The following is a 55,245-nucleotide window of genomic DNA, read 5'->3' on the forward strand; positions in this document are numbered from 1 at the left end:
CGGGTGCGGGTGGTCAGCTGGCGGGTGGCGGGCAGCAGGTAGAGCGACGCCTCGCCCGGCAGCCCGTCCGCCTCGCGGGTGAGGGCCACCGGCAGGTCGGCGGCGTGCGCGGTGACGTAACCCTGGTGCAGGGAGGTGAAGATGAGCGGCCGGTCGGCGGGGCGGCTGTAGGGATAGCCCCGTTCGAGGAAGGCCGGGACGACCAGGGCGGCGTCCGCGTCGCTGCGGGAGCAGTGCCGGAAGTCCACCGCCTTCAACACCTCGGCGAAGGCGGCCAGTTCCCGCAGCGGCTCCTTGGGCGCACCGGTGGAGTCGGTGATGCCGAAGTGCATCTCGAAGGGATGGTGGTCGTAGGGGGACCGGTCCCACAGGCCGTCGTAGTCGGTGTTGTTCCAGGCGAGCCAGCCGGTCGCGCCGCCCAGCAGGGAGTTGTGCAGGGTCTGCCGGTAGAAGATGCTCGCGTTGGCGGCCGAGACCGTGTCGGTGGACAGCCCGAACTCCTCCAGCACGACGGGCTGCCCGGTCACCGAGGCCAGCTCGCACTCGAAGGCGGCCCGGTAGTGCTGGCGCGGCCGGTCGGTGTCCGAGCGGTACACGTGCGGGCCCACGAAGTCGACGTACTCGGCGGTCTCCCGCAGCGAGAAACCGTTGTCGCGGCCGGTGACCTCGATGCCCCACGCCCCGTCGCCCAGCGACACCGGCTGCCGTGCGCCCGTCGCCCGCACCGCGTTGCACATGGCCTGCGCCCACGCGGTCACCACGTCCGAGGACGGCGGGTCGACCTGATAGATCCGCCCGTACCCGGGCATCTCGTTGGTGATCAGCCAGCCCGTCACCGCCGGGTGGTCCTTGAAGCGGCGCGCCATGCGGGAGACGAACCACGCCTGGCGGCCCACCATCCACACGTCCTCGTACAGGTCGCGGTTGCCGCGCCACACGGGGTCCCAGTTCTCGCCGGACATGTGGCCGACGATGAACGTCGGTATGGTCCCCATGCCCGCCTCCACGTGGGCGTCGAGGAAGTCCTCGAAGCGCGCGCACAGTTCCTCGTCGATCCGGTCGGGCTCCGGGTGGAAGTCCGGCCAGTAGAAGAACGACCGGGTCGTGTTCAGGCCGTGGTCGGCGAGCACGCGCAGTTCGTCGCGGACGATCCCCGGGTCGTAGTCGCGCCACATCAGCGGACCGCCGGTGCGGGACCAGAAGTTGGCGCCGAGCCAGGGCAGGACGTCGGGGTGGTGGGTGAGCTGGGCGCTGTGGCGTCGCATGGTCCTTCTCGGGTGGTGGGGGAGCGGATGGTGCGTGGCCGCGGCGACGTGCCGCGGCCGGGTGGTGGTCAGGCGGGGGCGGACCCCGTGGACTCGCGGACGACCAGCCGCGGCCGTTCGGCGAGGGCGGTCTCCTCGACCTCCTCGCCGCACAGCGCGAGCAGCATGCGCGCGGCGGCCGCGCCCACGCGCTGCACCTGCTGGTCGACGGTGGTCAGCCGGGGGTGGAGCCAGGAACCGAGCGGCAGGTTGTCGTAGCCGACGACGGACAGGTCCCGGGGGACGGCCAGTCCGGCACGCTGGGCGGTGCCGATGCCGCAGACCGCCATCGAATCGTTGGCGTACACGATCGCGGTGGGCCGGTCGGCCGCGCCGAGGAGCGCCTCGGTGGCGCCGACGGCGCGCCGCTCGCTGAAGTCGGTGGGCAGCACCGCGAACGGGCGCAGGCCCGCCGCGCGCAGGGCGCCCTCGAAGGCCGCCCGGCGTACCCGGGTGTGCTGGAGCTCGGGCGGCCCGCTGACGTAGGCGACGCGCCGGTGGCCGAGGCCCAGCAGGTGCGTGACGGCCTCGGCGATGCCCGCGCCCTGGTCGCGCAGTCCGACGCGCGGCACGACGGCCGTGTCGTCGGGCGAACCGAGCAGCACCGCGGGCAACCCGAGCCGGGCGAGCAGCGCGGGCCGGGCGTCATCGTCCCGGGCGTCGGTGAGCACGGCGCCGTCCGCCCGGCCCTCGGCCGCGAGCCGCTCGTACAGCGCGTTCTCCTCGCGGTCGCCGCTGACCAGGTGCAGCAGCAGACCGTAGCCGCGCGGCGCCAGCTCGCCCTCTATGCCGGTGATCAGCTCACTGAAGTGCGGGTCGGAGCCCAGCACGTCCGTGGGGCGCCGCACCACCAGAGCCAGACTGCGGGTGCGGGCGTTGCGCAGCGCGGCGGCGGAGGCACTGGGCGACCAGCCCAGCTCCAGCGCGGTGTCGAGGATCCGACGGCGCGTCGCCTCGGAGAGCCGGCCCTTGTTGTTGAAGGCCTGGGACACGGCGGCCGTCGACACCCCGGCCGCCGCCGCGACGGCCTTGATCGTGGGCCGGCGTCCGGCCCGCTCGGTGGAGACGCTCACATCTTCACCGCCCCGCTGACCAGGGCCTGCTGCATGCGCTTCTGAAGCAGGGTGTAGACGAGCCACACCGGCACCAGGGTCAGCACCGTGCCCGCCGTCAGCACCCCGTAGTCCGTGCCGGTGATCGACTTCAGCGTGGGCAGGGCCACCTGGACCGTGCGCTGCGCCGGGTCCGGGCCGATGATGACCAGCGAGTACAGGTACTCGTTCCAGAAGGTCAGGAAGTTGAGCAGCAGCACGGTGGCGATGCCCGGCAGGCACATCGGCGTGTACACGTGCCGCAGCACCGCGAAGGTGGACGCCCCGTCCAGCCGGGCGGCCTCCTCCATCTCCGGCGGGATGGTGCGCATGAACTGCACCAGGATCACCACCGACAGCGGCAGCGCGGTGGCCGGCAGGAACAGCACCATGAAGATCCGGGTGTGGAACAGTCCGGTGGCCGCCGCCAGGAGGAAGGTGGGGAAGAGCGCCGCGAACGTCGGGATCAGGAAGCCCAGCGAGAAGACCTTCTCGACCACGCCCGCCAGCCGCCCGGTGGAACGCGCCAGCGCGAACGAGGCCGGGATCGCCAGCAGCAGGGTCAGCGCCAGCGACAACAGCGTCACCAGCGCCGAGTTGACGACCGCGAGCCCGAGGTCGGCGCTCTCGAACGCGGTGCGGAAGTTGCCGAGCCCCAGCGAGGACGGCGGGGCGAAGGGGTGCGCGAAGATCTCGTCGTTCGACTTGAACGCCGAGGCGAGGAAGTAGTACAGCGGGACGACGAGCAGCACCGCGTACGTCCACACCAGGATGTGGGCCGGGAGCCAGCGCTTGCCGAGCTTCATCAGTGCTGCTCCGATCAGTAGTTCTGGCGGAAGACGCGGCGGATCGTCAGCAGCCCGACGAGTCCGACGAGGAAGAGGAGGACGCCGACGGTCTGGCTGTAGCCGAGGTCGGCGGCGATGAACGCCTTCTGGTAGACGAGGAACGACAGCGTGGTCGACGACGTGCCGGGACCGCCCTGCGTCAGCAGCAGCACGTGCTGCGCGGAGCCGAACAGCGTCCACAGGAACTGGAGCATCGTCACCACGCCTACGTAGTCACGGATGACCGGGAAGTGGACCGACCACATCGTCCGCCAGTGCCCCGCCCCGTCCAGCTGCGCGGCCTCGCCCAGCTCGTCCGGCACACTGCCCAGCCGGGCGGCGAAGAGTACGGCGGTGAAGCCGATCCCGGCCCACACGTCCAGGGCGATCAGACACGCCAGGGCCGTCGACGGCGAGGCCAGCCAGGCGTCGGCGAGGGAGCCGAGGCCCACGCTCTCCAGCCCGCCGTTGAGCAGACCGTCCGGGGAGAGGGCCGCATAGAACACCATCGCCTTCGCGGGCGTCGAGATCAGCCCCGGGATGAAGAGCAGGTACCGGATGACCCGGTGACCGGGCGGCCGCTGGGCCACGTAGTACCCCAGCATGAACGCGCAGACGATCATCACCGGGACGGCGACGGCCAGTTGTACGGCCGTGTTGCGGACCGCGTCCCAGAACACCGGGTCGTCCAGCACCACCCGGACGTTGTCCAGGCCGGCGAACGAGACCGGCTGGAGCATGCCCGGCCAGTGCAGGGCCGCGATGACGAAGATCGCGAGCAGCGGCCCGACCATGAAGACCAGGTACCACACCAGCGCGGGCACCGCGAGGACGGTGCCGCCCTGCCGGGGCCGGCGCGCGGCCGGGGCGGGGGAGGCGGGCGGGGCGGACCTGCGGGCCGCGCTCCCGTCCGGCGTCGTCGTGAGCGTCGTCATGCGGTGACTCCCGGAGAACGGGGGGAACGGGGGAGGGGGGCGAGGGGAACCCGGGCGACGGGGCCGGGGCGGTCCGGGCGGCTGCTCATGCGGACCGGTACGCGGACTCGAGCGCGGCGCGCACCCGGGCCGGGCTGGTGCCCCGGGTGAAGGACGTGCTGGTCGCGGTGATCAGCGGCTGCGCGGCGGCGGGCGGCACGTACACGTCGGGCAGCAGCACCTGGCTCACCCCGGAGCCGAGCCGCTGGGCCGCCCCGACCAGTGGGAAGCCGGTGGAGACGGCGTCCGTGCGCAGGGCCATGTCCCGGCCGCTCTCCGTCACGAACCGCGCCACGACGTCCTCGCGGTACATGAACCGCAGGAACTTCTCGACGTGCTCGATCTTGCGGACGCCGTTGGGGCTGATCCAGAACCCGATGAGGGTGTAGGCGCGGATGACGGTGGGACCGTCGTGCGCCGCACCGTCGGCCAGCGGCCAGCCGCCGACCTCCGTGTGCCGGGCCACCTGCTCTGGCACCTTGGCCAGGGCGGAGGACATCGCCGACTGGACGGCCGCCTCCTCGGTGTTGAACTGCGTGGTCATCGAGTCGGAGGTGAGGCCCTGGGCCTTGTCCGCGAACACCCCGGCGTCCCGCAGGTACGTGAAGTACTCGATGCCCCGGCGCGCGCCCCGCCCGGAGAAGTCACCCGTGGAGTAGACGTGCCGGGCCTCCTCCTGGGACAGGAAGGTCTGGATGATCTGCGCCAGCAGCTTCTGGCCGGTCCAGTCGTTGCCGCCCACGGTCACCGGGGCGATCCCCTTGGCCCGCAGCTTGCGGGCCGCGGCGATCAGCTGGTCCCCCGTGGTGGGGATCTCCGCGACCCCCGCCCGGTCGAGCAGGGCGCGGTTGTAGGCGACGGGCCAGTTGGTGGCGAAGTAGGGGAAGGCCCGGACCCGGCCCTCGTCGTCGGTCCAGTCGGCCAGCGCGGCGGGCAGGACGCGGCCGGCGAGCCCCCAGTCGTCGAGGTAGGGCTTGACGTCGACGGTCGCGCCCACGTCCGTCCAGGCCAGCGTCTTGTCGTAGAGGTTGACCATCACGACGTCGGCCTCCTTGCGGGCCAGCCGTGAGGTCTCGTAGACCTGGGCGAGGTCGTCGCCGTTGACCAGGTTCTTGACCTTGACCCCCGGGTTCTCCTCGCGGAAGCGGTCCACGGCCGCGAGATACGTGGGGGAGCCCGGCGCGGTGGTGCCGAGCTGGGTGTGGACGACGAGGGTGTCCGGGTCGGAGTCCGCCGACGCCAACGACGAGCAGCCGGACAGAGCGGGCAGGGCAGCGGCCGCGGCCAGACCGGAACCGGCGGCGAGCAGTTCGCGCCGCGTCAGCGATGAGCGCACAGGGGTGGTCTCCAACCAAGCGGTTAACGATTGGTTAATCGATGTACCTCGTGAGGTGCGAGGACTTTATGGAGTGGAGGGACCACGGTCAAGGGGGTGACGCGGGGAGATTCCGTACCCGCGGCGGGGCGCCGGTTGCCTGGTCAGGGCGTCGCCGCGGTCTCGACCGGGAGGCCGAGCCGGTTAGCGACGGTCGTGAGGGCCGGCCCCAGATCGAGCGCGACCCGGGTGACGGCCAGCCGGTCGCCCCGGGTCGCGTCGCGGTTGACGATCAGCACCGGCTTACCCGCCTCGGCCGCCTGACGGACGAAGCGGAGCCCGGACATCACCGTCAGCGAGGAGCCGAGGACCAGCAGCGAGGACGCCGCGCGCACCAGCTCGCGGCAGTGTTCGACGCGCCGCGGCGGCACGTTCTCGCCGAAGAACACCACGTCCGGCTTGAGGATGCCGCCGCAGATCGTGCAGGGCACCACCCGGAAGTCGCCGACCTGCTCGTCGGTGAGGTCGGCGTCGCCGTCCGGGTTGATGCCGGCGGCCACCGGTGCGAAGCCCGCGTTGGCCTCCTCCAGGCGCCGGGCCAGTTCGCGGCGGGGGCTGAAGGCGCCGCAGTCCAGGCAGACGACCCGGTCCAGGCTGCCGTGGAGTTCCACGACGCCCTCGCTGCCGGCGGCCTGGTGCAGACCGTCGACGTTCTGGGTGATCACGCCGGTGAGCAGACCGTGCCGCCCGAACGCCGCCACCGACCGGTGCCCCGCGTTGGGGAGAGCGCGGCCGAAGGTGCGCCAGCCGAGGTGGCTGCGCGCCCAGTACCGGCGGCGGGCCTCGGGGTGGGCGGTGAAGTCCTGGTACGTCATCGGCGTGTGCCGGCTCAGGCTCCCGCCCTCGCCCCGGTAGTCGGGGATGCCCGACTCGGTGGAGATGCCCGCCCCGCTGAGCACCAGCACACCCCCGGCACGCAGCGCGTCGGCGACCGGCGCCAGGTCCGTGGTGCCCGGCGGCAGGTCGCCCTCCGGGGTCCAGCTCAAAGTGGGCCGCATGCGCATGCGGCAAGGGTACGGAACACGCTGGGCGCGCGACGCTCCGGTGTGCTTCGCTGCCCGGCTGACGCCGGGCACCGGGGCCGGGGCCACCGGGGTGCCCGGTGTGCGGGGCTGCTGGGCGGCGGGGGTGTTTCTGTGTGCGGCTGGGGTGCGGGGTGCCGGAGCGCGGGGCTGCTCGGGGTGCCCGGTGTGCGGGGTTGCTTGGCGTGGCGGGGTGTTTTCGTGTGCGGCTGGGGTGCGGGGTGCCGGAGCACAGGGCTGCTCGGCCTGTCGGCATGCGGGGTGCTCGGCGCGGCCGGGCGTCGCCGTGGACGGCTCGTGCCCGGGGTGCCGGGGGCGGCGGGCTGTTCGGGGCGCCGGGGTGGCGGTTGCCCGGCGTGGCGCGTGGCGCGTGGCGCGTGGTGCGTGTCGCCCGGCGTCGCCTGCGGAGCGGTGTGTTTGCCGGGGTGCCGGGGCATGTCCCGGCGGCTCACCGTTGCCCGTACGGCGGGTACGCGCCCGCGTCCGCCGCCGGGACGGCTGCGGCTCCGGCATGACCTTTTCCGTCCGGGGTGACAGACTTGCACTGTCCAGGGGGCCGAAAGGCTCCTGCCGGGAGGCGGCCTGGCAGGGAGTGGCCGATGTTCCGCAAGCATCCCGCACCCGACGGTGAAGAGCTGCTCGCCCGGCTGGCCTCGCTGACCACACAGGCGAGGGAGCTGGCCGAGCTGCGGCGGTCGCAGGTGGAGCTGGCGATCGCCCTGCAGCGCGACATGCTCCCCGCCGACCTGCCCGCCGTACCTGGCATCCACCTGGCCGCCTGCTACTCACCCGCGTACGCCGGACTCAACGTGGGCGGCGACTGGTACGACGCCTTCACCCTCCCCGACGGCCGCATCGGCCTCTCCGTCGGCGACGTGCAGGGCCATGCCATCGACGCGGCCGCCTTCATGGGCCAGGTACGGGTCGGCCTGCGGGCGCTCGCCTCGGTGACCAGCGAACCCGGCGACCTCCTCGCCTGCACCAACGAACTGGTCCTCTCCCTCAACAAGGACCTGTTCGCCACCTGCACCTTCATGCGCTACGACCCGGCGACCGGCCTGCTGGAGAGCGCCCGGGCCGGCCACATCCCGTGCGTCCGGGCCACGGCGGACGGCCGCGCGGAGGTCTGCCGGGACGAGGGCGGACCCCCGCTGGGCGTCCTGGAGGGCACCGAATACCCGGTGACCCGGTACCGGCTCGCCACCGGCGGAGTGTTCGTCCTGGTCACGGACGGCGTGGTGGAGGGCCCCTCGCTCAGTGTCGACGACGGCCTGGAACGGGTCGTGCGGCTGGCGAGCCTCGCCGCCGTCGTCGGCATGGAGGCGCACGCGCTGGCGGCCGCCGTGCTGAAGAACGCCGAGCTGATCGGACACGAGGACGACGCGGCCGTGCTCGTCGTCGGCCACGACGGGCGGGGCGTTACGCCGGAGGGCGGGACGGTGCGCCTCTCACCTCGCTGACCCGGCCGCACCGGTGTCTGATGGCTGCTGTGGTGGGTATCCGTGCATGGCCGCGACCGGTCCTCCTCGCCTGCGCGACACTGCTGGTCGCCGGCTGCTACTACGCGGCGGGGCGGCTCGGGCTGTCGCAGCAGCTGACCGCGGACGGGTCGGTCGTCACGCCGATCTGGCCGCCCACCGGCCTCGCGGTGGCCTGTCTGCTGCTGTTCGGGCCGTGGTGCGTACCGGGCATCGCCCTCGGCGCGCTGCTGGTCATCCTCTCCCTGGGCGCCCCCGGGGCCGAGGCCGTCGGAATCATGGCGGGCAACACCGCCGCCCCCGTCTGTGCCTGGCTGATGCTGCGCGCGGTGGGGTTCCGCGTGAGCCTGAGCCGGCTGCGCGACGGTCTGGCGCTGGTCTTCCTGGGCGCGCTGACCGCCATGCTGATCAGCTCGGGAACGGGCGTCGGCATGCTCCTGATGTCGGAGAAACTCCCCACCGACCACCTCGGGCTCGTCTGGCTGGCCTGGTGGGTCGGCGACGCCATGGGCGTCGTCCTCGTCACCCCGCTGCTGCTCCTGCTGTACCGCGCCCGCCTGCCGCCCCTGTCCGCGCGCTGGACCGAGGCCGTCGGGCTCACCGTCGTCGTGTGCGTCCTGGTGCCGCTGATCATGTACAGCTCGATCAGCGTGCTGTTCCTGGCCTATCCGATCCTGATCTGGTCGGCACTGCGCTTCCAGCTGGCGGGCGGCATCCCGTGCGCCCTCTTCGTGTCGGTGACGGCCACGGTCGTGGCCCGGCAGGAGGCGGGCTCCTTCGGGAAGCTGACCGAGATCGAGACGATGATGAAACTCCAGGCGTTCAACGGGACCCTCGGACTGACCGCGCTGCTGCTCTCCGCCGTGATCAGCGAGCAGCTCAACACCAGACGGTCGGTGGAACGCGCCTGCCACGAGCTGGTCGAGGCGCTGCAGCACCTGAACGCGGGCGGCTCCGGTACCCCGGAGCCGCCCGGAGGAGACACCCGGTGAACGCGGCGGCGGGCCCCACGCCGTCGGCCGGCGGACGTCGGCGTGGTGAGTGGTGAACTCACTCGGGTCTCGCGCCCGCGGGCCCTTCGAACCTGCCCCTGAGAAGGTTGCTCAGCGCGAGGCCCGCGTGGCCGTCCCCGCCGTTCGGCCGAGGGTGCGGTCGAAGAGCGTCAGCAGCAGATAGAGCACGCCGGCGCCGAGCATGACCCAGGCCAGCCGGTGCAGGCCGCCGGTGTCGGCGTGCTGCCCGAAGGAGGCCGCGGTCGCGGAGGAGGCGACCATCGAGCCGATGTAGGCGAAGGTGCGCAGCAGCCCGGCGGAGGAGGCGGTGCGCTCCGGGTCGGCCTGGAAGTAGACGGAGTTCTGCAGGGCCAGGTTGTTCAGTCCCTGCGGGACGCCGAAGATCAGCGCGACCAGCAGCAGCATCCACAGGGGGCTGTCCCCGCCCAGCATGAGGATCACCACGCACGCGGTGATCTGTCCGACCGCGCCGAGCAGCAGCTTCCCCCGGACGCTCGTGCTGCGCCCGGACACCACGGAGACCCCTATCGCCAGCAGGAACATGGGGATCTGCGCCAGTCCGGCGTGGAAGGGCGTCAGTCCGAAGCCCTCCTCGGTCCACTGGGTGAAGCCGTACAGGAAGGAGTACGCGACCACGTAGGCCACCAGCGCCCGCCCGTACGTGGCCAGCAGCGGGGTGTTGCCGCCGAGCACCCGCAGGTCGATGAAGGGGGTGGCGGCCCGCAGTTCCCGTACCGCGAAGGCCGCTCCCGCGGCGGCGGAGAGCGCGAGCAGGTACCAGTCGCGCAGGTGCAGGTTCATCAGGAAGAGCAGCAGCGAGACCAGCATCGCCGCGAACAGCCCCATGCCGGGCAGGTCGAGGCGGGCGGCCAGGCTGCCGCGCCGCGCGGACCCGTCCGCGGGCTCCGCCTTCGGCAGTCGCAGCAGCCCCAGCAGCACGGCCGCGACCGCCAGGGGCACGTTCAGCGCGAAGGTGGCGCGCCAGCCGCCCACCGCGATCAGCAGGCCGCCCAGCAGCGGGCCGACGACCGCGATGGTCTGGTTGGCCACCGCCAGCGCGGTGAGCACTCCGCCGGGACTGTCCCGGCCGGTGCGGTCGGCCTCGCTGCGCACCAGAGCCATCGCCGCGGGATAGCCGGCGCAGGTGCCGAAGCCGAGCAGGACCCGCGCGCCGATCAGCACGCCCAGGTCGGGTGCCAGCGCGCCCACGACACCGGCGACGCCGACGAGGCCGGTGCTGAGGAGGAAGAGCCGGCGCGGCCCGAAGACGTCGATGAGCCGGCCGACCACCGGCTGGCCGAGGGACGTGGCCAGGTAGAGCGCGGAGACGAGCCACGCGGTCTGCGAGGCCGGGGCGCCCAGGGCCCTGCCGATCGGGACGAGGGCGACCGCGATGATCGTCGAGTTGATCGGGTTGAGCACCGAACCGAGCAGCATCGGCGGCAGCAGTCCCCGGTCGAAGCCGGGTTTGTCCGTGCCGGCCACCGGGCCCGTCCTCGCGTCAGTCACGGTTCAGTCGCTCCAGTACGGCCATGGCCGCGATCACGGTCCGGCGCTCCTCCTCGGTGCACCGTTCCTGCAACCGCCCGGCGAGCCATTCCGTGCGGACCTGCCGCCCTTCCTCCACGCGGCGGACGCCCTCGGTGGTGAGCGTGATCAGCAGGCGCCGCCCGTCGGCCGGATCGGGATGCCGCTCCACCAGCCCCATGGAGGCGAGCGCGGTGACCGTCGCGGTCATCGACTGGTGCCTGACCCCTTCGATGGCGGCCAGTTCGCTGGCCGTGACGCCCCCGTGGTCGGACAGGCGGGCCAGCACCGAGGCCTGGCCGAGGGTGAGGTCCTCCACCTCGGAGGCCTTGAGGATGCGTCGGCGCAGCCGGCTGATGACCGCCCGGACCTCTCGTGAGGCCTGCACGGCCGACGGTGAGGGACTCTCTTTCTCGCTCATGTCCCCAGGCTAATCTCCACAGGGTGAGCTGTACAGCTTCAGCTGTATATTTTTCGTTGCCGCCCGCGTCCGGTGTGGTCAGGCCGAGGCCGGCAGGTGGGTCCTCGCCCAGGTCCTGAAGGGGGTGAGCGGGATGCCCAGGTCGCGGGCGAACCGGGGGAGGGCGGGCTGGGGGTGCTCGTTGAGTGACGCCTGGCCGAACCCCATGTCGGGCATCCCGGCGGCGACCGCCTCGTCCTCGGTCATGTCGGGCGGCGTCAGGGGCGTGCCCAGGTGTGCGGAGAGGATCTCGGTGATCTCCCTCATCGTCAGCAGGTCGCTCGCCAGCTCCAGTTCGACCCGATGGAACCGCTCCGGCTCCGCCACCGCGGCCGCGGCGGCCGCACCGATGTCGTCGACCGCGATCAGGGACAGCCGGGTCGAGGGCTTCAGGAGGCTCACCAGGCCGCCCCGGACGCCCCGCGGGAAGACGATGGCTTCCGAGGGGAGCAGGTTCTCCATGAAGTAGGCCGGCTTGACGATCGTCCAGTGCTCGAACCCGGCCTCGCGCACCCGGTCCTGGATCCCGGCCTTCGCGGAGTAGTAGGGCTCCATCCACCCCCAGCGGTCCTTCACCCAGCTGGTGTGCTGTCCGGCGCCCGAGACGGAGGTGTGGACGAACTGGGGCACCCCGGCCTCCCGGGCGCCCTCGATCAGGTGGACGGCCTGGTCGACCTCTCCCTCGAAGCCGCGCCGGCCGAAGTCGGGCATCTGGACCGAGAAGACGGCGCGGGTCCCCGCGGCGGCGCGGACCACCGAGTCGCGGTCCTCCAGGTCCCCGGCGACCAGCTCGGCGCCGAGCGCCGAGACCGCCGCGGCCCGCTCGGTCGAGGGGTCGCGGACCAGGGCCCGGACCGGAATGCCGGACGCGAGCAGGGCGCGGGCGGTCGCGCCGCCCTGCCGGCCGGTCGCGCCGGTGACGAGGACGGGTGCGGAGGAAGAGGGCATGAGTGGGTCTCCCGGGTGAGGGCGAATAAGTGGCGGGGCCCGCCACTTAGCTGCCGGGTACGATACGGAGGGCCCCGCCGTTTAGCAATGCCGAGAGGACGCCATGCCCCACCACCAGCGCGCGGACGCACGGCGCAACTACGCCCGGATCCTGGCCGTCGCCGAGCGCGAGGTCGCCGCGCACGGCGCCGACGCCTCCCTGGAGCGGATCGCCCGCGTCGCGGGTGTCGGCTCGGCGACGGTCCGGCGGCACTTCCCCGGTCGCGCCGCCCTGCTGGAGGCGGTGTTCCACGAGCGGATCGAGGCGCTGTGCGCCCGCGCGGCCGCGTCGGTGGACGCGGTGGACGCCCGCGCCGCCCTCCTGGACTGGCTGGACGGCTTCACCGAGTACGCCGCGTCCGCGCGGGGCATGGCCGAGGCGCTGGCCCAGGACCGGCTGGTGGAACCGGAGCGGGTGAGTGCCTGCTCGGTGCAGCTCGAGCAAGCGGTCGAACCGCTGCTGCGACGTGCCGCCGAGAGCGGGGCGGTGGCCCGGGACGTCACCGCGGCCGACCTCCTCACGCTGGTCACGGGCATCGCCCTGGCCACGGAACGCCACGCCGACCCCGCCGCCGAAGGACGACGCCTGCTGGAACTGACCGTCCGGGGCATCAGCCCGGTGAGGTGAGTGGGGCGGCCGTGGCCCGCCCGTCCGCCGACGCGGCCACGCCCCCTGGGCGGCGGCGTGCGCACCCGCGCCCCCGGCGGCGAACAGGTCGCCCTCGCCCCGGACGGTACGGCCCGGACCCCGCCCGTCCGCCAGGACCGACGCGGACGCCGGATTCCCCCCGGCGGGAGACGACGCCGGTGAACCTCGGACGGACACCGGCCCGACGGTGCGCGAGGGTGACACCGGCCCGCCCGCTCGGCCCGCCCCCGCTCCGTCGGCGTGTGGCACGAGGGGCACGTCGATGGCCCCGCCCGCCCCATGAGCCGGTTACGGCGTGCGGCGTCACCGGCAGCCGTTCCCCACCCGGGGCTCGGATGTGAGCCCCCGTCAGCAGCGCCGACCACCGACTCCGCACGGGTGGCGAGTCCGCCCGGACCGACGCCCGTCCGCGTGGCCTGCCGGGTGCACGGCGGTCCCGTCGAGTACGACGGCTACAGCAATGACACCGCCTGGCTCCCGGGAGTGCCCACATGCCGACCCCTTCCCCCCGTCGCAGCGGCCGTGCCCCGCGCCGCGGACCGCGCACCACCCGCGCCCTGAGCGGCACGGTCGGCCTGCTCGGCCTCGCCGGTACGTCCCTCGGCGCCGGGCCCGCCCCGATGGCCGACGCCGCAGTCCCGCCCGTTCCGGTGTCCTGGCGTGCGGACCTGTCCCGGACCGGCACCGACGACGTCAACGTCCGGTACGGATCCGGCGCCCTGCGGGTGCGGGACGGTTCCGTCAGCCCCGCCTCCCTCGGCCGGGACCGCGGCTACGCCTCCGCCGTCCTGGACCCGCACCGCGTGGACCGGCCCGTCGACCGGGTCACCGTGGACCTCGACGCGACGGTGCCCGACGCGGCGAGCGTCGAGGTGGACGTGCGCGGACGCGCGGCGGACGGAACCTGGACCGAGTGGCGGCGGGCGGTGGCCGGCACCCCGGCCGAACTGCCCCGCGACGTCGTCGAGGTCCAGGCCCGGCTCACCCTGTGGAACGCCAAGGGGGAGCCCACCGCGGTCGTGCGGGCGGTGACCCTGACGGCGGACGACACGGGCGGCGCCCCCGCCGAGCCCGCACCGGGGGCGACCGCGGCCGCCTTCTCGGCCCGGGTCTACGCCACCCGCGAGGGCCTGGTCGGACACACCACCGCCAACGGCCATGTCATCCAGGTGAACGACCACTTCGTGGCCCTGCCCTCCCGCCGGGCCCTGTCGCCCAAGGACAGCGGGCAGTACTCGGTGCAGGTCTGCGGGCCCGCCCGGTGCGAGACGGCACCGGTCTGGGACGTCGGGCCGTGGAACACGCACGACGACCACTGGAACCCCTCGGCGCAGCGTGAGCAGTGGAAGGACCTGCCGCGGGGGCTGCCCGCGGCGCAGGCCGCCTACGAGGACGGGTACAACGGCGGACGCGACGAGTTCGGCCGGCAGGTCGCCAACCCGGCCGGCATCGACCTCGCCGACGGCACCTTCTACAACGTCGGCCTGAACGACAACGGCTGGGTGACCGTCACCTACCTGTGGACCGAGGGCGGCGGCGACACCACGTCCTTCCCGACCTGGGGCACCGACGTGAGCGTCCGGGCGCAGGCGACGACCGCCTCCACCCGGGTGGCGAGCCTGCCCGGGCCCACGACCGTGCGGGTGCGGTGCCAGGTCCACGGGCAGCTTGTGAACCACGACGGCTACAGCAACGACGCCTGGTCCTACCTGCCCGACTACGGCGGTTACGTCTCCAACATCTTCATCGACGTCGCCGAGGCCTGGCTCCCGGGCGTCCCGACCTGCTGACCCGGCGAGCCGGCGCCGGCACCGCCCGCACAATGGACGCATGACTGCCTCCTCCACCCGGGTCGCCGGGCCGGACGACCCGGGGACCACGCGGACCCGCGCGCGCAGACGCCTGGTGGCCGCGGCGGCCGCGGTGGTGATCGTCGGCGCCGGACTCGTGCTCCGGGCCGTGGCGGCGGGCGAGGTGGCCAAGTACGGCGGGGACGCGCTGTACACCCTGCTGCTGTTCGCCCTCGTCCTGGTGGCCGCGCCGGGGACGGCGCCGGCGAAGGCCGCCGCGGTGGCCCTGGCGGTGAGTTGGGGCGTGGAGTTCCTGCAGCTCACCGATGTGCCGGCGGACCTCGCCCGGCAGAGCACGGCGGCCCGTCTGGTCCTGGGCTCCACCTTCAACGCACCGGACCTGTTCTGGTACGCGGTCGGCGCGGTCGCCGGCTGGTGGGCCGTCAGGCGAGCGTGAAGTGCACCGGAGTTCCGGCCGCGGCCTGGGCCGCCGCGGCCAGGGCGGGCTCCGGGACCACCGCGACCACCGGGTAGCCGCCGGTCGTCGGGTGGTCGTGCAGGAAGAGCACCGGGCGTCCGTCCGGCGGGACCTGTACGGCGCCCAGGACCATGCCCTCGCTGGGCAGTTCGCCCGCCGTCGCGCGTTCCAGCGGCGGTCCCTCGGTGCGCAGGCCGATGCGGTTGCTGTGCGGGGAGACACGGTAGGCGGCCGAGGTGAACGTGCGCAGCGCGGCCGGGGTGAACCAGTCGGCGCGGGGGCCCGGGCGTACCGGCAGGACCAGTTCGGCGGGCGGTGCGGGCCAGGGTGCGGCGACCGGGGTCGGCACCGGCCCGGCGGGGGTGCCCACCGCGACGACCTCCCCGTCGCGCAGGGGCTCCGGGCCCAGACCCGACAGGAGGTCCGTCGAGCGGCTGCCCAGCACGGGCTCGGCGGCGATGCCGCCCGCGACGGCCACGTACGAACGGACGCCCGCGGTCGCCGCCCCCACGTCCAGGACCGAGCCGGCGGGGACCCGTACCGGGGCGCCCCAGGCGGCCGGCCGGCCGTCGACCGTCACGGGGCAGGGCGCACCGCCCACCACGGCGGTGACGTCCTGGTCGGGCCGCAGGGCGCAGCCGGTGAGGGTCGTCTCCAGGACGGCGGCGTCCACCGCGTTGCCCAGCAGGCGGTTGGCCAGTCGCATCGCGGGCGCGTCCAGCGCACCGGAGCGGGGGACGCCCAGGTGGGCGTGGCCGGGCCGGCCCGCGTCCTGCACCGTGGTCAGCGCACCGGAGCGCACGGTCGTGAGCTTGGCCGTCATGCCCCGGCCTCCGGCCCCGTCCCGACCGTCGCCGCGGCGGCGTTCGCGGAGCCCGCCGTCCTCGCGCCGTCCGCTGTGACAAACCGCACACGCGTCCCCGGCGTGAGGAGCGCCGCCCGCTCCCGGCCCGGGTCCCACAGCGGCCGCGGGTCGGGCATGGTGCCGATCAGCTGCCAGCCGCCCGGGGTGGCGCGGGGATAGACCGCGCTGTAGGGACCGGCGAGGGCCACCGCGCCGGCCGGGACCCGGGTCCTGGGCGTGGCGCGGCGGGACACGTGCAGCCGCGGGGGCAGTCCGGTGAGGTAGCCGAACCCGGGCGCGAACCCGCAGAAGGCGACCCGGTAGGTGTACGCGCCGTGACGGGCGCCGACCTCCTCGGGCGCCACCCCCCACAGGGCCGCGACGTCGGCCAGGTCCGGGCCGTCGTAGCGCACCGGGATCTCCACCACGTCCCCGGTGTCGTCCGCGACCGGCGGCACCTCCCAGCCGGCGATCCGGCGGGCCAGCGCCTGCGGGTCCGGTACCCCGTCCAGCAGCACGGTCCGCGCCCCCGGCACGATCTCCGCGACCGGCGGGAGGGACCCGGCCGCGCGCCGGCGCAGCACCTCGGCGTGGAAGGCGGCGGTGCGCTCGGCGTCGGGCAGCTCGACCAGCAGGGCGTGGCGGCCGGCGGGGCGCGCCGTCAGGCACCCGGTGCGCGCCGTGAGCGCCCCGGTGTGCGTCGCGCGGCCGTCGCCCGTCATGCGAACGCCTCGATCCCGACCCCGGCCCGCTCCAGCGCCTCGCGCACCCGGGCGGCGATCCGGGCGGCGTTCGGGGTGTCGCCGTGCACGCACAGGGAACGGGCGGCCACGGCGACGGAGGTACCGTCCACGGCCTCGACCGAGCCCGCCACGGCGAACGCCACCGCACGGCGCACCACCGCGTCCTCGTCCGTCACCACCGAGCCGGCCTCGCGCCGGGGGACCAGGGTGCCCCGCGCGGTGTAGGCGCGGTCCGCGAAGGCCTCCGGGACGCCGGTGAGGCCGGCCTCCGCGGCGGCCGTGAGCAGCAGCGAGCCGGGGAGTCCGAGCACCGGCAGGGCGCCGCCCGCGAGCCGCACCCCGGCCACGACGGCACGGGCCTGCTCGGCGTCGTGGACGGTGCGGTTGTAGAGCGCGCCGTGCGGCTTCACGTAGGCCACCTCGGCCCCGGCGGCCTCGGCGAACACCCGGAGCGCGCCGATCTGGTACGCCACCTCGGCCGCCAGCTCCTCGGCGGGCACGTCCATGGCACGCCGGCCGAAGCCCGCCAGGTCGCGGTAGGACACCTGCGCCCCGATCCGCACGCCGCGCTCGGCGGCGAGGTCGCAGACGCGGCGCATCACCGAGGGGTCGCCGGCGTGGAAGCCGCAGGCGACGTTGGCGCTGGTGACGACGGAGAGCAGGGCGTCGTCGTCGGTGAGGGTCCAGCGGCCGAAGCCTTCACCGAGATCTGCGTTGAGGTCGATCACACCTTGAAAGTAGACGATCGTTGAACGATCCGACAAGAGATGTCCGCGGGCCCGCTTCCGGGAACGAAACAATTCGCCTCTTGTTAGATCGTTCAACGATCGCTAGTGTCCGTGCATCTGCCACGTATCTGGAGCTATGGTCCCCGGGACCGATGAGTCACGTTCCGAAGCTCCGGATCCGTGCCCTGCCCCCTCATGCCTGAAGAAGGCCACCGAATGATCGTTCTCCTCGGTGTGGTCGTGGTGATCCTCGGATTCGTCACGCGCCGCAACCCCGTCCTCGTGGTGGGCGTCGCCGGTATCGTCACCGGACTGCTCGGCAAGATGAACCCGCTGGAGGTCCTCGCGGCCTTCGGCCGGTCCTTCGCCGACAGCCGCTCGGTCACCGTCTACGCCATCGTGCTCCCCGTGATCGGGCTGCTCGAGCGCTACGGCCTGCGCGAGCAGGCCCGCAACCTCATCGGCCGCCTGGGCAAGCTCAGCGCCGGCCGGTTCCTCACCGTCTACCTGCTGGTCCGGCAGGTCACCGCGGCCTTCGGCCTGAACAGCATCGGCGGCCCGGCCCAGACGGTGCGGCCCCTGGTGGCCCCGATGGCCGAGGCCGCCGCCGAACGCTCCACCGGGGCCAAGCTGCCCGACCGGCTGCGCGAGAAGGTGCGCTCCTACTCGGCCTCGGCCGACACCGTGGGCGTCTTCTTCGGCGAGGACTGCTTCATCGCGATCGGCTCCATCCTGCTGATCACCGGCTTCGTCAACTCCACCTACCACCAGGACATCGAGCCGACCCAGCTCGCCCTGTGGGCGATCCCGCTCGCCGTCTGCGCCTTCCTCATCCACGGCGCCCGGCTGCTGCTCATGGACAAGCAACTGGAGCGCGAGATGGCGCAGGCCGCCGCAGAGCACGACCTGCCGCTTCCCGAGGGGGCCGACAAGTGATCAAGGTCGAATGGCTGTACTGGCTGATAGGCCTCGTCTTCGTCGTGATGGCCGTGCAGATGGCCACCGACCGCAGCAACCCCAAGCGGTGGACATCCGCCGCGTTCTGGGGCCTGCTCGGACTCACCTTCCCCTACGGCACCGGCGTCGCCAACGCCACCGCCGGCAACGGCGGCTGGACCCTGCCCGCCGAACCGCTCGGCGTCGCCGTCCTCGCCCTGATCGTGCTGGCCGGCTTCAACTTCCTCGGCAAGGGCGTTCCGGTCATCACCACCGGCGAACAGCGCGAGGCCGCGGCCGCCCGGCTCGGCAACAAGATCTTCATCCCCGCGCTGACCATCCCGCTCGTCGCCATCGTCTGCGCCTCCGTCCTCGACGAGTCCGGACTCTTCGAGTCGGGCAAGGCCACCCTCCTCGGGCTCGGCCTCGGCTGCATCGCCGCGCTCGTCGTCGGCATGCTCGTCACCGGCGAGAAGAAGCTCTCCGTCCCGATCCACTCCGGCCGCTCCATGCTGGAGGCGATGGGCTCCGCCCTGCTGCTGCCCCAGCTCCTTGCCGTACTCGGCTCGATCTTCGCCGCCGCAGGAGTCGGCGACCAGGTCGGCGACATCATGAACAAGATCCTCCCCGACGACTCGAAGTACCTCGCCGTACTCGCCTACTGCGTCGGCATGTTCCTGTTCACCGTCATCATGGGCAACGCCTTCGCCGCCTTCCCGGTGATGACGGCGGCGATCGGCTGGCCGGTGCTCATCCAGCAGATGCACGGCAACGAGCCCGCCGTCCTCGCGATCGGCATGCTGGCCGGCTTCGCCGGCACCCTGTGCACACCGATGGCCGCCAACTTCAACATCGTCCCGGCCACCCTGCTCGAACTGAAGGACCAGTACGGGCCGATCAAGGCACAGCTGCCGACGGGCATCGCCCTGCTCGGCTGCTGCACCGTCATCATGGCGCTCTTCGCCTTCTGACCGCCCCGTCCCGATCCCCGCTCCCGACCCGCACGGCAAGGAACGCCCATGACCCGTGTCCTCATCACCGGCTTCGCGCCCTTCGGCGGAGAGCGCGTGAACCCGTCCTGGCAGGCGGCCCGCCTGGTGGCCGACGAACCGCCCGCCGGGCTCACCGTCACCGCGGCCGAACTGCCCTGCGTCTTCGGCAAGGCCCTCGACACCTTGCGCGACGCCATCCGGGCCGAGAACCCCGACCTGGTGCTCTGCCTGGGGCAGGCGGGCGGACGCCCCGGCGTCACCGTCGAGCGGGTCGGCATCAACGTCGACGACGCACGCATCCCCGACAACGCCGGGGGACAGCCCATCGACGAACCGGTGGTCCCGGACGGCCCCGCCGCCTACTTCTCCACCCTCCCCGTCAAGGCGTGCGTCGCCGCGATGCGCGCGGCCGGGGTCCCGGCCGCCGTCTCCAACACGGCCGGCACCTTCGTCTGCAACCACGTGGCCTACGGCCTGGGCCACCTCATCGCCACCGAGTTCCCGCACATACGCGGCGGCTTCGCGCACGTGCCCTGGGCACCGGAACAGGTGCCCGACGGCACCGCGCCCGCCCTGCCGCCCGCCACCGTCGCCCACGGCCTGCGCGCCCTGCTGGCCACCGCCGCCCGCACCCCCGCCGAGCAGGACCTCAAGGTCACCGAAGGAGCCACCCACTGATGCCGCTCCGCGCCCACGCGGCCCCCTTCGCCCAGCTCGCCCTGGCGAACATCACCCGCGAGTACCCCAACTTCCCGGCCCACCTGATCACGTCCGCCGACGAGCACCACGCACCGCGCTCCCTGCACCCCGCCTTCTACGGCGCCTACGACTGGCACTCCTCGGTGCACATGCACTGGCTGCTCGTCCGCCTGCTGCGCCGCCACGGCGGCACCCCCGCACTGCCGGACACCGCGCCCGCCGTCGCCGTGCTCGACCGGCACCTCACCCCCGGCAACCTCGCCACCGAGGCCGCCTACCTGCGCGACCGCCCGTCCTTCGAACGCCCCTACGGCTGGGCGTGGCTGCTCGCGCTCGCCGCCGAGTGCCGGGCGCACGGTGGCCCGGAGGGCGAGCGCTGGACCGGGGCACTGGAGCCGGCCGTGTCCGCCGTCGACCGGCTGCTGGCCGACTGGCTGCCCAAGGCCACCTATCCCGTGCGCCACGGCAACCACCCCAACAGCGCCTTCGCGCTGGGCCTCGCCCTCGACTCGGGCGAACTCTCGGCCGGGACCGACCGGGCCGTACGGGAACGCCTGCTGAGCTGGTTCGCCGACGACCACGACGCCCCCGCGCACTGGGAGCCGTCGGGACAGGACTTCCTGTCCCCGGCGCTCACCGAAGCGGACGCGATGCGCAGGGTCCTCACGCCGGAGCGGCTCGCGCAGTGGCTCGACCGCTTCCTGCCCGGGCTCGGGACCGGTGCCCGCTGCGCCCTGCTGGAGGTGCCGGTCGTCTCCGACCACGCCGACCCGCAGATCGGCCACCTGCTCGGCCTGACGCTCAGCAGGGCGGCCGCGCTGCGCTCCCTCGCCGACGCCCTGCCCGACGGGCCGGTCCGCACCCGCCTGGACGAGGCGGCCGGGGCGCACCTCGAGGCGGGCCTGCCGGCGGTCGAGCGCGGCGACTTCACCACCGACCACTGGCTGGCGACCTTCGCCGCCCTGGCCCTGGACCCGGTGGCTCCGGCGCCCCCGCGCGGCTGACGCCGAGTCACCGGCGGCGCGGGCGCGCCGGCCCGCGACCGCTCAGTCCTGCGGACGCGGGAGGCCTCGCCGGCCGGCGGGCGCCAGGTGCCGCGGGACCCGCCGGGTCACCCCGCCGCGACGGTGCTCATGACCGCTCCTTGGAGTCCAGCCGGCGCAGCGCCCGCACCAGCGCCCCGACGCCGGCCTCCGCCTTCGACCGGGGACAGCCGACGTTGAGCCGCACCCGTCCCGGGGAGCCGTAGGCCGCCCCGGGCATGACCGCAACCTTCTCCACCTCCACCAGTTCGCGTTGCAGCTCCTCGTCGTCGACGCCCAGCGGGCGCAGGTCGATCCAGGCCAGGTAACCCGCCTGCGGCGGCTGCCAGTCGAGCCGGGGGAACGCCTCGCGGAGACGGTCGGCGACCAGCGCGAGGTTGCCCGCGAGATACGTCCGCAGGGCGTCCAGCCAGGGCGCCCCCTCGCGGTAGGCGGCGATGTGCCCGACCAGCGACAGCACCGCGGGGGAGGAGAGCCCGTCGGCGTCCTTGAGATGGCGGAGATAGGCGTCGCGCGAGGCCGGGTCGCCGATGATGCCGTAACTACCGGTCAGCGCGGGGATGTTGAAGGACTTGGAGGCCGAGGTGACCACGGCCCAGCGGCCGTCGCCGCCGTGCCGCACCCAGGGACGGTGGACGTGCGGGGCGTGCACCAGGTCGGAGTGGATCTCGTCGCTGACGACCGCGACGCCGTGCCGTGCGCACAGCCGGGCCATCCGGTCCAGTTCGGCCGCCGACCACACCCGGCCCGTCGGGTTGTGCGGCGAACACAGCAGCAGCACGGCCGTGTCGGGCAGCGCCAGCAGCCGCTCCAGCCGGGCCCAGTCGTCCAGGGGGCACTCCAGCAGCCGCCGGCCGTTGGCCGAGACGGTCTTGGGGAACGCGTCGTACATCGGGGTGTGTGCGACCACCCCGTCCCCCGGCCGGGACCACAGGTGCAGCAACCGGGAGACCTGGTAGACGACCGAGGGCGCGTAGACGACCGATCCGGGGTCCACCTCCGTGCCGTGCCGCGACGCGTACCAGTGGACGATCGCGGACAGGAAGTCGTCCTGGCGCCAGCGCGAGTAGCCGAGCACCCCGTGGTCCAGCCGGCCGCGCAGCGCGGCCAGCACCTCGGGGGCGGTCTCGAAGTCCATGTCGGAGATCGTGAACGGCAGCAGGTCCGGCACGCCGAAACGGTCCTGTACGTAGTCCCACTGGGTGCACCAGGTGCCGCGCCGGTCCACCGGAGTGTCGAAGTCGTACGCCGCGGGCGCGCGCCCTGTTGCCTGGGCGGCGGGGGAGGATTGCGCGGTCATGGTCAGCCCACCGGGATCATCGTCGCGAGGGCGTCCTTCACGGACTGGACCTGCGGGCCGATGACGACCTGGACGTTGTGCCCATCGAGCTTGATCACGCCCACCGCCCCCAGCTTCTTCAGCCGTGCCTCGTCGACCCGTTCGGCGTCCGCCACCGTCATGCGCAGCCGGGTGATGCAGTTGTCCAGGGACCGGATGTTGCCGGCGCCGCCGATCGCGTCGAGCATCGCGGCGGCGTCGTACTTCCCCGCGACCAGCTCGCGCGGCCGCTCCGCAGCCGCACCGTCCCCGGCCCCGTCCTCGCCGGGTTCCGCATCGTCCGACCTGCCGTGCTCGTCGTCCGCCGGCGGGTCCTCCCGGCCAGGGGTCTTGAGGTCGAAGCGGGTGATCGCCCAGCGGAACAGGAAGTAGTAGGCGGCGAACCACACCGCCGCGATCACCGGCACCAGATACCACTTGGTCGTCGAGCCCTGGAGCACACCGAAGACGAGCCAGTCGATGACGTTGCCGTCGGTGTTGCCGATGAAGACGCCGAGCACGGCGGCCGTGAGGAAGCCGAGGCCCACCAGGACCGCGTGGACGACGTACAGCCACGGGGCGACGAAGAGGAACAGGAACTCCAGCGGCTCCGTGATGCCGCCGACCACGCAGGCCACCACGCCGGACACCAGCAGGGCCTTGATCTCCGGACGCATCCGGCGCTTCGCGCAGTGGTACATCGCGAGCGCGGCGCCGGGCAGACCGCCCAGGTAGGCGGCCATCTTGCCCTGGGAGAGGAAGTGCGTGGCGTCGGTGACGGCCGAGCCCGGTGCCGCCGAGCAGTCCAGCTGGGCGTAGAACAGGTTCAGCGCGCCGGAGACGTGGTCGCCGCACACGGTCCCCGAACCGCCCACGTCCGTGAAGCGGAACATGGCGACCAGGATGTGGTGCAGGCCGATCGGGCGCAGCAGCACCTCGCCCATGCCGAAGAAGAACGGGCCGAAGACGCCCGTGTGCCCGATGCCCCGGCCCACCGCGTTGATCCAGCCGTTGAAGGTCGGCCACACCAGCGGGATGAGCAGGCCGAGCACGCTCAGGACCAGGGCCGAGACGATCGGTACGAAGCGCAGCCCGCCGAAGAAGGCCAGCGCGTCCGGCATCCGCTGGGTGCGGAAGCGCTGGTGGAGCAGGCTGACAACGATGCCAACGGCCACGGCGCCGAGCAGCCCGGTGTCGATGGACTGCACGCCCAGCACGTCGGCGATGCCGTAGTGCTCGATCGCCTTCTCGTCCTCGAAGTCGACGCCCCTGGCGGTGAGGTAGAAGTTCACCGCGAGGTTCATGGCGACGTAGCCGACGAAGCCGGAGAACGCGGCCACGCCCTTGTCCTCCCGGGCCAGGCCGAGCGGAATGGCCATCGCGAAGAGGACCGGCAGGAACGTGAAGGCGACCAGACCGGTGTTGGCCATCCAGGTGAAGACGACGTGGAAGCCCTCGCCCTTGAGGAAGGCAACGTTGTCAGTGACCGCCTCGCTGGACAGCGAGGAACCGATGCCCAGCATGATGCCGCAGAACGCGAGCAGGGCCACCGGGAGCATGAACGTCTTGCCGAGCCCCTGGAGGAATTCCCAGAGCGCGGCCTTGGTCTTCTGCATGTGTACGGAACTTTCGGGCCTGGGGGGACGGACCCGTCCGCCCGGCGTGACGACGCGGGGGAGGGCCGGCGGGCGGTACGGGCGGCTCGGGACATGCCGCCGCAGGGATCACATCACAGCCGGTCGGTGACTGTCCACGGTGTCCCGCGCCGCTCGCCCGGACCCGCCCCCGCCGGGCCGCCGGTCACAGCCAGCCCCGCCGCGCCGCCTGCCAGGCGAGCTGCATGCGGGTCGCCGCGTTGGCGCGCTCCATCATGCCCTGGACACGTCGTTGGACCGTCCGGCGGCTCAACTGCATCTGCGAGGCGATCGCCTTGTCGGCGACCCCCGCCACCAGCAGGGAGAGCAGTCTGCGGTCGGTGGCGGCCAGCACGTCGGGCGCCGCGGGTCCGTCGGTCCCCGACAGTTCCCCCGTGTCGTCGACGTCCAGCGGTACGGCGTCCTCCCAGTACCGCTCGAACAGCGCCACCAGCGCCGCCAGCAGATTGCTGTCCCTGACCAGCGCCGTCGTCGGCTCCTCCGGGCTGCCGTGCGGCCCGCCGGCGACGAGCGGGAAGACGGCCACCGCGCGGTCCGCGATCGCCAGGCGCAGCGGCAGCTGCGGCACGGCACGGGCCACCTCCCCCGCGCGCACGCCCGCCACCACGTTGTCGACGGCCCCCTCGTCGTCGAAGAACGCCTTCTCGTACAGCACCCGGTAGCGCACGCCGCGGGCCAGCGCCTCGAACTCCTCGGTGTTGCTGCCCGAGGGCATGGCCACGTACTGGGCCTTGCAGAACCAGAGCATCTCCTCGCGCACTCCGGTCTGGATCTGCCGCAGGTGCTGGCGCAGCGCCTCGGCTCCGGTGATCACCTCCAGGAGCTGACCCGCGTCCCGCCTGCGCATGGTGTCCCGGTAGGACTCGATCAGCCTGGCCGCCTCGTGCTGGGCGAGGTCGAGGGCGTCGGCGCTGCGCTTGAGCCGGGGGAGCAGGGCGACATCGGGCGGAGCCGCCTGGTAGAGCGGGGGCGTGCCGTCGGTGGGGCTGGCGAGTCCCTTCGCGGTGAGCGACTGAAGGACGCGGTGCATCCGCTCGACCGGCATGCCGTCGCGCTCCGCGAGGTCGGCGGCACCGGCCCGGCCGAAGTCCACGAGCAGTGCGTACACCGACTCCTCCTCGGGCGACAGCCCCGCGATCTCCAGCACCACGAACGCCCTCCCCGCGCCTGGGACGTGACGGTTGAACACCGTACTGCACAGGTGGGGAGGGCGCGGCGGGGGTGCACGGCGTCGCACGCCGTACACCCCGCGCCGTACAGCCCGGTTCGTACACCCAGGTCCGGACGGACCGCTACCGGCGTACCGCGTAGGCGCGTTGCACCGTCTGCCGCACCGAGTCGCCCGCCGAGTCGCGTGCCGTGACACGGAGCGTGACCCACGACCCCTGGCGGGCCGGCGGGGTGAGCGTGGCCCGGAAGGCGTTGCGGCCGTGCGCGTGGGTGCGCGCCGTCGACCAGGTGCGTCCGTCGTCGTAGGACGCCTCGACCCGCACGCTCACGCCCCGCGGGACGGGCAGCCCCTCCTGGGCGCGGACCCGTACGTCGATGCGGTGCGAACGGGTGCCGCGCACCGAGTTGCGCACGTCGACCGGTACGTCGTAGTCCAGTTGGAGCAGCGACAGCGGGGTGGCGGCGTCCGTGCGGCCGGACTCGAAGGACCAGGACGTACTGGTGGCCACGCCCCTCGTCCAGGCCTCCGAGTCGCGCGAGGTCTCCATGTCCAGCCGGTAGCGGGCCCGTTCGGCCGGCACGGCCACGTTCTGCCAGGCGCTCGCGACCCCGTCGACCCGCTCGCCGTCCCGGTACAGCACGGCGCTCGCGGCGTCACCGCCGGAGATCGGCGACCAGTGTCCGGCCTGCGAGTCCGTGAACTCCGGGACCCGCAGCCGCAGTACGTTGCCGTCCCGTACGGTCGGCGTCGTGGTGCCGGCCGGAATCGACGGCCGGACGACCGCGCCCTGCCAGGTCTCCCGGGGCTGCTCACCGGCCCGGTAGCCGCGCGGATCGTCCCGCATCCCGGCGACCAGCGGCTGGTCCACGTCGAAGGTCGTGGTGTGGTGCACCAGGTGCTGCCAGGTGGTGCCGCCCGCGCTCACGTACTCGGTGCGCTCGAACCCGAGCGGCACGAACCGGGTGTACTGCAGCCAGGCCGTGTCCTGGTACGGCCGCCAGCCGAAGCGCTGCTCGCTCGCCCACCCGGTGACACCGTTGTCGGCGTACGTGGTGCGGACGACCGCGCTGTTGCGCGCGGAAACCGTGTGCACGACCCTCTCGGGCACCTGCTGCTCGGACACCTGCATCACGTCGTACAGGTACGGGCTGCGGGCGGTGCCGGAGAACGTCACCTCGGTCGAGCCGCGGGTGATGCGCGCGCGCAGTTCGGCGCCCGTGCCCTTGCCGATCCGCAGTGTGGGCAGGGCGTTGCGCTCGCCGGTGGGCCGCCAGCGGGTCCAGCCGTTGTCGTCGAAGTGGACGAGGATCACCGCGCGGGCCCCGGCCGCGGCGGCCCGTTCGACGAGGGCGCGCTCACCGGCTCCCGTCGGGTTGTCCACCACCGCGACCTTCCCGCGGGCGGAACCGAAGTCGGGGTCGGCCGCGTCACCGGCGTCGACCGCGGTCAGTCTCGCGCCGTGCTCGGGGAACAGCGGCGACGCGGGCATGTAGTAGGCGCCCAGGTCGAACCGCGTGCGGGACACCTTCGCCTCGATGAGCGGGGCGACGAGCTGCCAGCGGGAGGCGAACTCGAAGGTGCCCTCGGTGACCTTCGCCGTCGGACTGATGTACAGCCGTTCGGCGATGTCGAAGTACATCGTGCCCTGCGTCAGGCTGCGGCCCCCGATCTCCCGGTAGGTCTGGTAGCTCAGGATCCCGCGCTGCTCCGCGGGCCGGGGCGTGCGGATCTCCACCGGAACCGTCTTGCGCGCGTCCAGGGTGACGGTCATGTCCTTGGTGACCTTCACCTCCGGCAGCACCACGTGGCGCAGCTCCTGGCCGTCCTCGGCCGACGTGGTCCAGCTGGTGTTGAGCTGGTAGACGCCCTCCTCGACCTCGGCGACGGCGGCGGCGGGATCGGTGTAGCCGACGAAGCCCTCCGCGCCCCAGATGGTGGGCAGGTCCTGGACCTGATCGCCGTCCTTGTCGAGCGTCTTCACGGTGATCCGGTGCGTGGGTCCGTGCACCACGAGGCTCAGTGTGGTGTGCGCGGCCACCGAGCCGTCGGCGGTCCTCGCGGTGACGTAGCCGTAGAACTTGCCCTGCCCGGCGCGGGCGGGGTCGACGGTCAGCGGCACCTCGGCGGAGGCACCGGCGGGCACGCGTACGGAGTCGGAACCGAGCCGCGCCGACCCCTCGGCGGGCGCCTTGCCCCCTTCCGTGGCCAGCTCGACCGCGAGCGAGAGCGTGACGTCCTCGTCGGAGGAGTTGGTGTACTTCACGCGTGAGGTCACGGGGGTGGTGTCCTGCGATGTGAACGGGCCCATGACGAGCGTGCCGGTGGCGGTCACCGCGCCCAGTGACGCGGCGCGCACGTCGATCCGCCCGCCGCCCTGTTCGGTGACCTTCTGGCCGTCCACCGTGACCGCGGTGCTGATCAGCGCGTCCTTCAACTGCGCGCCGGACCAGTCGGGATGGCGCTGGGCGAGCAGTGCGGCCGCGCCCGCCACGTGCGGGGTCGCCATCGAGGTGCCCGACGCGGCGGTGTAGTGCTCGTCGACCGGGTCGCCCATGGCCGACCCGGCGGCGCGCGCCGCCACGATGCCGACGCCGGGTGCCGTGACGTCCGGCTTCACCGCGTCGTCGCCCAGGCGCGGGCCGCGGCTGGAGAACGGGGCGAGCGAGTCGTCCCGGTCCACGGCGCCGACGGTGAGCGCGGCGTCCGCGGCGCCGGGTGAGCCGACGGTGCGGGGGCCCTGCTCGCCCTCGTTGCCGGCCGCGACGACGAACAGGGTGCCGGTGCTCCGGCTGAGGTCGTCGAGCGCCTGGCTCATGGGGTCGGTGCCGTCGGTGGCGCCCGAGGAGCCGAGGCTCATGTTGACGACGTCGGCGCCCTGGTCCGCCGCCCACTCCATGCCCGCGATCACCTGCGACTCGCTGCCGAAGCCGTCGTCGCCGAGCACCTTGCCGATCAGCAACTGCGCGGCGGGCGCGACTCCCCGGCGGCTCCCGCCGGAGGCGGCACCGCTGCCGCCGACGATGGAGGCGACGTGCGTGCCGTGCCCGAAGACGTCACCGGTGCCGGTGCTGCCGGAGAAGTCCCTGGCCGCCGCGACCCGGCCGGCGAGGTCGGGATGGCTCTGGTCGGCTCCGGTGTCCAGGACGGCGACCTTGACGCCGTCGCCCCGGTAGCCGGCCGACCACACGTCCGGGGCACCGATCTGGGCCGTACTGCGGTCCAGGGACGCGCCCACCCGGCCGTCCAGCCATACGCGCGGAGCGGTGGCCGCGGCCTTCGCGCGCTGCCCGCCGGCCGGGACGAGCCGCTTCCAGAACCGGCCGAGGTCCGCGTCGTCGACCCGCACGGCACGCGCGTCGATGCTCTCCAGTTCGCGGACCGACCCGTCCCGCGCCAGGTCGGTCAGCAAGTTCACGGAGGAGGCCGCCACACCCCCGGTCCGCTCCACGATGAGCGGCAGCGCGTCGGTGTGCGCGGTGTCGTACCGCTGCGCGAGGAGCGCCGTCACGTCGAACAGGTCCCGGTCCAGGCGCCCGGCGGCCACCAGGGCGTCGGCGTCGGACGGAAGGACCGTCACATGGCCGTCCTGCTCGAAGGTCCGGAACAGGACTCCCTTGCGCCCCGGACCCGGCGTGACCGACGCCGCCTGGCGGCCGTCCCCGGCCCGGGTGACGGTCACACTGTCACCGGTGATCAGCTTGACCGTCGCGGCGCCGCGGTCCGCCGCGGTCGCGACGGTGTCCTGACGCGGTGTGCCCGCCAGCGCGGGTACGGGGGCCACGGCGCCGGCGGCCAGCGCCAGCCCGGCCGATATCGCCGCCAACAGGCGGATCCGTCTCATCAGTACGCTGCCTTCCCATGCGTTCGATGCACGTTCGTGCGTTCGTCAGGATGAGCTGGCCGGACACGGGGTGTCATGCGATTCGAGTGGCACAGGTGGGACATGTCGCAACGGCGACACGGTGCGGTCACCGCCGGGCCGCCGCCGATTTCCCCCCGCTTCACGGGCGTTGTGGCGGACTCCGGGTCAGGAGCGGCCGCCCGGCGGCCCGTTGAGCGACGAGTACGGGAGACGGGTGTGACGCCGGAGCGGGGCGGGCCGGCCGGGGCCCGCGTGGTTCCGCGGCGACGGTGATCGTGCCTACCATGCGGGGCACCGGAGCGGCGGAGGGCGAGGACGGAAGACCGGGGCACGACACGGCCCGCGGGCGGAACGCGCCCCACGAGCACAGGACACCGTCGCCCCGCCGCGGCCGACGTCCCGTCCAGACATGTCGGAAGGCAGGCACGTATGCGCGGTCTCCTTGCCCGAGTCCTCCGAGTACTCGACCCCGCACGGGTTCCCCGCGCCAGAGGCGTGGCGGCCGTACTGGCCCTCGCCCTGGCGTCGACGGTCCTCGCCGCCTCGGCCGCGACCGCCCCCGCCGACGCGGCCTCGCGGCGGCCCCCGAAGCCGCACGCCTGGTTCACCTCCTGGGCCGCCTCCCAGCAGGGCCTCGCCCCCACCCCGCTGCGCGACCAGTCGGTCCGCATGATCACCCACCTGAGCCAGGGAGGCGACGCGCTGCGCATCCGCGTGCAGAACACCTTCGGGCGGACCCCCCTCACAGTGGACGCCGCGACGGTGGCCCCCAGCAGCGGCGAGGACGCCGCGACCACCGGCCGACCGCGCCCGGTCACCTTCGACGGCCGGCGCCGGGTCGTCGTACCGGCGGGCGGCGAGGTGTGGAGCGACCCCGCGGCGCTCAGGACCGCCGCCCAGGACGACGTGGCGGTGTCGCTCTCGGTCACCGGCACGGTGCTGCCCGGCCGCCACGAGAGCGCCTTCCGCACCAACTACCTGACCCCGTCCGGCGCCGGCGACCACACCGCCGACGCGTCCGGCACGGCGTTCACCGAGACCACCGGCTCCACCTACCTGGTCAGCGCCGTCGACGTGCGCAACCCGCGGCTGCGGGGCAGCCTCGTCGCCTACGGCAGTTCGGTCGTCGACGGCACCGGCTCGACGAACTGCGGACCCAACTGCAGCCGCCCGGGCGCCAACCTGCGCTGGGCGGACGACCTGGCCCGGCGGATCACCTCGGAGCTGCCCGCCACCCGGCAGTTCGCCGTGGCCAACGCGGGCATCGGGGGCACCACCAGCGCCGCGACCTGCCCGGGCATCGGCGCGCCGGTCCGCGGCCTGGACGCGGCGGCCCGGCTGGAACGCGACGTGCTGGCGCTGCACGGGGTCACGGGCGTCCTGTACTACTACGGGACCAACGACCTCCCGGCCGGATGCGACGCCGCGCAGATCCTGGCGAGCTACCACGAGGTCTTCGCCCGGCTGCGCGCCGCGGGCATCAAGGTGTACGTCACGCCCATCACCCCGCGGCCGGGCTACACCGACCAGCACAACCGCGACCGGCACACCGTGGGGATGTTCGTGTCCAAGTGGAACGACTGCGCGGGCACCTGCGACGGCGTGCTGCCCTTCGACCGGGTGCTGGCGGACCCGGTACGGCCGAACAGCATCAACCCGTCCTACGACACGGGCGACGGCGTCCACGCCAACATCGCCGGACAGCAGGCCCTCGCCGACATCGTCTCGCTGCCGATGCTGGCGGCCTCGGCCCGGCGGTGACCCCGGGGCCCCGCCGGGCCCCCTGCCGTCTCAGGAGTGCCCGTGCGGGCGCAGGGCGTCGACGACGAGATCGAGCAGGCGGCCCGTCCGCTCCGGCTCGTCGTCGGCCGCCGTCGAGAGGAACACACCGAGGAGCATCGCGGTCACGTCGTCGGCTTCGACGTCCGCGCGCAGGGAGCCCGCCCGCACGCCTTCCGCGAGGAGGGCGCCGATCGCGGCCGTGATGCGTTCCCGGGTGGCGGCGGTCGTGAGGCGTCCCGAGGCCCAGCCGCTGTGCAGGGTGTTGAGCATGGCGCGTTTCGTCGCGACGAACGCGGCGTAGCGCTCCATCCAGGCGCGCAGGGCCTGTTCCGGCGGCAGCTTGTCCAGCAGGGCCGGGGCGCTGTCGGTGACGTTGTCCAGTTCGGCGGCGTAGACGGCCTCGACCAGCGCCTCCCGGGTGGGGAAGTGGCGGTAGAGCGTGCCGATGCCGACCCCCGCGTCGCGGGCGATGCCTTCCAGCGGGACGGTGTCGTCCGCGGCGGTGAAGGCGGCGCGTGCGGCGGCGACGAGGTTCTCGCGGTTGCGCCGCGCGTGTGCGCGCAGCGGGCGGCCCGCACCCGCCGGCTGCCGGGGCCGGTCGGCGGCGGGCGTCGGTTCCTGGTCGGAAGTCGGTTCCTGGTCGGGAGACAAAGCGGAGGACCCTCCGGTAGTGCTACAGTCGGTTTGACGGAGGCTCCTCCGTTTTTGCCATCTTCTCATGAGGGCGGACTTCCCATGACGTCACACGGCACCTCTCCTTCTCCCACGGCCGAGGGCGCTCCCCGCCCCGGCGGTGCGGGCACACTCGCGGGCCGCACGGTCTCCCGGATCGGGTACGGCGCGATGCAGCTCGAACGTCTGCGCACCGACCGCGGCGCCGCCGTCGCACTCGTGCGCCGCGCGGTGGAACTCGGCGTCGACCACTTCGACACCGCCCAGTTCTACGGCGACGGCTTCGTCAACGAGGTCCTCCGCGAGGCCCTGGGCGCCGCGGACGACGCCGTGGTCGTGACCAAGGTCGGCGCGACCCCCGACTCCGGCGGTCCCCTGCCCCTGCGGCTCGCGCAGCGGCCGGAGGAGCTGCGGGCCGACGTCGAGGACAATCTCCGCAGCCTGGGCACCGACCGCCTCGCGGTCGTCAATCTGCGCCGCGCCGACGCCGGCCCCGGACTCCGGGCCGAGGGCGATCAGCTGGTCGACCTCGACGACCAGCTCGCCGTGCTGACGGAGCTGCGGGACGAGGGCAAGATCGGCGCCATCGGGCTCAGCGCCGTCACCCTGGACACACTGCGCCGCGCCCTTCCGGTGGGCCTCGCCTGCGTACAGAACTCCTACAGCCTGGTCAGCCGCACGGACGAGGACATGCTCCGGCTGTGCACCGACGAGGGCATCGCCTGGGTGCCCTACTTCCCGCTCGGGGGCGCCTTCCCGGGCATGCCCAAGGTCGCCGACGAGAGCGCCGTCCACTCCGCGGCACGGGCGCTCGGCGCCACCCCGGCCCAGGTGGGGCTCGCCTGGCTGCTGCACCACGCCGCGAACGTGCTGCTCATCCCCGGCACGGCCGACCCCGGCCATCTGGAGGCGAACATCGCCGTCGGACGGATCGCCCTGGACGGCGCCGACATCGCCGCGCTCGACGCCGTGCCCAGCCGCTCCGCGGACCACGTGCGGCTCGGCTGACGAGGGCGTCGGGGAGGGCGGCCGGCCTTCCCGCGAAGGCTGGCGCGATCCCTCAGGTGTCCCGGCCGGGTGACGCCGGGCGCGAGTCGCCGCGGCCGGTGCGGCCGGCCCGGTCCCGCGGGGGTGCGTCGGATTCGAGGCGTACGAAGGGGATCGCGCGCCCGGCCCGGCGCAACGCCGTCGCGCTGCCGTCGGCGGGCAGGCGCATGAACGCGCACAGCCGGCGTGCGGTGCGCGGGTGTCGTGCCCCGTACTCCTCCATGAGCGCGGCACCCTCCTCCGGGGCGAGGAAGCGGGCGGTGACCGCGTGGTGCCGGTTCCCGAACTGCAGGACCGTCTTGGGCTGCTCGCGCAGGTTGCGGTACCAGTCGGCCCGCGGGCCGAAGCCGGACGCGACTGTCCAGGCGGGGGCGTCCGGTTCGTAGGCCACCACCTCCAGGGCGACCCGGCGGTCCAGCCCCGAGACCCGTCCCGTGTGGTGCAGCAGCAGCACCCGGCGGCCGAAGAGCGGACCGAGGCCGACGCGGAACAGGAGGATGGGCGCACGGGCGATCCTGCGGCGCCAGCCCGCGGGCAGGGGAGGGCGGCCGGTCCCCTTGTCCTCGTCCTGCATGGTCACCTCCCGGTGGTGGTACGACGTCGGCTCCGGCGTCGGCAAGTCGGGATCCGCCCGGTCCGCCGGACAGTGGTCCGCCGGATAGTGGACCTTTGAAGTTTTGCACAGACTAAAGGTTGGCCGAAGGCCCCGGCGCCCCGGCACGGTAGAAAGGAGTCATGACCGAGCACGAGAGCCCCGTTCAGACCACGGACGACGTGGACGCCGTCACCCGGGAGGTGCTGACCGCGTCGCGGCTGCTGGTCGCGGTGTCCGCGCGCTCGCTCGCCGAGGTCGAGGAGCGGGTGACGCTGCCGCAGTTCCGCATGCTGGTGGTGCTCACCCGGGGGACCACCAAACTGGTCACGCTCGCCGAGCAGTTGCAGGTGGCGCCGAGCACGGCGATGCGGATGGTCGACCGGCTGATCGCGGCGGGCCTGGCCGTCCGGCAGCTCAACCCCCGCAACCGGCGGGAGACGCTGCTGCAGCTCACGGAGGAAGGGCGCCGCACGGTCGAGCACGTCACGGCCCGCCGGCGCTCCGAGATCGCCGGGATCGTCGAAATGCTCACCCCGGCCCAGAGGGTGGCGCTCGTGGAGGCCCTTGCCGCCTTCAACCACGCGGGGGCCGAGCCGCCGGCCCCCGCCTCGGACCTGGTCCGGCCCCGTCCGCCGGGGTGGTCCGACTTCCCGGCGGCCCAGGACGTCTGACCCGGGCGGCTCCCGTTCGGGACGGTGAGCGGTGTCGGGCGGACGGAGGGGCGCGGGAGGGCCGTGGAAGGGGTGCGGAAGGGGCGTGGGAGGGGCTCAGTCCATCGGGGCGGGTGGCCGGATCGCCCGCTCCACGGCCCGTTCCACCTCACGGCGCGGCACGCCCTGCTCCTCGGCGTATTCGGTGACGGCCCGGACCAGGGCGGCCGTGGCGTCCGACCAGACCGCCAGGGCGACCGTGGCGTTCTGGCCTGCGTTGTTGCGGTAGCGGTTGTCAGCCGCCTCGACGGCTCGCTGGAGTTCGATGAGGCGTCTCGGGATGTCCATGATGACGAGCCTAGGGGCGATGATCATGGATTTCAGTGCCCGGCCGAGCGCGGTCGCCCCCAGCGGGGGCAGTCGTCCTTGCCCCCGCCGTTGCCCGTCGTACCTCAGGCGAGCAGGGTGGCCTCGGCCCGCACGTCGCGGCGGAGTGTTGACCTTGCGGACGCCCGCCGGTTAGAACGTGGGAACACCGCGATAGCAAGCGGTTGCTGAGCCGGATCCGCAACGGTCGCTCCCACGCCCGGGGTTGGGCGCCGGCCGCCCGCTGCGAGGAAGAGGACCACGCATGACGCTCTCACTGACCCACGTCCACGGAGACCGCATCACCGTGGCCCACGGGACGGCCGGAACCGAGCTGCTCTCCTACGTGTACCGCCCCGAGGCCGACTGGGAGGCGCCCAAGCCGTACCTCCACCCGATCAGGACCCTGTCGGGCGCAGTGGTCACGGACTACCGGCCCAACGACCACCGCTGGCACAAGGGGCTCCAGCTGACCGCCTCCCACCTGTCCGGACAGAACCTGTGGGGCGGCAACACCTATGTGCACGGCGAGGGTTACCTCGCGCTGCCGGAACGGGTCGGCTCGATGGCCCACGTGGCCTTCGAGGAGGTCGGCGCGGACGGGGACCGCGCCGTCGTCGCCGAGCGGCTGACCTGGCACCCGCACGGCGGCGAGCTGTGGGCCGAGGAGGAGCGCCGCATCGAGGTCCGCGACGTCGACCCGGACACCGGCAGCTGGACGCTCACCTGGACGTCGGCGGTCACCAACCGGCGCGCCGAACCCCTGAGGTTCGGCAGCCCCACCACCCACGGACGCCCCGCCGCCGGATACACCGGACTGTTCTGGCGCGGCCCCCGCGCCTTCCGCGGCGGCCGCGTCTTCACCGCGGAGTCACCGCAGCCGCCGGAGTCGGCCGGAGCGGCCAGGGCCGCCGGTTCCGGCGAGTCCTGCGAGGCCGGCCTGATGGGCTCGCAAGCCCCCTGGCTGGCCTACGTCGGCGAGCACGACGGACGCGACGGCCACGCCACCCTCGTCTTCGAACACGCCCCCGGCAACGACCACTTGGGCGAGAAGGGCGCCCACCCGGCGCACTGGTTCGTGCGCAGCGACCCCTTCGCCGCGGTCGCACCGTCCTGGGCGTTCCACGAGGAACTGGTCCTGCCGCCCGGCGAAACCCTCTCCCGCGCCTACCGCGTGGTCGTCGCCGACGGCGCCTGGGACCGCGCCCGGGTCGCCTCCCACCTGGCGGAACTCGCGTGGTGAGCCCGACGTACGGCGGCTTCCCGGCGGGCCTGCGTTCCACGGGGGAGCGGGCGGACCCGGCCGCGGACCGCGGTAGTCGACACCACCTCCCCACGACGGCCGGCGACCTGGTACGGACGCCCCGCTGACGGCCCGCGCACGGCCGGTGGTGTGAGAAGATCCCGGACCCATGAGTGAAGCGACACGAGCGACGGACGCGACGGACGCGACACCGACCGACGTGGTCCTCGCCGGGTACGGCCCGGTCGGGCAGGCCTACGCCGAGCGGCTGGCCCGGGACGGTGCGGCGCTCGCACGGCGTCACGGCGTACGGCCGCGGGTGGCCGCCGTCCGTGCGAGCGCGGCCCAGTGCCTGCCGGACGCGGACGGGGCGCCGCCGCCGCGCTCGGAATGGGGCCCCGCACGGCCCCTGGACGAGACCTTGGACCGCACCGGCGCGCAGGTGTTCGTGCAGGCCGTCCCGTCCTCGCCGGAACTGCGCGAGCGCGCCGCGCAGGAGGCGGTGACCGCACTGCGCCGGGGCGTCCACGTGGTGACGGCCACCAAGAGCCACCTGCTCACGCACTGGCGGGAACTCGACGCCGCCGCCCGGGCGGGCGGCAGCATGATCAGGATCTCCGGGGCCACCGGGGCGGCCCTCCCGGCGGGCGACCTGTCGCGGACCTCCCTGCGCGGCCTGGACTGCCGCACCATCCGCGCCTGCCCCAACGGCACCGTCACCTTCGTACTCGACCGCCTCGCCGACGGCGACACGCTCAGCGACGCGATCCGGGCCGCACGGCTCAGGGGCATCGCCGAGGCGGACCCTTCGGCGGACCTGTCGGGCGCGGACGCCGCCACCAAGGTGCGCCTGCTGGCCGCGCTGGCCTGGGGCTGGGACCCGGCCGAGGTGCGGGTGCGGGCGCAGCCGGTCGACGGGAGCACCCGCGGCCGGGCCCTGGACGCGGCGTCCAGGGCCCGTCGGCTGCGGGCGGTCGCCGCCGCGTCGGTGGCCGAGCCCGGCGTCGTGCGGGTACGGCTGGAGGAGACGGCGCCGGGGGACCCGCTGCACGCCCTGACCGGGCCGGAGAAGGCCGTGGTCTTCGGCTGTCCGGACGCGGGCGACGTGACCGTGAGCGGCGGACGGTCGAGCCCGGTGGGCGCGGCGCTGGCCCTGGTGCGGGACACCGTCGAGGTCACGGCCCCGCGCACGGGCTTTCACTGACCACACGGGTGGGCGGCCGCCCGCGCGGGAGGCTCACGACACGGTGATCACGGTCTTGCCGCAGGCGTGGCCCTCCTCGACGTGCCGCACCGCCTCCGCCGTGCCGGCCAGGGCGAAGGTCCGGCCGACCACGGGAGTGAGCTGTCCGGCCTCGACGAGCGAGGTGACGGCGAGCAGGTCCTCGCGGGCCGGTCCGTCCGGCGTCGCGGGCATGATCGGACGCAGCCGCTGCCGGGTGACCGCGTTGACCGCCGCCAGTTCCAGCATGGCGCCGATCGCCCCGAACACCCGGCCGGGGGAGCCGCCCCCGTTGGCCACCAGGACACCCGCCGGGGCCAGCGCCCGGCGCAGCCGGCCCAGCGGGTGGTTGCCCACGTTGTCCAGGATCACGTCGTAGCGCTCGCGTTGGCGGGTGAAGTCCTCGCGGGCGTAGTCCAGGACGTGGGCCGCGCCCAGCGAACGCACCAGGTCGGTGTTCCCGGCGCTGCACACCCCGGTGACCTCCGCGTCCAGGACCGCGGCGATCTGCACCGCGAAGGTGCCCACCCCGCCGCCCGCCCCGTTGACCAGCACCCGCTGCCCGGACCGCACGCGCCCGACGGTCCGGATGCCGCGCAGCGCGGTCACCGCGGCCATCGGCAGTGCCGCGGCCTGCTCGAAGGTCAGGTCCGCGGGCACGGGCACCAGCAACGGTGCCACGGTGCAGGCGAACTCGGCGAAGGCACCCGGGCAGAAGCCCAGGACCCGATCGCCGGGGGAGAGCCCCCGCACGCCCGCACCGACCCGCTCCACCACCCCCGCCGCGTCGATGCCGGCCACCCGGGACTTGGGCCGGGTCAGCCCCATGCCCCCCAACAGCCGTGCCGCGTACGGGTCTCCGCGCAGCATGTGCCAGTCGTAGGGGTTCACCGCGGCGGCGTGCACCCGCACCAGTACCTGCCCGGCCCCGGCGGAAGGCTCGTCGACGTCCCGCAGCCGCAGACTGTCCGGGGGGCCGAACCGCTCCTGGACCACTGCCTTCATCGCCCTGCCACCATCCCCTCGGGTGCCCTCGGGACCGATCGCGGGTCGCGCGGTGAGGGCACCGTAGGGGTACCGCCCACCGTCGTCAATGGCCCGACGGGACGGCCCGGTTCACGGGCGGCCCGGTACGGCGTCCCGGGCGTCCCACGGCGTCCCGCGGTGTCGACATCCGGTCCGGCGAACCCGCAGGCCGGGCGCGGGACGTCCCCGTCCCCCGCCAGGTCGGCGGCAGAGCTGGCGGGACGCACCGGCCCGCCCCCATCGTCGTGGGTGCCGCCCGGTACGGACGGCGCAAGTCAGGCATCCGGCACCACGACCCACAGGGGGAAGCCGTGCGAATGAACACGATGACCAGGACGCTCGTGAGCCTCACCGCCGCCGCCGGTGTCGCGGCCGGCGGACTCGCGGGCGCCGCGACCGCCACCGCTCAGCCCGCCCGCTCCGCACCGGCCGCCGTGAGCACCAGGGACGCCGCTGCGCTGGCGGTGAACAACCTCGGCCTGAGCACGACGCAGGCCAGGTACGTGCAGTGCTGGATCAAGGCCAAGTGGAACTACAAGGGCGCCCTGGACGGGCAACTCGGCACGCAGAGCTGGAAGTCCCTGCAGCGCTGGCTCAAGACGCACTGGGGCTACAAGGACGACATCGACGGCATCGTCGGCAAGAACACCGTCAGCGCCCTGCAGCGCGACCTGAAGAAGTACCACGGCTACCAGGGCAAGATCGACGGCATCGCCGGAGCGAAGACCAAGGCCGCCTTCAAGGACTTCGCGGCCGACTCCAAGCCGTACTGCTGAACGGAGCGGCAGCGGTGACCGCCCACGCCGGCCGGGTGCCTACGGGTGCCGGCCGGCGTGGGTGAAGTCGTAGGCGCAGAAGTCGGCGAGCGGGACGTATCCGAGGCGCCGGTAGAGGGCGTTGCTGGTGCGGTTGGCGGGGTCGGTGAACAGCACGACCTCCGTCGCGCCCGCGGCCAGCGCGGCCCGGCTCACCTCGACCGTCACGGCGGCCGCGTAGCCGTGGCCGCGCCGCGGCGCCGGGGTGTAAACGGGGTCGATCCGGACCTGGCCGCCGACCAGCGGGTTCGCGCCCGCCATGGAGACGGGCGTGCCGTCCGGGGTCTCCCAGAAGGTGTAGCGCTTCTCGGCGAAGCGCGTACCGGCCCAGGTCCCGGCGTCGACGGTCACCACCTCGCCGACGTCCGCGGCGAACTCCCGGCACCAGCGCACGAGTTGCTCGTGGTCCCGCTCGCCCGCGATCCGGCACCCGCCCGCCGGCGGACGCGGCGGCGGGGTGAGCGTGCCGAGCCGGTGCAGACGGGCGCCCCAACCGCGCACGGGGGCGGCGCCGGTGTGCCGCCGCCAGGCGCCGGCGAAGGCGGTGGCGGTCGCGTCGTCGGAGAGCACGCCCGAGGGGCGCCGGCCGAGACCGACCAGATGGGTGGCGAGGGAGTCGGCCTGCCCGGGGGAGAGGGCGGTGAGGGTCAGCCGGCCGGTCGGCGGGCGCAGGAGGGCGGCGCGGACCTCGCCGTCCTCCACCAGCCACCCGAAGCCGGTGGCGCCCGCTCCGGAGGCGGTGGCCCCTGCGCCCTGTGTGCGCAGCTTCTGGACCGCCGTCAGGGGCGTGGTGTGCACGGCGGGGCGCGAGCACAGGAAGTCCCAGGCCCCGGCCAGGAAGTCGTCGAGGTCTTCGGTGAGGTGCCAGCCGTCCGGTCGCATGCCTCATGATCTCCGAAACCGCCCGGCGGCGGGGGCGTTCGTCAAGACGTCCGGCACCGGACCCGGCAGTACGTCAGAGGACGTCGTAGAGCAGATGTGTGGCGTTCGGGGTGGGGTGCGCGCTCCGCCGGGACAGGGTGTGCGGTGTCCCGCCGGTGAACAGCGGTGTGCCGGAGCCCAGCAGGACGGGCGCCAGGTGCAGGGACAGCACGTCGACCAGCCCGGCGTCGAGCGCCGAGCCGATCAGGGCGCCACCGCCCATGAGGACGACGTCGAGGTCCCCGCCGCGGTCCGCCGAAGCCGCCTCGGCACGCTCGCGCGCCGCCGTCACGGCGTCGGAGAGCCCGGTCGTGACGAAGGTCCAGTCGAGGCCGGTGAGCCGCACCGAGGCCGGGGGCGAACTCGTCACGACGACGAACGGGGGCCGGCCGACCTCCGCGGCGCCGTAGCCGACGGTGTCGTCCCAGCCGCCCGGCCCGTCGACCAGGTCGAAGAGGCGGCGGCCGAGGACGACGGCGCCCGAGCGGGCGGTCGTCTCCCGCACGATCCGGCGCTCCTCCGGGTCGTCCGAGAACGCCCAGGTGTGCAGGGCCTCGCCGCCGGTGCCCAGGCCGTTGCCCGGGCCGGGATCGGGCCCGGTGACACAGCCGTCCAGGGAGACCGAGATGTCCGCGATGATCCGAGTCATACAGGGTGGACCCGGCGGGGCGTCCGAACTCATCGCTCCCGGACGCGGCGGATGGCGGTTCCGTACTTCCCGAGACCTTCACAGCCCATGTACAACGATTCACAAGCTTCGCTTGTCTCCCTGTCCGGTCACGGTTCACCCACGCTTCACCTGGAGTGGTGCGCATGCCTCGGTTCAGCATCGTCGTCCCCGTGTTCAAGGTGCAGGGATACCTGCGCGAATGTCTGGACTCGGTGCTCGGCCAGTCGTACCGGGACCTCGAGGTGATCGCCGTCGACGACTGCTCACCGGACTCCTGCGGCGCCATCATCGACGAGTACGCCGCCCGCGACGCCCGCGTCCAGGCCGTGCACCTCCCGGAGAACGTCGGTCTCGGGCGGGCGCGCAACGCGGGGCTCCGGCACGCGCGGGGCGACTACGTCCTCTTCCTCGACAGCGACGACTCCTACACCCCCGGCCTGCTGGAGGCGCTGGCCGCCCGACTGGACGCCGTCGGGGACCTGGACATCCTGGTCTTCGACCACGTGCGCACCTACTGGTCGGGCAGGGGCGGCCGCAGCCAGGCCGCGGACCTGTTCGAACGGGCGGGCACCGACGTCTTCCGCCTCGAGGAGCGGCCCGAGTACATGCGGCTGTTCCTGGTGGCCTGGAACAAGGCGTTCCGCCGCGAATTCTTCGTCGGACAGGGCTTCCAGTACGCCCCCGGTCTGTACGAGGACGCGCCCGTCACCCACATGGCGATGGTCACGGCCGAGCGCATCGGCTGTCTGAACCGGGTCGGCGTCGAGTACCGCCAGCGCCGCCAGGGCGCGATCACGAAGACGCCGGGGCGCAGGCACTTCGACATCTTCCAGCAGTACGAGGGCCTGTTCGCGTTCCTCGCGCAGCGGCCCGAGCTGGCCTGGGCCACACCCATGCTGTTCGAGCGGGCCGTGTTCCACATGCTGTTCGCGCTCAAGCGCCCCGAGCGGGTGCGGGCCGCCGACCGCAGGGAGTTCTTCGACCGCATCGCCGACTTCTACGCGCGGTACGTCCCGGCCGGCTTCACCCTGCCCGAGGGCCCGACCGGGGTGTACATGCGGACCGTGGCCAAACGGCTCTACGGCGCCTACCAGGCCGCCCAGTTCGCCGCGCGCGCCAGGAAGGCGGGGCCGGCCAAGGTCGCCAGGGCCAGGACCCGGGCCGGCAAGCGCGCCTACGCCGGGCTGTACACCCTGCACCGCAGCCGCGCCACGGACCCCCACCTCGCCGTCTACACCGCGTACTGGGACCGGCTGCCGTCCTGCAACCCGCTCGCGGTCTTCGAGAAGGCCAGGGAACTCGCCCCGCAGGTGCACGGCGTCTGGGTGGTGCGCAAGGAACTGGCCGGCCGGGTCCCCGACGGCATCGACCACGTGGTGCGCGACTCGCGCCGCTACTGGGAGGTGATGGCCCGCGCTCGGTACTTCGTCAACAACGTCAACTTCCCGGACCACATCGTCAAGCGCCCCGGGCAGCTCCACCTCCAGACCCATCACGGCACCCCGCTCAAGCGCATGGGTCTGGACCAGCGTGCCTATCCGGCGGCCGCCAGGGGCATGGACTTCGACCGCCTCCTCGAACGCGTGGACCGCTGGGACCTCAGCGTCTCCGCCAACCAGCACTCCACCAGGCAGTGGGAGCGCGCCTACCCCGGCTCCTACGAGTCCCTGGACGCGGGCTACCCGCGCAACGACCGCTACTACGGCGCAAACGCCGAGGACGTCGCCGCCGTCCGCGCCCGGCTCGGCATAGCCCCGGGGAAGACCGCCCTGCTGTACGCCCCGACCCACCGCGACTACCGGGCGGCCTGGACACCGTCCTTCGACCCGGCCCGGGTGGCCAGGGCCCTGGGGGACGACTTCGTCCTGCTGGTCCGCACCCACTACTTCGACGAGCTGAGCCCGGAGCTGAACGACCTCGCCGCACGGGGCGCCGTCCTCGACGTCTCCCGCCACCCCTCGGTCGAGGACCTCTGCCTGGCGGCGGACGCGCTCCTCGCCGACTACTCGTCCCTCACCTTCGACTACGCCAACCTCGACCGGCCCATCGTCATCTACGCCGACGACTGGGAGATCTACTCCCAGGTCCGCGGCGTCACCTTCGACCTGCTCTCGGGCCGCCCCGGCGACACTCCGGGGGCGGTCGCCACCACCGAGGACGAACTCGTCGACACCTTCCGCAGCGGCCGCTGGCGCGGTCCCGAGGCCGCCGCCCTGCGCGCCGCCTTCCGGACGCGCTTTTGCCAGTACGACGACGGCCACGCCGCCGAGCGGGTGGTGCGCCGCTTCTTCCTCGGCCAGGACGCGGGTCCGGCGATCGTCCCGCTGGAGCACCGCACCCCGGCGCCGTCACCGGCCCTCGGCTGACCGGGAGGCGTGCGCCGGTGCCCCGGAACGCAAGCTTCCGGCCGTTTCCGGGGCGGGACGTGTCGTTTCCCGCCCGGCACGGGTGACGGTCGCGCAGAGTACGTCCATGACGACACCCGCGCAGTCGCTCCGCTCCCTGGCCCGCACCCGTGCCTCGCTCGACGGTGAGGAAGTCACGTACTGGTGGTCCGGAAACGTGTACGCGTGGGCTCCCGACGAGCCCTACGAGCACGTCTTCGGCTTCGAGGGGGTCAACGTCGCCCGCCTGGCCCAGGACGCCGAGGACGGACCGGACGCCTACCGGCTGCTCACCCGGGAGGCCGCCTTCTACCTGGACCCCGTCACCCGCGAGATCCTGGACACCTGGCGGGACCTGCCGGTGGTGCACGTCTGGAACGACCCGGCCAACCAGAAGTGGCGCCGCTTCCCGGTGCCGACCACCGACCTCGGTGCCCAGGTCTGCTTCAGCCTGGAGATCCCGCTCGCCTACCCCTCGCCCCTGCCCGTGGCCCAGTACGCCTCCCACTCGGCCGGTGACACGTACCGGGCCCTGGAACTCTTCCAGTTCTTCGCCCACCGGGCGGATCTGGCAGGCCCCGCCCCCAGCGTCCCGGCGACCATGTCGTGGACCCGGATGTCCCCGTGGCTCCCGTGGATGGCCCGCGGCACGCGGCCCGGCGGGCTCACCTTCCACTGCCGGGGCCGCAAGCTCGGGTCGTACGCCGAGGTGCCCGAGCGCACCCGCGCCTACATCGCCGACCACCACCCGCGGTTCGCGCGGGCGCCGGAAGAGTGGAGCGAGCCGAACGAGACGAGCTGGACGTACTTCCGCACCCTCAACCCGCCCGTGTGAGGACCATGAGCGCGGAGCCGCACGAGGGCGCTTTATGGTTGGCTGATGCGATTTGTTCCCCGGTGGGTCCTGCTGTCGTCGGGATGCGCGCCCGTGCTGCTGATCGCAGGCTGGACCGCCGCCGCGCATGCCGAAGGGTCCTCCTACGACCCCGTCACCCAGACGATCAGCGTCCTGGGGTCCTACGGAGCCGCCGGGTTCTGGGTGATGACGACGGCCTTCCTGGCGCTGGGCGTCTGCCACCTGCTGACCGCGTGGGGGCTGCGGGCCGCCGCCACCGCCGGGCGCGTGGCGCTGGGCGGTGGCGGACTGGCGGCGCTGGCCCTGGTGGCCCTTCCCGCGCCGAGCAGCGGAGGCTCCCTGCGTCACGGCGCGGTGGTGGTGGTCGGGTTCACCCTGCTGGCGGTGTGGCCGGTGCTGGCCGTCAACGGGGGTCCGGCCGCTCCCTGGGCGCTGCGTCTCGCGCCGTCGATCGGGGTGACGACCCTGATGGCCGCCGGCGGGGTGTGGTTCCTGATCGAGATGCGGCGCCACGGTGACGCGGGCGTCGCCGAACGCGTCGTGACCTCGCTCCAGTCGCTGTGGCCCTTCGTGGTGGCCGCCTCCTGCCTCCGCCACGCCCGGCAACAGGCGTGACCCCGTGGCGCGGTGGAGTTCAGCGCCGTGCCAGTGCCAGCACGCTCAGCCCGAACATCAGCACGCCCAGGGGGACATGGACCGACGGGACGTGCGCGATGCCGAGCACGACCTGGGCCGAGGCGAGGACCAGGAAGCCGCAGGCGTGCCGGACGGGCCGCAGCGGACCGCCGCCCGGCTTCCAGGCCAGCACCGCCGCGAGCACGTACAGCATCGACGCCCCGTACATCACCCGGGCTCCGACGCTGTGCAGCGTCTCCCCGTAGGAGGCGGTCAGCAGCAGTCCGGCGGAGACCGCCTGGAGGAGGATGGTCAGTGTCTGCAGGGTGATCGCGATGTGCAGGAAGGAGGTCCGGCGTCGCGCCGTCACCTGGGTTGCCATGCCGCGGTCCTCTTTTCCGCCCCGGGGGCAGTGGATCGGTAAGGTCTCACCCACCCGACGAAACAGGTCGGCGAAAGGTAAGGCCGAGGACTGAGCGGGGGCGGTCGGGCATGGGGACGGCTGGGGCGAGGACCGGCGCGACGGACGCAGAACGGCGCCGACTGATCAACGTCGCCCACCGGTTGCTCGGTTCGCCGGCCGAGGCCGAGGACGCCGTGCAGGAGGCCTACGCGCGCTGGTACGCGCTGCCGAGCGGCAGGCGGGCGGAGATCGGGTCCCCGGGTGCCTGGCTGACGACCGTGACCTGCCGCGTCTGCCTGGACGTGCTCGGCTCGGCGCGGGCCCGGCGCGAGCGCTACGTCGGTGCGTGGCTGCCCGATCCGCTGCCCGCCCGGGCCGAGCGGGACGGGATCGGCAGCGACCCCGCCGACCAACTGGTCCTGGACGAGTCGGTGACCATGGCCTTCCTCGTGGTCCTGGAGTCGATGACCCCCGCCGAGCGGGTGGCCTTCGTCCTCCACGACGTCTTCCGCTACCCCTTCGCCGAGATCGCGGGCATCCTCCGGCGGACCCCTGCGGCCTGCAAGCAGCTCGCCGCCTCGGGCCGGCGCCGGGTGCGCGACGCGGGGACCCGGGAGACCCCCGGCGTGCAGGCCGAGGTGGTGCGGCAGGTCAAGGCGGCGTGGGAGACGAAGGACATCGCCGCCCTGGTCGACCTGCTCGACCCGGCCGCCGTCATGACCGCCGACGGCGGCGGCCGGGCGGGCACGGTCCTGCGCCCGGTCGAGGGCGGGACCCGCATCGCCCGGTACATGGTCGCGATCGCCGAGCAGGCGCCGGGCCTGGAACTCCTGGAGCGCTCGGTCAACGGCGCCCCGGGGCTGGTGGCCCGGCGTGACGGCGTCGTCGTGACCGTGGCCGCCTTCGGCCTCGCCGAAGGCCGCGTCAGCCGTATCTGGGTCGTCCGCAACCCCGAGAAGCTGCGGCCGTGGGTAGGCTGAACCGGGTCGCGGCAGGGGTGTCGCAGCAGATGTGACAGATGGGGAGTTCCGCCATGACCACAGCGCACGACCTGACGATCGTCTCCCTCGACGTTCCCTCCGACTACCCGGTCGAGCGCGGCGACCTGTCGCTGGCCCTGGCCGGGGCGGAGCTGATCGACCTGCTGGCAGCGGGACGGGTGGCGCTGGACGGCACCCTTCTGCGGCCGCTCGCGGCGAGCGGATCCGACGACCGGCTCCTCGACGAGGCGGCGTCCCAGGCCGGCCAGGAGCAGAGCGAGTCGGTGACGGACTGGCTGTGGCGCCGCGGGGACGGGCTGGCGGGCCAGTACCTCGCCGCCGCGGGGGCGGACGACGGCGGTCGCAGGCGCCCGCGGTGGACGGCACGGCGCGGTGCCGAACGGCCGGCCCCCACCGATCCGTCGGCGCGTCGGCGTGCCGACGACCGCTGGACCGTCGGTGATCCGGTCCTGGTGGGTCTGGCGGCCGCGGTGGGCATCCGGCACGAGTCGGCCGACGAGGTGGCGGACCCCGGGGACGACGGCGTCGCCACGGTCCTCGCCGCGGTGCACGATGCCGTGGTGGAGCTGGCCGCCACCCGGCAGCGCCGCAGCATCGAGGGAGCGGCGTTCGACAACATCTGGCGTGCGGTGTGAGGGCCGGCGGGTGACGGCCCCGCCGGTCAGATGCGCCAGGAACGGAGCACGTCGGCGATCTCGTAGATGCTCAGTCCGGTCTCGCGGACCTTTCTGATCAGGTCGGACAGGGCCCCGTAGGGCGGATCGATGCCCTCTCCGGACTGGTCCATGTACTGGCCGGTGACGAAGGCCGCGAAGAGGCTGTTGCGGTGGGGGAGCGGTTCGAGCCGCACCACGGTGTGCAGGAGGGCGGCCGCGCGCCAGGCGCTGTCGGGGTTGGACGCGGCCAGGGTCGGCATGCGGGTCTTGTGCCGGGCCACCGCCGCCACCAGGGCCGAGTAGTCCGTGACCGACACGTCCTCGTTGTCCAGAGCGGCGTCCTGGACGTCCAGGAGCCATGGGACGTCGATGTACAGGGGCTCGCTCATCAGGCGGCGCTGACTCCCCCGCGCTGGGACGGGGGGACCTCGTCCGGGAACGCCTCGTCGAACTCCGCCCGCAGCCGGTCCGCCCACGAGACGGCGCCTGCCACGAACCGCTTGCGCTGCATCTCACGGACACCGAGGTCGTGCATGTACTGCTTGAGGCTCTTGCCCTCGGCCGCGGCCGCGGCGCGGACACCTTCCATTTCTTCCTCGGTGAAGGTCACGTTGAGTGATGGCATACCGGCATGGTACCTACTCGGTACCTGATGCGCGACCCACCGGCCGGGGGAGGGCGCCCCGGCATGTCGCGGCCCGCCTCGCCGCGGGGGTCGGCGAGGATTCCGTCGACCGCGGTCCCGGGAGCGCGGCCCGGGAGCAGGGAGGCAGAGGTGACGATCGAGCGGGTCGGACTCGTGGTCCACGGAGGACGCGAGGGCGCCGCGGAAGCCGCCCGGGAGGTCCGGGAGTGGTGCGACCGCAACGCCGTGGCGTGCACGGACATCGACGTGTGGAGCGGCGACGGGCGGCGCAGCGCCCGCGAGGAGGTGGACGCGGCCGGCGACCCGGACCTCGTCGTCACCCTGGGCGGTGACGGCACCTTCCTGCGCGGCGCACGGCTGGCCGCGGAGAACGACGCCCTGATCCTGGGCGTGGACCTGGGACGGGTGGGCTTCCTGACCGAGGTCCCCGCGCCCGCGGTGCGCTCCGCCCTCGACGCCGTCCGGGACGACCACCTGGAGCCGGAGAGCCGCATGCTGCTCACTCTGCGTGCCTCCCGGCTGCTGGAGATCCCGTCGGAGATGGAAGCGCTCCTGCGGTACGGGCGAGGCCCGCTGCTGCCTCCCCCGCGGGTGCGGACCGACTGCGAGAGCGGTGACGAGTGGGGCATCGCCCTGAACGTCACAGCCCTCAACGACGTGGTGCTCGAAAAGCTGTCCCGGGACCGGCAGGTCTCCGTCGGCGTCTACATCGCGGGCCGGCTGCTGGCCTCCTACTCCGCCGACGCGCTGCTCGTCGCCACCCCGACCGGCTCCACCGCCTACAGCTTCGCCGCGGGCGGCCCGGTCGTCTCGCCGCGCGCGGAGGCGCTCGTGTTCACCGCCGTGGCCCCGCACATGACGTTTGACCGCTCCGTGGTCACCGCACCGGACGAACCCGTCGGACTGCGCATCCTCGAACGCTCGGGCCGGGCCGCCGTGAGCATCGACGGGCAGCTGCGGGGCGTACTCGACCCGGGCGACTGGCTCGGCGTCTACGCCGCGCCCCGCAGGCTGCGGGCGGTACGCCTGGGCCCCATGGACTTCTACGGCCGGCTGCGCGACCGGATGCGGCTGACCGACGCCCCGGCCGCGGTCGCCGACGGTACGCCCGCCCCGCTGTGGCCGGTCAGCACGCCCCCGCCCGGCGACCTCGCCCATCTGTCGATGCCGGTACCGGCGGCCGAGGGCGACTGAGCGAGCTCCACGCCGATCGGCAGCACCGGCACGGTGTACTTCACCTGTGACTCGTGCGGGCAGGACGCCGCCTCCGGCCGTTCCTCCCACGCGGCCCGCCCTCGGCGTTGCCCCAGGGCGAGGTCAAGCGGGCTTGCGCCACACGGAGACGTGCCTCGCACTGTCCTGCGTGAACGGGGTCCCGTCCCAGTCCCCCACGCGGCGTTCCAGTTCGAGCCCGGCGATCCGGGCCATCAGGTCGAGTTCGGCGGGCCAGGCGTACCGGTGCCGGGAGTTGTCGCGGCGGTAGCTGCCGTCGGCCGGGTCACGGGTGAAGTGGTGGGAGACGAGGACCTGTTCGACCAGGTCGAAGGTGTCGAAGCCGAGATGCCGCTCGGAGACGTCGAACGGCACCGCGACCTGTCCCGGCGGCAGATGCCGCAGCGGTGGCACACCCAGCTCGATGACGAAGCGGCCGCCCGGGCTCAGATGACGAGCCGCGTTGCGGAAGCACTCGACCTGCTCGTCCTGGGTCAGCAGGTTCGTGATGGTGTTGTAGACGAGGTAGACCAGGGTGAACTCGCCGGGCACGACGGTCGTGGCCATGTCCCCGAGGGTCACCGGCAGCGTCTCCTCGTCGGTCTTGCGCCGCAGGACCGCCGCCATGTGCTGGGACAGCTCGATGCCCGCCACCGGCACACCGCGTTCGCGCAGCGGGACGCCCACGCGTCCGGTCCCGATGGCGAACTCCAGCGCCCGGCCGTCCCCGGCGAGTTCGGCGAGGAAGTCCAGGGTCGGTCCGAGGACGGCGGCGGAGGCCATCCCGGACTCGGTCTCCTCGGCGTCGTAGCGGTCGGCGGTCTCACGGGTCCACAGTTCGCTGCTCGTCACGGGCCGACATACTGCCGGGCACGCGGGCGCGCTGTCGACGCATTTACCCCCGGGACGTCACCCCGCTCCGCGCAGCCGGAGGAGATACGTCGCGGTCAGCGCCACGGCACGGTCCTCGTCCCGCGACAGCTCCGCCAGCGCACGGGAAGCCCTCGTGCCCGGGACGCCCGCCAGTGCCTGGGTCAGCCGGCCGCGCGCGGGCCCTTCGGTGGTGTCGTGGGCGAGGCGCCCGACGAGCCCGGCCGCGATCCGGTCCGCGGTCGCGGTGTCGCTCGCCAGCACGCTCAGCGCGTCGGCCGCGTCGGTGTCGTTGCGGCCCGCCACGATCATGTCGATGAGCGTCGGGACGGCCTCGGCCACCCCCTGCGCCCCGAGCGCCAGCGCCGCGTACCCGCGGACCTGGGCGTCGGGGCTTTCGAGGGCGTGCCGCAGCCGCGCGGTGGCCTCACCGCCGGGCAGCTCGGTCAGGGCCCGGACCGCACGCTCCCGTACCGCGGCCACCGGTGAGCCGAGGCCCTCCGCCAGCAGCGCCGCGGCGTCGTCGCCCGCTCGTGCCAGCGCCCAGCGAAGGGCCCCGGCGACGTTGGGGTCCGTCTCGCCGAGCGCCGCCTCGACCAGGGCCTCCACCGGCACCGCCGCCTCGCCGACCGAGGAGAGGGCCGCCCGCTGGCGCGCGTCCGCGCTCTTCGAGCCGAGAGCCTGGAGGAGCGAGACGGCCTGGAGGACGTCCTCCCAGCCGGCGGGTCCCGCGGCATCGATCCGGCGCAGCCGGGTGAGCAGCTCGGTCTCGGCCGCGATGCGTTCGCGCGTCCGGCGGATGAGGTCGTCCACGAGCGCCGAGGGCGCGAACCCGGGCTCGTCGAGCGCCCGCCCGATCTCGCGCAGCGACAGCCCCAGCGACCGCAGGCTCTCGATGTGGAAGATCCGCCGGATGTCCTGACGGGAGTACTCCCGGTAGCCGGAGCCGGTGCGGCCCGAGGGGCGGACCAGGCCGAGCGACTCGTAGTGCCTGAGCATGCGGGCACTGACACCGGACCGTCGCGCCACCTCACCGATCAACACACCTTCATCGTCCCTCGGGCGAGGACCCGCCAAGGGCCACGACGCGCTTCGCCTCCTCGATCGCCGACTCGAAGCCGGCGTCCGGGTCGCGCAGCAGCCGCCGGGTGGCGAGGGCGTGCGCGCGCACGTGCGGCTCGGTGCCGGTCGTCGCGGCGTCGAGAACCCCGACGACCGCCTCGCCCAGCGCGACGAGCGCCCGGCTGAGGCTGAGCTGCGTCTCCCGGCCACCCCGTCCCAGCTGCGTCGCGAGCACGGCCGCCAGGCCGGACTCCCCGCCCTCGGGGACGAGGACGACCGCGGCCCGCCAGGCACTGCGCGCCACCTCGTCGTCCGGGTCGCGGAGCACCGCAGGTGTGATCACCGGCCAGGCCCGCCGGTCCCCGATCTTGGACAGTGTGTGCAGCGCCTGGCTGCGTGCCTGCGGGCGGTCCGAGCGGACCTCGCCGACCAGCCGGTCGAGCGTCATGGACACCGGATGGCGGGTGAGCGCCCAGGTCAGCATGTCGCGGACGAAGAACTCCGGCTCGACCGCGGACCGCTCGACGAGCTTCGCCACGAAGCGCGGGTCCGGCGCCGAGCCGACCGCGAGGGCCGCCCGCAGCCGCACGGACGCACGCTCGTCCTCCAGAGCCCTGAGCAACCGCAGCGGGTCCGGGTCCTGACTCGTCATGGTCATCGGGACCACCTCCTGGCCCGCAGTGAAGACCTTGTCACGGTGTCAAGGTCAAACCGGCGGACGCGAAGAGCGCCGAACGATTCACGGCACCCTTGGCGCAATGGCCCGAATCGGCTGTTATCAGGCTTGCGGGAACGACTACGGTGGGGCTGGACCCGAGAGTGATCGGCGCGTTCGCCGGCGAGCCGGGCGAGGCCGGGGGAGTGGGCGAGGACGTGGGAGAGTACCGCAGGCCGCCCGGGGGTGGGGGGCGGCCGACCGGTCGGCCGGCGCCCGCGGTGCTGCCGTCGTCGCTGCGCCCGGGTCTGGGGCTGATCGCCGCACTCGCCGCGCTGGTGGTCCTCGTCCTCGGGCTCACCTACGCCGACGACAGCGAGCCGGGGGCCGCGGACGCGCGGATCTGGGCGGTGGTGGACGGGGCGGGTCCGCCCTGGCGGCACGTCGCCCTGGTCACGGACTTCCTGGGGGAGCCGGCGGGAGCGGTGCTGCTGGTCGCGGGCATCGTGACGGGCTGCCTGCTGCTTCGGCGGCCGCGCGCCGCGGTGTTCGTGGTGACCGGCGCCGGTCTGACCGTGGGGACGACGACGCTGCTCAAGCCCGTGGTGGGACGCACCATCCACGGCGACAACCTGTCCTACCCGAGCGGGCACACCGCCTTCCTCACCGCGATCGCCCTCATGGTGTCGCTGCTCGCGGCCGGCCGCCTCCGCCTGGGCCGGGCGGCCGGCACGGCGTTCGTCTTCGCCGCGGGGCTGGTGGCCGGCGCCGCCATGGGCTGGGCGCAGGTGGCCCTGGGCTCCCACTACGCGACCGACACCGTCGGCGGCTGGTGCACCGCGCTGGCGGTGCTGCCGGTGAGCGCGTGGCTGGTCGACCGCACGGCCGGCCGACTGGCCGGGCGCGCGACGGCCGAGGGCCCGGCGGACGAACCTGCCGACCGGAGAGCCAACGCCGGTCGGCAGGAATGCCACTGACACGCTGTCGGGGCGCGGACGCCGTCGGCTCTCCGGCGCCCCGTGCACCTCACCTCACGCCCGGCGGCGGAACACCGGCTTCACCGCCCGCCCGGCCATCCAGGGCGTGGGATCGGCCGCGTCCAGCGCCTTGCGGTACACCGCGCAGGCCTGCGCCACCACGTCGACGGTCCGTTCGATGTCGTCGTCGCCGAGCGCGCTGCTCACCACGAACGACGGTGCCAGCACCCCGCCCGCGAGGAGCCGGCGCAGGAACAGGGTGCGGTACGGCTGGGACGGCTGCCCGTTCTCGTCGAGGGTGGCGAAGACCAGGTTGCTGGCCCGCCCTCGGACGACGACGTGGTCGCCGACCCCCATGCTCGCCGCGGCCTCGCGGACCCCGGCGGCCAGCCGCTCGCCGAGGGCGTGCAACCGGGCGGTGACGCCCTCCTCGGTGTAGGTGCTCTGCACGGCCATGGCGGCGGCCAGCGCGTGCGTCTCCGCACCGTGGGTGGTGGACAGCAGGAACACCCGGTCCCCGGAGTGCCGCAGACCGCCCCGCTCCATCAGTTCCCGGCGCCCGGCCAGCGCGGAGACGGCGAACCCGTTGCCCAGCGCCTTGCCGAAGGTGGAGAGGTCGGGGACGACGCCGTACAGGCCCTGGGCGCCCGCCTCGGACCAGCGGAAACCGGTGATCATCTCGTCGAACACCAGGACGCAGCCGTGCCGGTCGGCCAGCTCGCGCAGACCGGCGAGGTAGCCGGGCGGCGGCTCGGCGTGGGTGGCGGGCTCCAGGATCAGGCAGGCGACCTCACCCCGGTACCGGGCGAGCAGTTCCTCCGTGGCGGCCAGGTCGCCGTAGGGGAACGCCACCGTGAGTTCCCCGGTCGCCGCGGGGACACCGGCGGACATCGGCGTCGTGCCGATGAACCAGTCGTCGACGGAGAAGAACGGGTGGTCGGCGCAGACGGCCACCCGCGGGCGCCCGGTGGCGGCCCGGGCCAGCCGCACCGCGGCGGTGGTGGCGTCGGAGCCGTTCTTCGCGAACTTCACCATCTCCGCGGTCGGCACCGTGGCCAGGAAGCGCTCCGCGGCCTCGACCTCCACGACGGACGGCCGGACGAAGTTGCTGCCCCGGTCGAGTTCCCGCCGCACGGCCTGAGTCACGCGGGGATGGGCGTGGCCGAGGCTGACCGAGCGCAGACCGGAGCCGTACTCGATGTAGCGGTTGCCGTCGACGTCCCACACATGGGCACCCCGGCCGTGGCTGATCACCGGGGCCAGGTTCTCCGGATACTGGTCGTCGCCCTTGGCGTAGGTGTGCGCGCCCCCGGGGACCATGGCGTGCAGCCGTTCGTTCGCCCGGCGCGAGCGGGGCAGGTCGAGTTCCTCGGTGCTCATGCCTGCCTCACCCTTCCCGGTGCTTGAGGACCTCGGCGAGGCTCGGCGCCCCCCGGTCCCGTGCGGACGTCGAGGTGACCGGCAGCGGCCAGGGTATGGCCAGCTCCGGGTCGTCGAAGGCGATCGTCACGTCCTCGGCCGGATCGTGCGGGCGGTCGATCCGGTACGACACGTCGGAGGTCTGAGTCAGCGACTGGAAGCCGTGCGCGCACCCCGCCGGGACGTACACGGTCGCCTGCGTCCGGCCGGACAGCTCGAAGAAGGCCCGGCCCAGGTAGGTCGGCGAGTCCGCCCGCAGATCCACGACCACGTCGAAGATCTCGCCGTACGAGCACCGCACCAGCTTGGCCTCGCCCGCGCCGGAGCGCAGGTGCAGGCCGCGCAGCACGCCCCGGACCGAGCGGGAGACGCTGTCCTGGACGAAGGCGGCCGGGTCCAGACCGACGGAGCGCACCACCTCGGCGTCGAAGGTGCGGCAGAAGAAGCCGCGTTCGTCGGAGTGCGGCGTCGGCTCGAACAGGTACGCACCGGCGATCTCCGGCACTTGGGTCGCCTTCATGGCGCCTCCCGCAGGGCGTGGGTGTGGCCGGCCGCGGGGAACAGGGCCGCGGCCAGGGCGGTGAACTGCTGCTCGACGCGCCGGGCGACCACCAGGTTCCGCTCGACGAGGGCCCGCCGCACCTCGGCCGACCGCCGCTCCAGCTCCCGGAACTGCTCCAGCAGCCGGTCGGCGTCGGCCTCGCGGGCCGGGTGGCAGTACGCGCTCATCCCCATCTCGGCCATGAGCGCGTCGCTCTTGGCCGAGTAGCTGAGCGCGAGGGTCGGCGTGCCGACCTTCAGGGCGCAGACCAGGTTGTGGTAGCGGGTCGCCACCACGCTGTCGGCACACGCCGTCTCCTTCATCAGGTCGGCCAGCGAGGCCGCCTCGGCGACGGTGACCAGCGGCGAGCCCACCGCGTCGGCGATCGCGGCGGCCACCGGCCGGTCGAGTTCGTCGCCGGTGAGCAGCCGGACCGCCCTGCCCTCCTCGGCCAGCGCGCGGACGAACCGCGTCGTCCCGTCGAGGTAGCGCCGGTGGATCTCCTCGGCGCGGGCCCGCTCGTCGTTGCTGCCGTGGAAGTCCATGACGCCCACGCAGACCGGGCCCGGTGCGCCCGCGGGCTCGTTCGCCGACGGCGCGGGCAGCGCGAACACCAGGTCCGCGTAGACCTCGTCCCGCGCGGTGTCCACGCCCATCATCCGCATCGCCTCGCGCGACTGCGGGTCCCGGTACGAGCGGTAGGCGGCCAGCCGCGTCGACCAGCGGGTCAGGGCCCGGGTGGGCCGGTTGCCGATCGCACCGGCGCCGACGCTGACCAGCGCGACCCGGGTGCCGAACAGCCGGCCCGTCAGGCACAGCAGGAACAGCGAGTACGGGAAACCCCACGGCCGGAGCGGCAGGGTGGTCTCCAGCACGCCGGTGCCCGGCACGATCACCGCGTCGTGCCGGCGCACCCAGGCGGCGGTGCGGAAGACGTCGACGAGTTTGCCCAGGGCCTTCGCCGCGATCGCGCTCGCGCGTGAAGCGGTCCGGTACTCCCCGTGGTACCAGTTGAGCCGGGTCGCGGGAATGCCGTACCGGGTCGCGACGGTCTCGGGGCCGCCGCACATCGCGTCCAGGACCGCGTCGGGACGAGCGGCCCTGAGGTGGTCGAGGACGGCCTCCAGCGACCCGTCGTTGCCGCTGTTGCCGGCGCCGAACAGACCGAACACACCGATGTGTAAAGGCTTCTCGCGCATGGCGTTCATGCCTGCCCTCCCTGGCGGCCGGCGACCAGGTCGTCGACGGAGACGGTGAGCCGCTCCGGGGCCACCGGAGCGCGGTCCTCGACCCGCTCGCCGGCGCCCGGACGGACCCGGCTGGTCAGCCACGCGGCCAGATGGCGGTGGCAGGCGCGCCGGTCGGCCGAGGACAGCGGCGCCCGTCCGATCGCCGAGGCGAAGCCCCAGACGTACTCGGCGAGCAACCGTGGCGTCGGGTGCAGCGGGCCCGCCCGGCGCGGGTCCAGGTTGACGCACCGGGCGCGCTTGGAGGGATTCGCCCGCTCGGCCCGGGTGGGGTGGTCGCGGCGGAAGTACAGCAGCTCCGGCACCTGGTGGAAGGGACCGTGCAGGGTGATCTCGGCGACGAAGGTGCGGTCCGCGTGGTGGTAGCTGTCGTGCGGTTTCACCCGGCGCAGCATGTCGGCCCGCATCACCCCGTAGAAGTCGTCGCCCCCGGGTTCGAACAGCAGGCTGCGGAAGCGCTCCGGGGCGCGCGGGGAGTCGGTGGCGAGCCCGTACTCGTAGGGGACCTTCACCTTGCCGTCGCCGTCGATGACCGCCTGGCCGCTGTGTGCGAGGACCACCTCGGGCCGCTCGTCCAGCGCCGCCACACAACTGCGCAGCAGGTCCCGGGCGTAGAGGTCGTCGTGCGAGGCCCACTTGAACAGTTCGCCGCGGCACTCGGTGAACACGTAGTTGTGGTTCGGGGCGGCGCCGATGTTGCGGGGCAGCCGGATGTAGCGGATGCGC

The 55,245-nt window shown here is 73.6% G+C and carries 54 protein-coding genes (2 of these 54 running past the window's edge); 22 read left to right on the top strand and 32 right to left on the bottom strand.

Features of this window, described 5'->3' with window-relative positions:
* The 6 genes from K7854_RS13370 to K7854_RS13395 form a co-directional block, all read right to left on the bottom strand.
* Positions 1-1,265: the 5' portion of a glycoside hydrolase 5 family protein gene (locus tag K7854_RS13370; protein ID WP_226026675.1), read on the bottom strand. 670 nt of this gene lie to the left of the window's left edge; 1,265 of the gene's 1,935 nt are visible here — the first part of the coding sequence; it begins with the start codon at positions 1,263-1,265; its stop codon lies off the left edge, out of view.
* 68 nt (positions 1,266-1,333) lie between these two features.
* Entirely contained in the window at positions 1,334-2,377 is a 1,044-nt protein-coding gene (locus K7854_RS13375; RefSeq protein WP_226026676.1) for a LacI family DNA-binding transcriptional regulator, read from the bottom strand.
* Complete coding sequence (locus K7854_RS13380) at positions 2,374-3,201, bottom strand: carbohydrate ABC transporter permease (protein WP_226026677.1); 828 nt, start codon at positions 3,199-3,201, stop codon at positions 2,374-2,376. The genes K7854_RS13375 and K7854_RS13380 overlap by 4 nt, the downstream gene beginning before the upstream one ends.
* A 14-nt stretch (positions 3,202-3,215) precedes the next feature.
* A complete protein-coding gene (locus K7854_RS13385; protein ID WP_226026678.1) occupies positions 3,216-4,157 on the bottom strand; it encodes a carbohydrate ABC transporter permease in 942 nt (313 codons plus the stop codon).
* An 85-nt stretch (positions 4,158-4,242) separates the two neighbouring features.
* On the bottom strand, positions 4,243-5,532 hold the full coding sequence (locus tag K7854_RS13390; RefSeq protein ID WP_226026679.1) for an ABC transporter substrate-binding protein: 1,290 nt from the start codon (positions 5,530-5,532) through the stop codon (positions 4,243-4,245).
* A gap of 143 nt (positions 5,533-5,675) precedes the next feature.
* The gene (locus tag K7854_RS13395) at positions 5,676-6,575 is read right to left on the bottom strand and encodes an NAD-dependent protein deacetylase (RefSeq protein ID WP_226026680.1); all 900 of its coding nucleotides are present in this window, start codon (positions 6,573-6,575) and stop codon (positions 5,676-5,678) included.
* 617 nt (positions 6,576-7,192) lie between these two features.
* Here K7854_RS13395 and K7854_RS13400 point away from each other — a divergent pair.
* Positions 7,193-8,053, top strand: coding sequence for a PP2C family protein-serine/threonine phosphatase (locus K7854_RS13400; protein WP_226026681.1), 861 nt, complete (start codon positions 7,193-7,195; stop codon positions 8,051-8,053).
* A 20-nt stretch (positions 8,054-8,073) separates the two neighbouring features.
* On the top strand, positions 8,074-9,063 hold the full coding sequence (locus K7854_RS13405; RefSeq protein WP_226026682.1) for an MASE1 domain-containing protein: 990 nt from the start codon (positions 8,074-8,076) through the stop codon (positions 9,061-9,063).
* Between the two features lie 111 nt (positions 9,064-9,174).
* Here K7854_RS13405 and K7854_RS13410 read toward each other — a convergent pair whose 3' ends face one another.
* The 3 genes from K7854_RS13410 to K7854_RS13420 all read right to left on the bottom strand — a co-directional run bounded on the left by K7854_RS13410 (position 9,175) and on the right by K7854_RS13420 (position 12,019).
* The gene (locus tag K7854_RS13410) at positions 9,175-10,593 is read right to left on the bottom strand and encodes an MFS transporter (protein WP_226026683.1); all 1,419 of its coding nucleotides are present in this window, start codon (positions 10,591-10,593) and stop codon (positions 9,175-9,177) included.
* Positions 10,586-11,032: a MarR family winged helix-turn-helix transcriptional regulator gene (locus K7854_RS13415; RefSeq protein WP_226026684.1), complete on the bottom strand. Its 447-nt coding sequence runs from the start codon at positions 11,030-11,032 to the stop codon at positions 10,586-10,588. Before K7854_RS13415 ends, K7854_RS13410 begins: the two co-directional genes overlap by 8 nt.
* A gap of 78 nt (positions 11,033-11,110) precedes the next feature.
* Entirely contained in the window at positions 11,111-12,019 is a 909-nt protein-coding gene (locus K7854_RS13420; RefSeq protein WP_226026685.1) for an NmrA/HSCARG family protein, read from the bottom strand.
* Between the two features lie 103 nt (positions 12,020-12,122).
* Between K7854_RS13420 and K7854_RS13425 the strand changes: the two genes are divergently transcribed.
* From K7854_RS13425 to K7854_RS13435, 3 genes are all read left to right on the top strand, one after another.
* The gene (locus K7854_RS13425; RefSeq protein ID WP_226026686.1) at positions 12,123-12,686 is read left to right on the top strand and encodes a TetR/AcrR family transcriptional regulator; all 564 of its coding nucleotides are present in this window, start codon (positions 12,123-12,125) and stop codon (positions 12,684-12,686) included.
* A gap of 512 nt (positions 12,687-13,198) precedes the next feature.
* Entirely contained in the window at positions 13,199-14,497 is a 1,299-nt protein-coding gene (locus tag K7854_RS13430; RefSeq protein WP_226026687.1) for a DUF8814 domain-containing protein, read from the top strand.
* Between the two features lie 40 nt (positions 14,498-14,537).
* Positions 14,538-14,954, top strand: coding sequence for a ribosomal maturation YjgA family protein (locus tag K7854_RS13435; protein ID WP_226026688.1), 417 nt, complete (start codon positions 14,538-14,540; stop codon positions 14,952-14,954).
* Here the strand turns inward: K7854_RS13435 and K7854_RS13440 are convergent.
* From K7854_RS13440 to K7854_RS13450, 3 genes are read right to left on the bottom strand one after another with little or no spacing between them, the layout of a single operon-like run.
* The gene (locus tag K7854_RS13440) at positions 14,941-15,798 is read right to left on the bottom strand and encodes a 5-oxoprolinase subunit C family protein (RefSeq protein WP_226026689.1); all 858 of its coding nucleotides are present in this window, start codon (positions 15,796-15,798) and stop codon (positions 14,941-14,943) included. The two genes, K7854_RS13435 and K7854_RS13440, sit on opposite strands and share 14 nt — an antisense overlap.
* A complete protein-coding gene (locus K7854_RS13445) occupies positions 15,795-16,541 on the bottom strand; it encodes a 5-oxoprolinase subunit B family protein (RefSeq protein WP_226026690.1) in 747 nt (248 codons plus the stop codon). Before K7854_RS13445 ends, K7854_RS13440 begins: the two co-directional genes overlap by 4 nt.
* Positions 16,538-17,290: a LamB/YcsF family protein gene (locus tag K7854_RS13450; RefSeq protein ID WP_226026691.1), complete on the bottom strand. Its 753-nt coding sequence runs from the start codon at positions 17,288-17,290 to the stop codon at positions 16,538-16,540. The genes K7854_RS13445 and K7854_RS13450 overlap by 4 nt, the downstream gene beginning before the upstream one ends.
* Before the next feature lie 216 nt (positions 17,291-17,506).
* Here K7854_RS13450 and K7854_RS13455 point away from each other — a divergent pair, with 216 nt between their 5' ends.
* From K7854_RS13455 to K7854_RS13470, 4 genes are read left to right on the top strand one after another with little or no spacing between them, the layout of a single operon-like run.
* Positions 17,507-18,226, top strand: coding sequence for a DUF969 domain-containing protein (locus tag K7854_RS13455; RefSeq protein ID WP_159323643.1), 720 nt, complete (start codon positions 17,507-17,509; stop codon positions 18,224-18,226).
* On the top strand, positions 18,223-19,197 hold the full coding sequence (locus K7854_RS13460; RefSeq protein WP_226026692.1) for a DUF979 domain-containing protein: 975 nt from the start codon (positions 18,223-18,225) through the stop codon (positions 19,195-19,197). The genes K7854_RS13455 and K7854_RS13460 overlap by 4 nt, the downstream gene beginning before the upstream one ends.
* 48 nt (positions 19,198-19,245) lie before the next feature.
* Entirely contained in the window at positions 19,246-19,896 is a 651-nt protein-coding gene (pcp, locus tag K7854_RS13465) for a pyroglutamyl-peptidase I (protein ID WP_226026693.1), read from the top strand.
* Positions 19,896-20,921, top strand: coding sequence for a DUF2891 domain-containing protein (locus K7854_RS13470; protein ID WP_226026694.1), 1,026 nt, complete (start codon positions 19,896-19,898; stop codon positions 20,919-20,921). The genes pcp and K7854_RS13470 overlap by 1 nt, the downstream gene beginning before the upstream one ends.
* Before the next feature lie 127 nt (positions 20,922-21,048).
* Here K7854_RS13470 and K7854_RS13475 read toward each other — a convergent pair whose 3' ends face one another.
* From K7854_RS13475 to K7854_RS13490, 4 genes are all read right to left on the bottom strand, one after another.
* Positions 21,049-22,260: a MalY/PatB family protein gene (locus tag K7854_RS13475; RefSeq protein WP_226026695.1), complete on the bottom strand. Its 1,212-nt coding sequence runs from the start codon at positions 22,258-22,260 to the stop codon at positions 21,049-21,051.
* Between the two features lie 2 nt (positions 22,261-22,262).
* Complete coding sequence (gene malX / locus K7854_RS13480; protein WP_226026696.1) at positions 22,263-23,894, bottom strand: maltose/glucose-specific PTS transporter subunit IIBC; 1,632 nt, start codon at positions 23,892-23,894, stop codon at positions 22,263-22,265.
* A 184-nt stretch (positions 23,895-24,078) separates the two neighbouring features.
* Positions 24,079-25,083, bottom strand: a complete 1,005-nt coding sequence (locus K7854_RS13485) for a helix-turn-helix domain-containing protein (RefSeq protein ID WP_226026697.1) — start codon at positions 25,081-25,083, stop codon at positions 24,079-24,081.
* A 142-nt stretch (positions 25,084-25,225) separates the two neighbouring features.
* Complete coding sequence (locus K7854_RS13490) at positions 25,226-28,945, bottom strand: S8 family serine peptidase (protein WP_226026698.1); 3,720 nt, start codon at positions 28,943-28,945, stop codon at positions 25,226-25,228.
* 516 nt (positions 28,946-29,461) lie between these two features.
* On the opposite strand from K7854_RS13490, the gene K7854_RS13495 reads away from it, so the two are divergent.
* Positions 29,462-30,727 carry an SGNH/GDSL hydrolase family protein gene (locus K7854_RS13495; protein ID WP_226026699.1) on the top strand — a complete coding sequence of 422 codons (1,266 nt, stop codon included), beginning with the start codon at positions 29,462-29,464 and terminating at the stop codon, positions 30,725-30,727.
* 30 nt (positions 30,728-30,757) lie between these two features.
* On the opposite strand, the gene K7854_RS13500 is transcribed toward K7854_RS13495, so the two are convergent.
* Positions 30,758-31,399: a TetR/AcrR family transcriptional regulator gene (locus K7854_RS13500; protein WP_226026700.1), complete on the bottom strand. Its 642-nt coding sequence runs from the start codon at positions 31,397-31,399 to the stop codon at positions 30,758-30,760.
* A gap of 84 nt (positions 31,400-31,483) precedes the next feature.
* On the opposite strand from K7854_RS13500, the gene K7854_RS13505 reads away from it, so the two are divergent.
* Complete coding sequence (locus K7854_RS13505) at positions 31,484-32,428, top strand: aldo/keto reductase (RefSeq protein WP_226026701.1); 945 nt, start codon at positions 31,484-31,486, stop codon at positions 32,426-32,428.
* A 52-nt stretch (positions 32,429-32,480) separates the two neighbouring features.
* On the opposite strand, the gene K7854_RS13510 is transcribed toward K7854_RS13505, so the two are convergent.
* A complete protein-coding gene (locus tag K7854_RS13510; protein ID WP_226026702.1) occupies positions 32,481-33,041 on the bottom strand; it encodes a nitroreductase family deazaflavin-dependent oxidoreductase in 561 nt (186 codons plus the stop codon).
* A 161-nt stretch (positions 33,042-33,202) separates the two neighbouring features.
* Between K7854_RS13510 and K7854_RS13515 the strand changes: the two genes are divergently transcribed.
* On the top strand, positions 33,203-33,733 hold the full coding sequence (locus tag K7854_RS13515) for a MarR family winged helix-turn-helix transcriptional regulator (protein ID WP_226026703.1): 531 nt from the start codon (positions 33,203-33,205) through the stop codon (positions 33,731-33,733).
* A 96-nt stretch (positions 33,734-33,829) separates the two neighbouring features.
* Here K7854_RS13515 and K7854_RS13520 read toward each other — a convergent pair whose 3' ends face one another.
* Entirely contained in the window at positions 33,830-34,060 is a 231-nt protein-coding gene (locus tag K7854_RS13520; RefSeq protein ID WP_226026704.1) for a hypothetical protein, read from the bottom strand.
* Between the two features lie 283 nt (positions 34,061-34,343).
* Here K7854_RS13520 and K7854_RS13525 point away from each other — a divergent pair, with 283 nt between their 5' ends.
* Together K7854_RS13525 and K7854_RS13530 are read left to right on the top strand one after the other, a co-directional pair.
* Positions 34,344-35,321 carry a DUF6807 domain-containing protein gene (locus K7854_RS13525; RefSeq protein WP_226026705.1) on the top strand — a complete coding sequence of 326 codons (978 nt, stop codon included), beginning with the start codon at positions 34,344-34,346 and terminating at the stop codon, positions 35,319-35,321.
* Positions 35,322-35,490: 169 nt separating this feature from the next.
* Positions 35,491-36,525: a homoserine dehydrogenase gene (locus tag K7854_RS13530; RefSeq protein ID WP_226026706.1), complete on the top strand. Its 1,035-nt coding sequence runs from the start codon at positions 35,491-35,493 to the stop codon at positions 36,523-36,525.
* Between the two features lie 33 nt (positions 36,526-36,558).
* Here K7854_RS13530 and K7854_RS13535 read toward each other — a convergent pair whose 3' ends face one another.
* The gene (locus K7854_RS13535; RefSeq protein WP_226026707.1) at positions 36,559-37,548 is read right to left on the bottom strand and encodes an NAD(P)-dependent alcohol dehydrogenase; all 990 of its coding nucleotides are present in this window, start codon (positions 37,546-37,548) and stop codon (positions 36,559-36,561) included.
* A gap of 338 nt (positions 37,549-37,886) precedes the next feature.
* Between K7854_RS13535 and K7854_RS13540 the strand changes: the two genes are divergently transcribed.
* Complete coding sequence (locus K7854_RS13540) at positions 37,887-38,345, top strand: peptidoglycan-binding domain-containing protein (RefSeq protein WP_226026708.1); 459 nt, start codon at positions 37,887-37,889, stop codon at positions 38,343-38,345.
* Between the two features lie 39 nt (positions 38,346-38,384).
* On the opposite strand, the gene K7854_RS13545 is transcribed toward K7854_RS13540, so the two are convergent.
* Positions 38,385-39,266, bottom strand: coding sequence for a GNAT family N-acetyltransferase (locus K7854_RS13545; protein WP_226026709.1), 882 nt, complete (start codon positions 39,264-39,266; stop codon positions 38,385-38,387).
* 73 nt (positions 39,267-39,339) lie between these two features.
* Complete coding sequence (locus K7854_RS13550) at positions 39,340-39,954, bottom strand: dihydrofolate reductase family protein (RefSeq protein WP_226026710.1); 615 nt, start codon at positions 39,952-39,954, stop codon at positions 39,340-39,342.
* 164 nt (positions 39,955-40,118) lie between these two features.
* Between K7854_RS13550 and K7854_RS13555 the strand changes: the two genes are divergently transcribed.
* From K7854_RS13555 to K7854_RS13565, 3 genes are all read left to right on the top strand, one after another.
* Positions 40,119-42,341: a bifunctional glycosyltransferase/CDP-glycerol:glycerophosphate glycerophosphotransferase gene (locus K7854_RS13555; RefSeq protein WP_226026711.1), complete on the top strand. Its 2,223-nt coding sequence runs from the start codon at positions 40,119-40,121 to the stop codon at positions 42,339-42,341.
* 106 nt (positions 42,342-42,447) lie between these two features.
* On the top strand, positions 42,448-43,194 hold the full coding sequence (locus tag K7854_RS13560) for a DUF1838 family protein (protein ID WP_226026712.1): 747 nt from the start codon (positions 42,448-42,450) through the stop codon (positions 43,192-43,194).
* A 45-nt stretch (positions 43,195-43,239) separates the two neighbouring features.
* Positions 43,240-43,830 carry a DUF998 domain-containing protein gene (locus K7854_RS13565; RefSeq protein WP_226026713.1) on the top strand — a complete coding sequence of 197 codons (591 nt, stop codon included), beginning with the start codon at positions 43,240-43,242 and terminating at the stop codon, positions 43,828-43,830.
* 19 nt (positions 43,831-43,849) lie between these two features.
* Here K7854_RS13565 and K7854_RS13570 read toward each other — a convergent pair whose 3' ends face one another.
* Positions 43,850-44,212: a hypothetical protein gene (locus K7854_RS13570; RefSeq protein ID WP_226026714.1), complete on the bottom strand. Its 363-nt coding sequence runs from the start codon at positions 44,210-44,212 to the stop codon at positions 43,850-43,852.
* A gap of 110 nt (positions 44,213-44,322) precedes the next feature.
* On the opposite strand from K7854_RS13570, the gene sigJ reads away from it, so the two are divergent.
* Positions 44,323-45,213, top strand: a complete 891-nt coding sequence (gene sigJ / locus K7854_RS13575; protein WP_226026715.1) for an RNA polymerase sigma factor SigJ — start codon at positions 44,323-44,325, stop codon at positions 45,211-45,213.
* A 53-nt stretch (positions 45,214-45,266) separates the two neighbouring features.
* On the top strand, positions 45,267-45,869 hold the full coding sequence (locus K7854_RS13580; protein ID WP_226026716.1) for a GPP34 family phosphoprotein: 603 nt from the start codon (positions 45,267-45,269) through the stop codon (positions 45,867-45,869).
* 26 nt (positions 45,870-45,895) lie between these two features.
* Here K7854_RS13580 and K7854_RS13585 read toward each other — a convergent pair whose 3' ends face one another.
* Positions 45,896-46,279 (bottom strand): toxin Doc, encoded by a 384-nt coding sequence (locus tag K7854_RS13585; RefSeq protein ID WP_226026717.1) that lies wholly within the window; start codon positions 46,277-46,279, stop codon positions 45,896-45,898.
* Complete coding sequence (locus K7854_RS13590) at positions 46,279-46,515, bottom strand: hypothetical protein (RefSeq protein ID WP_226026718.1); 237 nt, start codon at positions 46,513-46,515, stop codon at positions 46,279-46,281. The genes K7854_RS13585 and K7854_RS13590 overlap by 1 nt, the downstream gene beginning before the upstream one ends.
* Before the next feature lie 150 nt (positions 46,516-46,665).
* On the opposite strand from K7854_RS13590, the gene K7854_RS13595 reads away from it, so the two are divergent.
* Positions 46,666-47,730 (top strand): NAD(+)/NADH kinase, encoded by a 1,065-nt coding sequence (locus K7854_RS13595; RefSeq protein WP_226026719.1) that lies wholly within the window; start codon positions 46,666-46,668, stop codon positions 47,728-47,730.
* Positions 47,731-47,853: 123 nt separating this feature from the next.
* Here the strand turns inward: K7854_RS13595 and K7854_RS13600 are convergent, their stop codons facing one another.
* From K7854_RS13600 to K7854_RS13610, 3 genes are read right to left on the bottom strand one after another with little or no spacing between them, the layout of a single operon-like run.
* Positions 47,854-48,600, bottom strand: coding sequence for a class I SAM-dependent DNA methyltransferase (locus tag K7854_RS13600; protein ID WP_226026720.1), 747 nt, complete (start codon positions 48,598-48,600; stop codon positions 47,854-47,856).
* Between the two features lie 57 nt (positions 48,601-48,657).
* Positions 48,658-49,662 (bottom strand): MerR family transcriptional regulator, encoded by a 1,005-nt coding sequence (locus K7854_RS13605; protein WP_226026721.1) that lies wholly within the window; start codon positions 49,660-49,662, stop codon positions 48,658-48,660.
* Positions 49,663-49,666: 4 nt separating this feature from the next.
* Positions 49,667-50,338 carry a HEAT repeat domain-containing protein gene (locus K7854_RS13610; protein WP_226026722.1) on the bottom strand — a complete coding sequence of 224 codons (672 nt, stop codon included), beginning with the start codon at positions 50,336-50,338 and terminating at the stop codon, positions 49,667-49,669.
* Between the two features lie 215 nt (positions 50,339-50,553).
* Here K7854_RS13610 and K7854_RS13615 point away from each other — a divergent pair, with 215 nt between their 5' ends.
* Positions 50,554-51,312: a phosphatase PAP2 family protein gene (locus K7854_RS13615; protein WP_226026758.1), complete on the top strand. Its 759-nt coding sequence runs from the start codon at positions 50,554-50,556 to the stop codon at positions 51,310-51,312.
* Positions 51,313-51,366: 54 nt separating this feature from the next.
* Here K7854_RS13615 and K7854_RS13620 read toward each other — a convergent pair whose 3' ends face one another.
* The 4 genes in view from K7854_RS13620 to K7854_RS13635 are tightly spaced (at most 7 nt apart) and all read right to left on the bottom strand, a layout consistent with a single transcriptional unit that may run on beyond the window.
* Positions 51,367-52,692: a glutamate-1-semialdehyde 2,1-aminomutase gene (locus K7854_RS13620; protein WP_226026723.1), complete on the bottom strand. Its 1,326-nt coding sequence runs from the start codon at positions 52,690-52,692 to the stop codon at positions 51,367-51,369.
* 7 nt (positions 52,693-52,699) lie between these two features.
* Positions 52,700-53,251: a dTDP-4-dehydrorhamnose 3,5-epimerase family protein gene (locus tag K7854_RS13625; RefSeq protein WP_226026724.1), complete on the bottom strand. Its 552-nt coding sequence runs from the start codon at positions 53,249-53,251 to the stop codon at positions 52,700-52,702.
* On the bottom strand, positions 53,248-54,471 hold the full coding sequence (locus K7854_RS13630) for a polysaccharide pyruvyl transferase family protein (protein WP_372481031.1): 1,224 nt from the start codon (positions 54,469-54,471) through the stop codon (positions 53,248-53,250). The genes K7854_RS13625 and K7854_RS13630 overlap by 4 nt, the downstream gene beginning before the upstream one ends.
* 5 nt (positions 54,472-54,476) lie before the next feature.
* On the bottom strand, positions 54,477-55,245 hold the 3' portion of the coding sequence (locus K7854_RS13635; protein WP_226026726.1) for a glycosyltransferase family 2 protein. 179 nt of this gene lie beyond the right edge of the window; only the last 769 of its 948 coding nucleotides appear in the window; the start codon falls outside the window, past its right edge; it ends in the stop codon at positions 54,477-54,479.

The organism is Streptomyces hyderabadensis (assembly GCF_020404845.1).
Classification (GTDB): Bacteria; Actinomycetota; Actinomycetes; order Streptomycetales; family Streptomycetaceae; genus Streptomyces; species Streptomyces hyderabadensis.

Excerpts from the sequence above, each read along its gene's own strand:
- K7854_RS13380 (WP_226026677.1), bottom strand. The coding sequence starts at position 3,201 with ATGAAGCTCGGCAAGCGCTGGCTCCCGGCCCACATCCTGGTGTGGACG.
- K7854_RS13385 (WP_226026678.1), bottom strand. The coding sequence starts at position 4,157 with ATGACGACGCTCACGACGACGCCGGACGGGAGCGCGGCCCGCAGGTCC.
- K7854_RS13395 (WP_226026680.1), bottom strand. The coding sequence starts at position 6,575 with ATGCGCATGCGGCCCACTTTGAGCTGGACCCCGGAGGGCGACCTGCCG.
- K7854_RS13400 (WP_226026681.1), top strand. The coding sequence starts at position 7,193 with ATGTTCCGCAAGCATCCCGCACCCGACGGTGAAGAGCTGCTCGCCCGG.
- K7854_RS13405 (WP_226026682.1), top strand. The coding sequence starts at position 8,074 with ATGGCTGCTGTGGTGGGTATCCGTGCATGGCCGCGACCGGTCCTCCTC.
- K7854_RS13415 (WP_226026684.1), bottom strand. The coding sequence starts at position 11,032 with ATGAGCGAGAAAGAGAGTCCCTCACCGTCGGCCGTGCAGGCCTCACGA.
- K7854_RS13420 (WP_226026685.1), bottom strand. The coding sequence starts at position 12,019 with ATGCCCTCTTCCTCCGCACCCGTCCTCGTCACCGGCGCGACCGGCCGG.
- K7854_RS13425 (WP_226026686.1), top strand. The coding sequence starts at position 12,123 with ATGCCCCACCACCAGCGCGCGGACGCACGGCGCAACTACGCCCGGATC.
- K7854_RS13430 (WP_226026687.1), top strand. The coding sequence starts at position 13,199 with ATGCCGACCCCTTCCCCCCGTCGCAGCGGCCGTGCCCCGCGCCGCGGA.
- K7854_RS13435 (WP_226026688.1), top strand. The coding sequence starts at position 14,538 with ATGACTGCCTCCTCCACCCGGGTCGCCGGGCCGGACGACCCGGGGACC.
- K7854_RS13440 (WP_226026689.1), bottom strand. The coding sequence starts at position 15,798 with ATGACGGCCAAGCTCACGACCGTGCGCTCCGGTGCGCTGACCACGGTG.
- K7854_RS13445 (WP_226026690.1), bottom strand. The coding sequence starts at position 16,541 with ATGACGGGCGACGGCCGCGCGACGCACACCGGGGCGCTCACGGCGCGC.
- K7854_RS13455 (WP_159323643.1), top strand. The coding sequence starts at position 17,507 with ATGATCGTTCTCCTCGGTGTGGTCGTGGTGATCCTCGGATTCGTCACG.
- pcp (WP_226026693.1), top strand. The coding sequence starts at position 19,246 with ATGACCCGTGTCCTCATCACCGGCTTCGCGCCCTTCGGCGGAGAGCGC.
- K7854_RS13470 (WP_226026694.1), top strand. The coding sequence starts at position 19,896 with ATGCCGCTCCGCGCCCACGCGGCCCCCTTCGCCCAGCTCGCCCTGGCG.
- K7854_RS13475 (WP_226026695.1), bottom strand. The coding sequence starts at position 22,260 with ATGACCGCGCAATCCTCCCCCGCCGCCCAGGCAACAGGGCGCGCGCCC.
- malX (WP_226026696.1), bottom strand. The coding sequence starts at position 23,894 with ATGCAGAAGACCAAGGCCGCGCTCTGGGAATTCCTCCAGGGGCTCGGC.
- K7854_RS13490 (WP_226026698.1), bottom strand. The coding sequence starts at position 28,945 with ATGAGACGGATCCGCCTGTTGGCGGCGATATCGGCCGGGCTGGCGCTG.
- K7854_RS13505 (WP_226026701.1), top strand. The coding sequence starts at position 31,484 with ATGACGTCACACGGCACCTCTCCTTCTCCCACGGCCGAGGGCGCTCCC.
- K7854_RS13510 (WP_226026702.1), bottom strand. The coding sequence starts at position 33,041 with ATGCAGGACGAGGACAAGGGGACCGGCCGCCCTCCCCTGCCCGCGGGC.
- K7854_RS13515 (WP_226026703.1), top strand. The coding sequence starts at position 33,203 with ATGACCGAGCACGAGAGCCCCGTTCAGACCACGGACGACGTGGACGCC.
- K7854_RS13520 (WP_226026704.1), bottom strand. The coding sequence starts at position 34,060 with ATGGACATCCCGAGACGCCTCATCGAACTCCAGCGAGCCGTCGAGGCG.
- K7854_RS13525 (WP_226026705.1), top strand. The coding sequence starts at position 34,344 with ATGACGCTCTCACTGACCCACGTCCACGGAGACCGCATCACCGTGGCC.
- K7854_RS13530 (WP_226026706.1), top strand. The coding sequence starts at position 35,491 with ATGAGTGAAGCGACACGAGCGACGGACGCGACGGACGCGACACCGACC.
- K7854_RS13535 (WP_226026707.1), bottom strand. The coding sequence starts at position 37,548 with ATGAAGGCAGTGGTCCAGGAGCGGTTCGGCCCCCCGGACAGTCTGCGG.
- K7854_RS13540 (WP_226026708.1), top strand. The coding sequence starts at position 37,887 with ATGAACACGATGACCAGGACGCTCGTGAGCCTCACCGCCGCCGCCGGT.
- K7854_RS13545 (WP_226026709.1), bottom strand. The coding sequence starts at position 39,266 with ATGCGACCGGACGGCTGGCACCTCACCGAAGACCTCGACGACTTCCTG.
- K7854_RS13550 (WP_226026710.1), bottom strand. The coding sequence starts at position 39,954 with ATGACTCGGATCATCGCGGACATCTCGGTCTCCCTGGACGGCTGTGTC.
- K7854_RS13555 (WP_226026711.1), top strand. The coding sequence starts at position 40,119 with ATGCCTCGGTTCAGCATCGTCGTCCCCGTGTTCAAGGTGCAGGGATAC.
- K7854_RS13560 (WP_226026712.1), top strand. The coding sequence starts at position 42,448 with ATGACGACACCCGCGCAGTCGCTCCGCTCCCTGGCCCGCACCCGTGCC.
- K7854_RS13565 (WP_226026713.1), top strand. The coding sequence starts at position 43,240 with ATGCGATTTGTTCCCCGGTGGGTCCTGCTGTCGTCGGGATGCGCGCCC.
- K7854_RS13570 (WP_226026714.1), bottom strand. The coding sequence starts at position 44,212 with ATGGCAACCCAGGTGACGGCGCGACGCCGGACCTCCTTCCTGCACATC.
- sigJ (WP_226026715.1), top strand. The coding sequence starts at position 44,323 with ATGGGGACGGCTGGGGCGAGGACCGGCGCGACGGACGCAGAACGGCGC.
- K7854_RS13580 (WP_226026716.1), top strand. The coding sequence starts at position 45,267 with ATGACCACAGCGCACGACCTGACGATCGTCTCCCTCGACGTTCCCTCC.
- K7854_RS13585 (WP_226026717.1), bottom strand. The coding sequence starts at position 46,279 with ATGAGCGAGCCCCTGTACATCGACGTCCCATGGCTCCTGGACGTCCAG.
- K7854_RS13590 (WP_226026718.1), bottom strand. The coding sequence starts at position 46,515 with ATGCCATCACTCAACGTGACCTTCACCGAGGAAGAAATGGAAGGTGTC.
- K7854_RS13610 (WP_226026722.1), bottom strand. The coding sequence starts at position 50,338 with ATGACCATGACGAGTCAGGACCCGGACCCGCTGCGGTTGCTCAGGGCT.
- K7854_RS13620 (WP_226026723.1), bottom strand. The coding sequence starts at position 52,692 with ATGAGCACCGAGGAACTCGACCTGCCCCGCTCGCGCCGGGCGAACGAA.
- K7854_RS13625 (WP_226026724.1), bottom strand. The coding sequence starts at position 53,251 with ATGAAGGCGACCCAAGTGCCGGAGATCGCCGGTGCGTACCTGTTCGAG.
- K7854_RS13630 (WP_372481031.1), bottom strand. The coding sequence starts at position 54,471 with ATGCGCGAGAAGCCTTTACACATCGGTGTGTTCGGTCTGTTCGGCGCC.